Below are 42,233 nucleotides of genomic sequence, written 5' to 3'. Positions count from 1 at the left end.
AAAAATGATGAATGAGGAATTATTAATGCCCGGATTTCTACTTCGTCGAAATGACAAACTTGATGGAAAGTGTTGTTGTGAAAGTTTGAGAGGGCTTTACTTTGACAAGCTCAGTACAGAATTCGAGTGGAGACTACAAATGAAAAGAAAAAAGCAGAGGTTAGTTACTCTGCTTGTCTTTATTATAAATGGTAGTCAAAAATTCTGCATAAGATTTTTCTAAACCAATAATGTCGCCACTTTTTAAATTTAAACCTCCTACTCCAGTTTCATCTGATTTTACTTTTGCTGCTGAAATCTGGAAATAATGATTCGAACTACTTTCTTTTGGCTGAACTTTTATCGTAGAACCTAAAAGTTTTTTAGTAGAAATGGTGTAAACTTCACCCGGAATCGTTTTTAATCTCAGGTAAGATCTTGGAGAGATTATATAGTCTTTTTTATTCAGGGCTATTTTCTGGTCTTTTTCCGAAGATGCGAACAGATACAAATATCCGGTTTGGTCTGATAATTTTTCTTTTGGCAAAAAATATAAACTCAGCCTATAATTTGCCGGATTAAAATTCTGTAAAGAACCGTCAACATTTTCGAAAGGTTTTAATGTAAATGTATTTGCCCCGATTTCCTTTGCCTTCTTATATATTAATGAAAAAACTTCATCATCATATTTTGAGAAACCCTGAACTTCAACTTCTCCTAAATACTCGGCTTCTTTTACTTCTTCATTTATTCTATACAAGGTCTTATCCGTATTTTCATTTGTTTTTTCAACTTTCGTTAAATACACATTTTGTGCATTAAAAAAATGAATCAAAAAGACAAAAACAGCGATTATTATTTTTTTCATTCTATATATATTATTGTGCAAGGATATTTACACATTCTTCCAGACTGTTTTCCCAGTGTTTGGGTTCGATTTTATAAACTTCCTCAATTTTATCCAGACACATTGTACTTCTTTTCGGTCTTTTTGCCGGAGTTGGGTATTGTTCGGTCGTTAATTGATTCAATTTAATTTTAGATTTTGAAAATTCGGCAATTTTTTCAGCGAACTCAAACCAAGTTGTTTCCGGATAGTTTGAGAAATGAAAAACTCCGAAAGTTTTTTGCGGAGCTTCGATGATATTCATTATCGCTTCTGCCAAATCGTTCGCATTGGTTGGCTGCCCAAACTGATCTCCCACAATTCCCAGCTCGTCTTTTTGAGAGAAAAGATTCAGCATTGTCTTCACAAAGTTTTTATTAAACTCAGAATACAACCAAGAAGTTCTTAAAATAATTGTATTTGGATTTATTTCTAAAGCCAGCTCTTCTCCTTTCAGCTTTGATTCGCCATAAACTCCGATCGGACTTGTGAAGTCATCTTCAGAATAACATAAATTCGTTTCACCGTCAAAAACATAATCCGTAGAAACATGAATTAAAGTCGTTTTAAAATCCATACAGCCCTGAGCAAGATTGGCAACACCTTCCGCATTTACAGCAAATGCTTTTTCTTTTTCTTTTTCTGCAAGGTCGACTGCAGTGTAAGCTGATGCGTTGATACAAAAATCCGGTTTATTTTCTGAAAAGAAATTATTTACCTGATCTGCATTTGTAATATCTAAAGTTTGAGAATCTGTAAAAATAAATTCGTAATCCAGTTCAAAATCCGGAGCAATTTTCCTGATGCAATTTCCTAATTGTCCGTTTGCTCCTACTACTAGTATTTTTTTCATGAATTTTTTGCGTTTTGTGATCTTAAAAATTTAACTCTCGACTGGAAATCTTTCTGTTCCAAATCTACATAAAATTTGTTGAATGTTCCTTTGATATCTTCCGGATGTACTTCCGATTTTCTTGTCTTAATATTAAAATAAATAACCGTCACCCACAACACGGCATGAATTGTTTTTTCATCCAAGCTTTTCATTAAAATTTCCACTTTTGCCGTTCTTTCTCCAACTTCGATGGTTTTGCTGCTGATAACAACCGAGGTATTGTATCTTACTTCTTTTAAATAAGCAATTTCGTTTTGAATTGCGATCCATGTACAGCCTGTCAACTTTGTGTATTCTTCATACGTGAAACCATAAAATGTTTCTACATGATCTTCTCTGGCGTTGAACATATAATCCAGATATTTCACATTATTTAAATGCCCAATCGGATCACAGTCGCTGAATCTGACCTTAACCGTGGTTGATACTTCTCTTTCCATTTTGCAAAAATAAAAAAACCACCCCGATGAGAGGTGGTTATTTTATAAATGTTTGTTAATTTCTAAAAATTATTGAACACCTAGTTCTTTTTTCACAGCTGGAGTTGCATCAGGACCACCTTTGAATACAAAAGCAGAAGAGTTAGCATCCATGATATAGTCATATCCGTTTGCTTTAGCAACTTTAGAAACTGCTTCGTTTAATTTCTTCTCGATTGGTTCGTAAGCTAAGTCTTGTTTAGCAACAAAATCTTTTTGAGCTTTGTCGTTCATTTGCTGGATTTCTTCCTGCATTTTTGCTAATTCACCTTCTCTGGCTTTGTTTTCTTCAGCAGATTTCTTAGGAGCTTCTTCAGAATACAGCTTTAATTTTGCTTGTCCAGCATCAGCTTTTTTCTTGATTTCAGCTTGTTTAGTATCTAAGAAAGCTTTAAGATCAGTATCGGCTTTTTTCTTTTCAGGCATTGCATTAAGAACACCTATAACGTCTAAAGTAGCAATTTTTTGAGCTTTTGCCATACCTACCGATACAACCATCATTACCGCTGCAAATAATACACTTAATTTTTTCATAATTGGTAAATAAATAATTTAATTTGTTTTTAGATCTGTAAATTTAATAAAAGTTAAACTTTTATTTTTTGGTCTTAGTTTTTTCTTTTTTATCGGTATCCTTTAATAAGATATCTAATACTTTATCTGAATAATCGAATCTTTTTTGAAGAAACAAGACATTGTTGCTAGTATTATCAAGAACTATGCCCACTCCGTTTTTCTCAGCCATCGTTTTGATTGCACCCCAGATCTGATCCTGGAAAGGCTGTACTAAATTCGTTCTCAGTTTTTTAATCTCACCCGTTGCTCCGAAACGTAAACTTGTAGTGGTTTTGATATTTTTTTCCAAATCCATTACTTCTTTTTCTCTAAGCTTCAACTGATCACCAATTAAAAGCACTTTTTCACTTTCAAAAGCAGATCTTTTACGCTCATATTCCGACTGCAAATTCTGGAGTTCCGATTGCCAAGTGTCAATCTGCGCATTTAGTCTTGCTTCCGCTTCTTTATATTGAGGCATTTTATTCAAAATATAATCGGTATCGACAACACCCACTTTCTGAGCATTACTTAAACCGAAAAGCAAGAATAATACGAACGAGAAAAAAATTCTAAAGTTTTTCATATTGTGGATTATAATGATTGGTTCATCAAGAAATGTGTCTTCCATCCAGAAGGCTCAGTTCCTGTAACTGTTTTGTCGAATCCGTAAGCGAAATCAAATCCAATTAAACCAAATGCTCCCATATAAACTCTTACCCCAACACCTAATGATCTTTTCAACTGGAATGGATTATAAGTTCCCCAAGAATTCCACACGTTACCTCCTTCAGCAAACGTTAATGCATAAATTTTTGCAGTTTGGTTTAATGAAATCGGGTATCTTAATTCTAACGTAAATCTGTTATAAATAGTACCTCCACCTGTTGGAGTAATATCTTCAGAAGTTCCTCCGTATGTAGAAGCATTTTCATAACCTCTTAACGGAATCAATTCTCTACCATCGTATCTACCACCGAATAAACCGGTACCTCCCACATAGAATCTTTCAAATGGCGGAGCTCCCAATTTAGAATTATATCCATCCATGAACCCCATTTCAGCAGAAGATCTTAAAACTAATTTTCCAACAATCTCGTTGTAAACATCAGCCTTGAACTTTACTTTGTAGAATTCCATCCACTTATATTTTTCCGTAGGACTCATTGTAGAGTAATCTTTGTTACTAAACGCTGAATAAGGAAGTGTGAATTTCACCGATAGATCCAAATTTGAGCCTGTTGTCGGGAAAATCGGGTCGATACCTGCAGAGTTTCTGCTTAAACCTAAGTTGATACTTAAGTTATTTGCTGTACCATAATATTCTGTAGTTCCTCCGAAATCGAAAGGATAGTTTTTAAAGTCGTACTTCTGATATTGAAGACCAGTGTATAATGAGAAATAATCATCCGGCCATTTCAATAATCTGTTTAAACCAACTGAAGCAGAGAAAATATTCAACTTCTGAGAAGCGCCGTAAGCATCAGAATATTTTACTCTAGAGTTGTTTAAACTTACAGAAAGTGCTGTTGGTCTTGTTCCAAATAACCAAGGTTCAGTGAATGAAACTCCGTAATTTTGGAAATATTGTCCTGCCTGAGCCTGAAGAGATAGAGTTTGTCCATCACCTTGAGGAACAGGTTTAAAGTCTTTAAATTTAAGGAAGTTCTTTAATGAGAAGTTGTTGAAAGTTAATCCTAAAGTTCCGATGAAACTGTTACCACCGTAACCAGCCTGCAACTGAACCTGAGAAGAACCTTTCTCAACCAATTTCCAATTAATATCTACCGTATTATCCTGTTGATTCGGCTGAATCTCTTGTCCAACTTGTTGTGGATCAAAGAATGACATCCCCGCCAAATCGAAATACGTTCTCTTAATATCACTTTTAGCAAAAAGGTTTCCCGGCTTAGTTCTTAAAGCTCTAAGAATTACGTGGTCATGAGTCGTTGTATTACCTTCCCAAGTTACTCTGTTCCAAGTTGCTTTTTCACCTTCGTTGATACGGATTTCAAGGTTGATTTTGTCTCCGTTCACCGATTTTTCAACAGGAGTTACATTTGAGAAAAGGTAACCGTTGTTCATGTATACAGACTTGATATCAGAATCATCTTCTTTACCTCCGTCTTCACCTACTTTTTTGTTGAAACCTACTGCATCGTAGATTTCACCTTTTTTATATCCTAAAAGTCTTTGTAGATAATCTGTCGCAAAAACTGTATTTCCGGTAAATGTAATATCACCAATGTAATATTGCTTACCTTCTTTCAGTTTTACATCGATCTGATAATTATTTCTTTTATTTCTCCAAACCGAATCAGAAACAATCGCAGCATCTCTATATCCCATAGAGTTGTAGTAATTGATAAGATTTTGCTTGTCTTCCTGATATTTATCCTCAATAAATTTTGAAGATTTTAAAATACCACCGATACCGAATCTTTTCTGTTTAGTTTCTTTAAAAGCTTTTTTTCTAAGTTTTCTGTCGGAAACAGCTTCATTTCCTTCGAATTCTATATGATCGATCTTTACTCTTTTGCCCTTATCAACATTAATAGTCCAGTCAACTAAATTAGGATCACCCGCATTTACTTTATCCTGAATCGTGATTTTAGCATCTGCAAATCCTTTTTTAACAAAATCTTTAGGGACATTTGTTTTAAGACTTGAAACTAAATTTTGAGTAATTTTAGTTCCCGGCTTCAGATTGTTATCTTTAGCCATCTTTTCGTTTTTAGATTTACCAATCCCTTTACCTGTGAATTTCACTTCACCAAGGTCTTTCAGATCCTGTAAGTAAAATTTTAAGATAATCGTCTCGCCTTCAATACTCTGAACATATACCTCTACCTCAGAAAAGGATTGAGTATCCCAAAGTTTTTTTACAGCGTTACTGATTTTCTGCCCCGGAATATCTACAGTTTCTCCTTTGGATAAACCTGTAAATCTTAAAATCTGAGCCGGCGTATATTTTTTAACCCCATCTACAACGATGTCTTTCAATGTATATGTTCCTGCTTGGTTTTCTGCGTGTACAGAATTGCTCACCTGTGTGCTGTCCTGTGGAGTTACCTGTCCATAAAAATGTGCAGAAGCAACAAACATAATGATGGGTAATAGTCTAAACTTCATTTTATCGTAGTCTTTCTTTTCTTAAAATTTACTGGATCTTTATTTGTTCTCCGGTCATCCCGAATCTTCTTTCCTTGTTTTGATAATCAACAATACACTGAAAGAAAATATCTTTTGTAAAATCCGGCCATAGAACATCTAAAAACTGCAGTTCCGCATAAGCGATCTGCCAAAGTAGGAAATTACTGATTCTTATTTCACCACTTGTTCTGATTAATAAATCAACGGGTGGAAAATCTTTAGTATACAGATAGTTTTCGAATAATTTTTCATCAATATTCTCGACATCTACTTTACCTTCCTTTACGTCCTCGCTAATACTTTTTACGGCATTCAGTATTTCATTTTGCGAACCATAACTGATCGCCAATACCAAATTCCCTTTTGTGTTTTCTTTTGTTAATTCCACCACTCTAAGGAGTTGGTCTTTTACAAGTGACGGTAATTTTTCAAGATTACCAATCACATGCATTCTTAACCCTTTACTGAAAATTTCTTCTGCCTCGAGCAATAAAGTTTCTACAAGTAAATTCATTAAAGTATTTACTTCTTCCGCAGGACGACTCCAGTTTTCCGAAGAAAAGGTATAAAGCGTTAAGTATGGAATATGTATTTCATTACATGCATTAATGGCATTCCTTACTGCATCAATGGCATTCTTGTGACCGAAAGTTCTTTGCTCGCCACGAGATTTTGCCCACCTCCCATTACCATCCATGATGATAGCAACATGTTTTGGTAAATTCTCAGGATCTATTTTATCTTTTATCAATGACATATTAATCACAATAGCATGGAGGTCTTCCGAATGAATACGTCAAGCCTAAGCTTACGGTGTTCATCCAATCTTTAGACTTAAGATCTCCAACATTTCTTTGTCCTGTAAGTGCTGCTTCTCTTTCTTTAGATACAACATAATAAGCATCTGACTGAAGTAGAGAGCCTCCCGTAATAGGACTTAAAATATCCGCATTATAGGTAGATACTACATCTTTACTCAAAATCTTGCTATAATCCAGCTGATCTGTCAGAGTATATCTAAATGTAGCTTCTGCAAAAATCGCCCAGCTATAATTAAATTTATATTTTAAACCTACCCCAAAAGGAATATGCATCGTTGTCTTTTTCCCCGTAGTGTAAACCGGTGTAGTTGTAAAGTCGAGTTCATTAATAGGAGCCTGAGCAACACCATCTGCATCTCTTCTAAAGTCATTCACCATAGTCGCTTTCGGAGCATCAAACATTAAAGCACCTACCCCACCAAATATATATGGGCTCAACATACCTTTCTGCTCATTATTTACAGGAAAGAAATTATATTCGAATACTAAACTTGCTTCATAAACATTGTTCTTTCCGTAAGCATTTCTGTTTTGCCTGTATTCTTCTTTAGCAACTTTATCACTAAACTGAATTTGATTGTATCCTAGATCTAACCTTACTGTCTGATGAGGATTAAAATTAAACCTATATAAAATACCTCCATAAAACGGAACTCCCCAGTCCGACGCTTTACTTAAATCCAATGGCTTCTGTAAAATATAATTCGTTCTCCCTATATCCCCAACTAGGTTACTCATACCTAGACGAACTCCAAGTTCGTTTCTTTGAGCTTTAACACTTACCACAGTTCCTAGGGCGGCAAGGAAGCTAAACAATAATTTTCTATTCATAAAAGAATATGGATTTATGGTTATTTTAAAATTTAATTTTTGCAAATATAAAACATTTTTATATTAATGATAATCTTAATGTTTAGTTAAAAATAAACAAAAAAACATAATTTGTTATAAAGTAAACGATAAACTCGCTAAATTATTCTTTTTTTAATAGAATCAAAATTATCATTCATATAATAAACCCCCATTAAATGAGGGCTTAAATGTATTATTTTTTATTGAATATTGACTGCACTTTATTCCTAATTCTTATCAACAATGGTTCTTTATAGTTTTTATCCTCATCAAAATAGCCATACCCGTAGCCGTAACCATAGCCGTAACCGTAGCCATAACCGTATCCCTGCTTTGTGTTATAGTCATTATAAACAAGTCCTAAATGATCTATTTCTCCATTATGATATTTCTCAGTGATCATTTTCAGCATATATTTTTCTGTGTATTCATGACGAACAACATAAATATTTGCATCCGAATACTTCATTAATTCATAAGAATCTGCCACCAAACCTACCGGTGGAGAATCAATAATGATAAAATCATACAGTTTTTTTAGATCTTCAATGAACTTAATATTTTTATCACTCATCAAAAGTTCTGATGGATTCGGCGGAATAGGTCCCGAAGTTGCCACATCAAGGTTGGGTATTCTTGTCTTATTAATAATCTGGTCTATTCCTACTTCCCCCGTAAGATAATTCGAAATTCCGTACTTATTATCAATTTTAAAATCTCCGAAAATTTTAGGCTTTCTTAAGTCCATTCCCAAAAGAATCGTCTTTTTATCACTTAAACCAAGAACTGAGGCTAAGTTGATAGAAACATATGTCTTTCCTTCACCACCGATGGAAGAAGTCACTAAAATAACTTTACTACCATCATTTTCACCGGATAAGAACCTTACATTCGCTCTGATTCCTCTAAATGCTTCAGAAACCGAAGATTTAGGCTGATCCAGAACTGTAAGCATATTTTCATTGCTATTATTTCCAATTACGCCAAGTAACGGAATTTTAGTAGCGTTAAGCAATTCTTTAATGCTTCTGATCTTACTGTCAAGAAATTCTCCTATTAAAATAAATAGTAGCGGCAAAACTAACAGACCTGCGATAATACCTGCTTTTGTTGCTTGTACATTTGGACCGATCGGAGGTTGTCCCACATTTTTAGCAGGGTCAATCACGCTGATATCAGACTGATTTGCAGCCATTCTCAATTGCGTTTCGTTCTGTCTCCCCAACAAACTGTTATAAGTTGCCTCAATCATGTTATATCCTCTTTCAGCATCCAGATATTTCCTTTCTTTTTCAGGATAAGTGGCTAAATCTGCATTCGCATCATTTACTTGTTGATTTATTTTATTAATTTCAGAATAATATCCTGAATAATAATTCCTTAGCGCACCATTTGAACTCATTTTAGCTTCATCAATCAATCTGTTGATCTCTTTCATAGGTTCAGAATTCGGCTTATAAATCAAAGCCATTTCCCTTCTTTTAAGATAAAGTGCCTTTAATTCTGAAACAGATGCAGTAAACAAACCATCCTGGAAACCAGCCGCTGTTGTACTGATCATTTTTTCAAAATTCTGAGCTTCAATACTTTGTCTTATTTGATCTAATGAAGTTAATTTACTTTCAATATCTGCTCTTTTAGCCTCTAAATCTTTAATTTTAGATAAAGATTTTTCATCTCTGTCCTTAATATCATAAAGCTTTTCATTGGTTTTCATAAAATTCAAGACATCCGCGCTTGAATCTAATTTTTTTCTGATTTTATCAAGATTTTCCTGTAAATAAATGTCTGTATTTTTATCAACAGTTATTTTATCTGCAAGCCTTTTCTTTTGAAGCTGGCTAACGGACATATTCAGAAAATTTACAGTGCTATTAAGATTATATCCTTTTTTAGAAATAATCATAATGGTATTAATTTCTTTATCAAAATCCACTCCTATTGTAGAAACAATATCATTAACAGCCTGATTGACAGTACTTAGATAAACAATAATGTTATTCAATTTAATCTTTGGAGCAACAGGATTTGAAACTAATCTAAATCTTAAATTCGGAGATGTATACCACTCTCCTATCTTTATAACTTTATTAGCCGGTCTTTCAAAAGGATTAATAGTAGAAAATCCTTCTACCTGATAGCTGTATAAATTTGTCGACTGCCCCTCTTCAGGCAAAACAACTTCATAAGTATTCTTACTTTTAGGGATCAAAGTAATCGGATAATCAACCTGTTGAGGAGATTTTTTATCAATCTGTAAGAAAACAGGAGAATCATCCTTATCCAAATAAGTAGATTTTATAACTCCTTTTGTAGAATAATTTACAAAAAGATCTAATTCCTTCACCAAAAACTCGTTATGAGTTCTTGATAAAAGCATTTTCTTCAGATACACCCCATCCTGATTTCCTCCTTGTCCCCAAATGAAATTAATCGACTGGGTTGGAGTAAAATAACTCGATGTATTATTAGATATACTTAATGATAAATTGGATGCATAAATATTTTGCGCATAATATTTACTATAAACCCAAGAGATTCCATAGCCAATAAAAAGCATCAAAACAAACCAGTACCAATTTCTTAAAACTCTTCTTAAAAAATGTTCAATATCAAACAGAGCGAAAGAACCGTATTTTTCCTTTTGAGAATCAGCCTTCTCTACCTTAGCGTCTTTTTCTGGAATCATGATATTAAAGGTTTTTTAGAAGTAGATAAATTGATAAAGCCGTCGTAATCACTGAAACTCCAGTCGTTAAAGTCTGAATAGGATCTTTTCCGAATCCGTTCAAGCTCTTTGCTCTTGTATTCAGGTAAATTTCGTCACCATTTTGCACGTAATAATATGGGGAATTCATTACATCTTCTCTGGTAAGATCTATTCTTGCGATTTTTATTCCTTCAGGTAATTTTCTGTGGATAACAATATTTTTTCTGTCAACAGTTCTGTTTAAACCTCCACTGATAGCGAGAGCTTCAGTAATGGTAAGTGTATTTTTATGAACTACTTTTTCACCTGTAACACCGGTTGTTTCTACATCTCCTAAAACATAGAAAGTAATTCCGTTTGTATTTAATCTTACTTCAGATTTTCCTTCCTGGAAATTCTCATTTACTTTATCCTGAATCTCCTTAGTGATCTCATCAATTGTCCTGCCTTCAGCTTTTATAAATCCGATACCAAAAACATTGATATCGCCATTTGAATCCACTTTTAAGCCACTGAAATAAAAGACAACATTTCCTCCGGAATTTCCTCCGGTCGATGAAGCCATGCCGCCACCTCCATTGGCAACAACATTACTAGTAGACGCAACAGATGATCCTGAGGTGTTTAAAGAAGAGTAAAACTGTGCTGCATCTCCTTTTGGAGTTGTAACAATATTCAGGTTTAAAATATCATTCTTTGTAATTCTGTAAACAGGAATATTATAGGGAACTAAACCTTCTTCGTTAATTACAAGACTTTCATTTGGCTGCATGTATCGAACATCTTTCGTTGTGACACAAGAGGTTGTAATTAAAAAGGGTAATACTAAAAGGAATAAATACTTAAAATTCTTCATCATATTTTTCAAGTTGTTTGCAAAAATAAAGATTTAATTGATAGTCTTTTTATTATTTTTCAAAACATAGATAAAATCCGGAATATAAGCTCCTAAAAAGCCTAAGAATAAGATAATTACCAATAATAGATTAACATTTATATGTCTGAAATAATAAGCTACAGTAACTACAAAAAGATAATACATTATGATATAAAAGCTAGATCTTCTGTGCGTAAGATTCAGTTTTAAAAGTTTGTGATGTATATGATTTTTGTCTGCGTCAAAAGGCGACTTTTTGTTGGCAAGCCTTATGATAATTACGTTCAGGGTATCAACAATTGGTAAAATCAAAATAGCAACTGCCACAACGGGAGCAGACTGCAAATGATATCTCGGAATATCAGGGAGTTTTTTATCTATAAAAATATCAATAAAACAAATAGAAGTAAACGCCAGTAAAAATCCTAAAAGCATTGAGCCCGTATCTCCCATAAAAATCTTATTCGTCCTGTAATTCGACAAATTATAATACAAAAATGCCAGAACAGCTCCAATTATTATCGCCGATAAAACTACTAAAGGATAATTATATTCACCTAATCTATAATAGCTTATTCCAAAAAGTGCACTGCAAATCAAGGAATATCCTCCGGCAAGACCGTCAATTCCGTCAATTAAATTAAATGCATTAATAAGGATAATAAAAGTAATAACACTAAATAAGACACTCACAAAATAACTCATCTCATAAATACCGAAAATCCCGAAAAGACTTCGGATTCTGATGTCTGAACCTATAACGATTAATGCTGAAACAACAATCTGCGCCACCAATTTTTTATATGCTCTCATCACAACAATATCATCCATTACACCGATGTAAAGAAGAATAATCAGAGATGCAAATAAAAATTTATACAGATCAAAAAGCTCATAGGCAAAGACCGATGCACTAATTCCTATGGAATAAAAAATAGCAATACCCCCAAGATTAGGGATTTTCCGCAAGTGGGAACTTCTCACGCCCGGTTCATCCATTAAGTTTTTCCTTCTGGAAATCTTGATAATGGTAGGAACGGAAAAAAACGTGATTAGGAACGAGAATAAAAAACCCAGTCCTATTTTTACGTAAAAAATAGGAACACCAGATTGAGTTAAGAACAATTCAAAATTCTTCATTTTTTTCTATTCAAGTACTTTATGTTTCATTAAGAAAGGTTTTTTAAACTTCATCCTTAGTTTTCGCAATACCGAAACAATAGTACTTACATTTGTGTTTAAACTAATTTTCTTATCAATTTTTTCTGCCCTGCAAAAAACAACAGGTAAAACATCTTTTTTTTCAGTGGCAAAGATAACAGATAATTCTTATCAAAACGACTATAACTCAATATATCTTTCAATTTTAAGCCTCTTTCCTTCATGAAAAGCTCCAATTTTTCAGACATTTCATAAAAAATATTACCATCTTTTACAAAAGCCAGATATGCCAAAAATGAATAAACCCCCTCAAAAATCTGGAAATTTTTAAGTTCTTTATTTTTATGAGAATAATTTGAGTCTTTGAAATAATTTTCTACATCTTTTACGGCTTTCAAAATATCAAGACCTTTTTCTGTATGAGTTTTTGTGATAGAATCCGTACGTTCAAGATACTGATAATGATAATTTTGCGTCTGAGCAATTGTTTCACATTCCAATAAAAGCTGCGGAATTAATTGAATATCTTCAAAATGGACCCCTTTTTTAAATCTTTTACTCTCAAAAAGTTCTTTTTTAAACAATTTGTTACAGGCAAAATAACTTAAGTCAGAAAAAATCGAAAAGTTTTTTTCAAGATCAATTTTCTCGGGCATGTTGGGAATTTGCGTCAGTTTTTGCGTCACATTTCCATTTTGATCCACCTTTTGAATATTGCAGATTACCATTTTCGACCGGTATTTTTCCGCAAGGGTTGTCATTTCTTCAAACATCGTCGGAGTTACATAATCGTCGCTGTCTACAAAACCGATGTAATCTCCTGTTGCCCGATCGATCCCGAAATTTCGGGCATCACTTAAACCACCGTTTTCTTTATTAAAAGGTTTAATTTTTTCAGGATATTTTTGAGCATATCCCTGAATAATTTTTTCAGAATTGTCTTTACTTCCATCATTTACAACCAGAATTTCAATATTTTGATGGGTCTGATTAATCAAAGAATCAAGGCATTTTGCCAAATAATTTTCGACATTATAAACGGGAACAATGATGGAAACTTTTGAGGGAACGTTTGTCATACATTAAATTTTCGTCAGTCGTGCATTCAACCAGCCTTTTTTGGCTTCGTCGAAATCTTTCCTCGAACAGGGAATACAGTTTTCTATATTTTCATCATCTCCAAAATACCAAAGATTACTGAAAGTATCACGCTTGAAAGCATATTCCCTATCATCAACCAATACATAAAATACTTCGTAATGTCTTTCTTTGGGATGAGATCTCTGAATGTTGATCCCTTCCATCAGATACCAGATCATTTGTGCGAGAAGCTGGTGATTTAATTGATTTTCAGAATAAATATTATAATTAAAGATTCCTACAGATTTCAGATTTTCACTTAACCCGATTTCTTTCATATAGGCGCAGATTTCTCTTCTGTTCAATCCATTCACCTGCGGATTCATTGAAAAAGGCTCGCTGAAACTTTCGATTGCATCGCAATTTACCGTCACCAAATCTGCTTTTCTGAAAAAAGGTTCTGTTTTTTCGGTAGAATTCATCATTTCTGCCAATCGAATAATATCGAACTCAACTTCTTTGATTAACCTTACAGAATCGGCTTCATTTAAATGTTTCTGATACCCTAAATGATGATAATTTTTAATCGAAAAGTTTTTAGCGCCAAACATTTTACTTAAAAAAGTATGTTCATTAATCATTTCGCCTTGTTTAAGAGAAATAATATTGCTTATCTGAGTGTAATTAATACTTTTTGTATGGAAATTTAAAGCAGAAAAAAGTGAAAAAGCAAAGTCATTGGAACCTCCTACAATCACCGGGAGCGCTCTTTTGTAATGACAAGCCGACAACACTTCCTGTAAAATATAATGAGAATCCTGAACAGACTTCCCTGAAACCAAATCTCCCAGATCCACAATCGGAACTTCAAAATCCAGTTGTGAAAGTTTATAAAATTCTTTTCTGATATTCGTAAAATCCTGTACTTCCGCATCACCATTCGCTCCTCTGTAATCCGAAACAAACAGCAGAACAATGCTGTCTTCCTTTATATCTTTCGTGATCTGATTCCCGATTTGCCAATTTTCAGTCTTGAAATTTCTTGGGGATATGATAAAATCTTCAAAATTCATTCTCTCAATAAGTCTTAATGGATCAAAAGTATTAAAATTAAATTATTTACCACACATAAAAAAACCATTAACAGTGTTTGTTAATGACTTTGTATCATTATTTTAACATTATCCCTTTTCTACGGGTCCTTTTACGACTATACCACTTTAAACCTTACTGCTTTTAATCTCAAACACAAAAGTCGTCGAAGTTTCAAATTCGCCGCCTTGTGTTGCTCCAAATAAAAACTTAGGAGTTTCACCATCTTTATCTAATAAAAGCATTGGACGCTCCAGTCTTCCGAATCGGTTTAAATTTTTTGAAGGAGTTGGTTCATCAACATAACTTTTCATATTAAGATAGGCAACTTCGGGTTTCGTCCAATGAAGTCCGTCTTTTGTTGTTAAATGCAACCCATACTCATGATTAAAAAATCCCATGTCACGGGCAACCATGTGAAATTTTCCTTTCTGTTTCCAGATAAAAGCATCTTCCAACTGAACATTATTCGGCAATGATGAAAAATCAATGACAGGATTTTCAGACACTTTTATGTAAGGTCCCATCGGAGAATCTGCTTTTGCCAATCCGTATTTCCGGTTTCCTCGGATTGGCCCTTTCTGAGTTTCATATTCCTTGGTGTTCCAGGATTTATAAAACAGCCAATATTTTCCGTCATTTCCTTTTACAAAAGCTGGATTTGTCGTACAATGATCGTCCCAAGAACCTTCTTTTCCAGGAAGAAGTAATGGCTGATCAGGTCTTGTCCATTCTCCGTCAAGACTTTTCGAAGTAGCCAATCCGATTCTTTTGGTATTTGTTTTCCCATTGGAATTTCCCATAAAAAAAAGCAAATATTGGTCTTTTATTTTTTTAATTAAAGGATTGTGACAGGTTGTCGCATCCCAAAAACCTTCACCTCTTGGAGCTAAAATAACTTGTTTGTGCTCGAATTTATGAAAAGGGGAATCTGCTTCGGCACGACAGATTTCAGAACCATTGAGCCAACCACCCATTCCTTTTTCTTTTTTCCATCTGGAATAAAAAAGATGGACTTTCCCATCTTCACCCCAAACCGGAGAACTGCACCAGATATAGTAACCTTCCAAAGAAAATTGCCGCCCGATGGGTTTTAAATTAAAATAAGGCTTATCTTCTGAAGATAGTAAACTCGTAAATGATGATCCCAAAACCACAGCCGCGATTCCTAAAGCTGAAGTCTGTAAAAAATCTCTGCGTGTGAAAGGTTTGTTCATTCTATTTATTTGAAAGCTAATTTAATAGAAATAGAATCAAACAGTATCCTGCGGTTTCGGGTGTAATTCAGTCTTTTCGGTGAGTTGGGAAATAATTAGCAATAATGCTACAGCGATATTCCACTACTTCAAACTTCCCCACATTTCACTTTTAAAAAAAAATCTTAAAATAAATTTGCGAAACCGAAAAGTTGCACATATATTTGCAACTGATTGGTTTCATTAAAATAACTAAAACGATGCGAAGAGATATTTTTCAGGCAGTTGCAGACCCGACAAGACGAGCTATAATTGTCTTAATTGCCTCACAGGCAATGACGCCCAATGCCATTGCCGAAAACTTCAATACAACGCGACAAGCAGTTTCAAAACACTTACGCATTTTGGCAGAATGCGAACTTGTAAAACAAGAACAAAAAGGAAGAGAAATTTACTACTCGCTTGAGATCGACAAAATGAAAGAAATAGATAATTGGATGGAACAATTCAAAAAGATTTGGGAAACAAAATTCAACCAATTAGACAATTTATTATCAACAATTAAAAACCAGAAAAAATGAACAATTTATTATTTGATTTCACCGTTGACAAAGCAGCGAAAACGGTATTCATAGCACGAGAATTTGACGCAGAACTCTCACTTGTCTGGGACGCATTTACTAAACAAGAAATTCTTGACCAATGGTGGGCTCCCAAGCCTTTTGCATCCAAAACCAAATCCATGGACTTTAAAGTAGGAGGCAGAAGGTTTTACGCAATGGTGAACCCTGAAGGGCAAGAGATGTGGGCAATTCAGAAATATACCTCCATCACTCCACAAACGAATTTTAAATATTTGAATGCTTTTGCAGACAAAGATGAAAACATTCAACTCCCCGGTTCTGATTGGGATTTAACCTTTACCGAGCAAAACGGAATTACGAAAGTGAGTATTATTATTTATAACGACTCGCTTGAACGTATGGAAAAAATGATTGAAATGGGCTTCAAAGAAGGTTTCACAATGACATTAAATTCCTTAGAGGAACTATTGAAAAATTAAATAATATTTTATGAAAAAATTATTTAAAGGATTTAATGTCCAAAAATCGGTTTTTATATTTGCTGCGCTTTTTCTTACTGTATTTCAGTTTAAGGCACAACAGAGCAAACCTATCGAAAGCGGCTATGCTCCCGTAAATGGTATTAAAGTGTATTACGAGGTTTACGGAAAAGGAGAACCCATCGTTTTGCTGCATGGTGCTTTTTATAATATTAGCATGAATTGGGGTGAATTAATACCAGAATTGTCAAAAACAAGAAAAGTAATTGCACTTGAATTTCAAGGACATGGACACTCGCCTTTCTCAGACAGAAAACTGGATATAGTTACCCTTGCAAGTGATGTGGAAGGTGTAATGAAATATTTAAAAATTGACAGTGCTGATGTTGCAGGATTCAGTATGGGTGGCTCAGTAGCTTACCAATTGGCAATACAAAGTCCTAAACGGGTACGAAAATTAGTAATTATTTCTTCTACCTATAAAACCAGTGGTTGGCTGCCAACAGTAAACGGGGCTTTTAAAAATTTTAAACCTGATTTTTTCGACAACACTCCATTGAAAGCAGCGTACGATTCGATAGCACCAGACAAAACGAAATGGAGAAAGTTCGTACAGCAGATGATTGATTTTGCAGGAGTACCATTTGACTGCGGTGATGCTAATATTGCGAAGATGACTATGCCGGTACTGCTCATTTCGGGTGATAATGACGGGCTTGATAAAATTGAGCTGATGAAAACTTACCAACTACTTGGAGGTGGCGTATCTGATTTGGAATCCATGCCAAAATCCCACCTGGCTGTTGTTCCTTCACAGGGACATGTGAGTCTTATGATGCAAACGAAGGTAATATTAAACTATCTTGACGCTTTTTTAAAATAATATAACCATTTCAATTGAACCATAAATAAAAATGACAACATGAAAATTACAAATAAACTGACTGTTTTTAAAAACTACATAAGTACAAAACAATTTTGCAGGCGTTTTCTTCTGGTATTATTTCTTTTTAGTACTATTAATCATGTGCTAGCAATTCCTCCAGGTTTTACAACCAAGAATATAAAATTTCTAAGCGAAGGAGACTCGCTTTCCGGAACATTTTATAAGCCGGATCATATTTCTGCGGCAGTTGTAATAGTTCACGGATCCGGACAGGAGAAAAGAATGACAGAATTTGCAGCATTACTGGCTAAAAATGATATTGCCGTTTTCACTTACGACAAACGTGGTGTCGGAGAATCTGCCGGTACTTATGCAGGACCCGAAGTAGGAACCAATAATGTGGACGCCCAAAATCTTAATCTTTTATCTCTGGATGCGAGTACTGCAGTGAATGTGTTATCCAAATATTTATCAGACAATCAAATCCCAATAGGTTTAATTGGCGGAAGCCAAGCCGGATGGATTATTCCGCTGACTGCAGAAAAAAACAAGAAAGTTAAATTTATGGCTATATTTAGTGGAGCACTTATAACCGTAAAAGAACAACTTAGGTTTCAGTTTTACACCAACGGAAATTCAAATTTCTGGGATACACACACAGAAGAAGATGCACGCAAACACACAATGACTGACCCTGATAAATACGAGTTTATAGACACAGACCCAATAGATGTTCTTACCAAATTATCAATTCCGGGATTGTGGATTTATGGCGGAAAAGATATTCAGGTACCCGTAAATTTATCCATTGAGCATCTTAATACATTAAAATCCAAAGGCAAACATTATGAATATAAATTATTTCCAGCATTAGGACATAATACTGCATTCTCAAAAGATCAAGAGCCTATGAAGGATGCTATTAAATGGATGAAAAATATAAAGCAACAAAAACGCAGGTAAATGGTTTTACTTGGCTGTTTGCGCAGGACTCAACCTTTGTTCTTCGATGAACGTTAATACTAAGAATTACTTCGCCAATACTCAAAGCTGAAGTTTTTAAAAAACTCTTTGCGGGTGATATTTTTGCATACACTCATAGTATTGACTTAAAGCTAATGTAATGGCAACACCAAGATTGAGCACCTACGCTTTCTGGTTTAATTTGAATATCAGTGACTTTACCAAAAATTAATTATTTTTAATCCTTAAAACAGATAAATTCACAATGATAAGTAAAAAAAAATCAAGAATGAAAGCAAAAGTTCTATTTTTTACAGGACTAATTTTGTTAATCGTTTTGTTTTTATATTATAAAAATGACAATCCCTACGAAAACGTGATTTGGAAAAAAGATTATCCTGGAGCAACAGAACGATATGTAGAATTTACACCGTACTTAAAATCAAAAATTGAAATTAAAATTGGACCAACATTGGGTGCCGATTTAGGAAAATTGAGATTTGAAGATATTGATTCAGATGGAATTAAAGAAGCAATAATTGAAACCAAAAAAGGTTTTACCTTGGAAACCTCAATAACACCTGAAAGACATATTTTAAAATTTAAAAAAGATAAAAATGGAAATCCTAAATTTATATTATTGAAAAGTGAAATCTTAATAGAATAAAAACACTTCGTACAATGTTAAATGATTGTTTTTGTATTTCGAAAGCCTATCTGAATTCAAAGAAAGCCTCCGAAACATGTACATAATTTTTTATAAAAAACAATTTAATGATAAAAAAAACATTATTAGTAATAATCCTTATTTCAACATGGTCAAGTTGCAACTCTCAAACACTGAAAACCATAGAGCAATTTGAAAATAAACATCAAGATTGCTTAGATACTGGAATTAACATGAAAAACTGTTCGGCTAAATACTATAATCAATCCGATAGTTTATTAAATATTGTTTATAAAAAACTAAAAGCTAATTTAAATAGTACTGAGCAAACTAAACTAAAAAACGAGCAACTGTATTGGCTAAAAAAGAGAGATTCATATTTTAAAAAAGCATATTTAGAAGCTAAAAATGAAGGACCTTTTCCTGAACCTGACGATTTGGAAATGGTTTATCTTGATAAAAAGAGTAATTTCATAATGGATCGGGTAAAAGAATTAATAGCCCGATTTAGTTACCGATGATTAAAATCATATATGTAAAATCCCCTTCTGAAAATTTCAAAAGGGGGTTATATTTAAGTAAAAACTATTACTTTTTTGCTGTAGGTTTCTTAGCCGCAGGCTTTTTCACAGTTGTTGTCGCTTTTTTAGCTGTCGTGGCTTTCTTCGCAGCAGGCTTTTTCTTCTCAGCAAAAGCTTTCGGATCCTGATCGGTAATCCATTTTTTAACCTCATCAAGAGAAATATCTTTCAATTCTTCGCCTTCATATTTTGTATCATCGGCTTTCTTCGGAATTTTAAACATTGCTTTCCCGAATTTAACGAATGGGCCCCATCTTCCGTTTTCAATAGAAATTTTCTCTTTTTCCCACTGTTGAATGTATCGGTTGGCTTCTTTTTCAAGCTTAGCATCAATCAATTCATTGATGTCACTTTGAGAAAGATTTTCAAAATCATATTTCTTAGGAACATTCACAAAAATGCTTCTGTATTTGATGAAAGGTCCGAATCTTCCCGTTCCTTTTGTTACAGGTTCACCTTTGTAATTTGCAATTGGAGCGTCTGCAATTTTCTTTTCATTAATGATTTCTTCGGCACGTTTTTGATCTACAGAAAGTGGATCTTCACCTTTAGGAATACTGATATAAGTTTCACCCCATTTCACATAAGGTCCGAATCTTCCGACACCTACAGAAACCGGCTGTGCGTCAACTTCATTCAAATCAAAAGGAAGTCTGAACAATTCCAACGCTTCTTCAAAAGTAATAGTTGCTATATTTTGTCCGGACATTAATGATGCGAAAATTGGCTTTTCTTCATCTTCCGTCTCTCCAATTTGAATCATTGCTCCGAATCTTCCGATTCTTGCATGAACATTTTTTCCGGTTTTTGGATCAACTCCTAAAAGTCTGTCACCTGTTGCTCTGTCCGCATTCTCTTCTACATCTTCAATTCTCGGATGGAATTTTGAGTAGAAATCCGTCATCATTTCTTTCCATTTTTGCCCACCGTTTGCGATTTCGTCGAAGCTTTCTTCTACTCTCGCTGTGAATCCGTAATCTAAAATTTCCGTAAAATTATTGGTCAGGAAATCACTTACAACTTCACCGGTGTCCGTTGGAATGAATTTATTTTTATCCCCTCCGAATTTTTCGTCAAGAACTTCTTTTTTAATTTTATCTTTTACTAAAGACATTTTAACGATCTCACGAGTTTGCGGATCAATTTCGTGTTTGTCGACATATTCACGGTTTTGGATCGTCTGAATTGTCGGAGCATAAGTCGATGGACGACCGATTCCCAATTCTTCCAATTTTCTAACCAAACCAGCTTCAGTATATCTTGCACTTGGTCTTGTGAATTTTTCTGTTGCCGTGATTCTTTTATAGTCTAAAGCTTCTCCAACGCTTACTTTCGGAAGTAACTTTTCGTTGTTTTCTTCATCATCATCTTCAGTTTTAACGATTCCGTATGCTTTTAAGAAACCATCAAAAATGATAACCTCGCCTTGCGCTTCAAAGTTTTGGGGCAGTTTTGAGTTACCTATTTCGATTACTGTTTTCTCAATTTTAGCATTTGCCATCTGAGAAGCCAGTGTTCTTCTGTAAATTAATTGATATAATCTGTTTAACTGGGCATCACCGATACTTTTTACAGCAAAATCAGTCGGGCGGATCGCTTCGTGAGCTTCCTGCGCAGATGCCGATTTTGTTGTGTAATTTCTTGGTGAAGAATACTCTGCTCCGTATTCTGAAGTAATTTGTTTTTTAGCCCCTTCAATCGCTTCCTGAGATAGGTTTACCGAGTCGGTTCTCATATAGGTAATATAACCTTCTTCGTACAGTCTTTGTGCAAGACGCATTGTATTTGTCACATTATATCCTAATCTTGAAGAAGCTTCCTGCTGCAATGTTGATGTTGTGAAAGGTGCAGAAGCAGAACGTGTCCCCGGTTTTGTTTCAACATTTAAAACTTTAAACTCGGTAGTTTTTGCTAATTCTAAGAATTTTTCTGCGTCTTCTTCTTTTTCGAAGTCTTTTTTAAGCTTAGCAGCAATTTCCTGTCCGGTTCTGTTTAAGAAAATACCGTCTAATTTGAAACTCGCTTTCGGTTTAAAATCACGGATTTCTTTTTCTCTTTCAACAATTAATCTTACTGCAACCGACTGTACTCTTCCTGCTGATAATCCCGGTTTTACTTTTTTCCAAAGAACGGGTGACATTTCGAAACCTACGATTCTGTCTAAAACTCTTCTCGCCTGTTGAGCATTTACTAAGTTTTGGTCAATATCTCTGGGATTTTCGATCGCTTTTAGAATCGCATTTTTAGTAATCTCATGGAAAACAATTCTTTTTCTGTTTTCGGGTTTTAATTTCAATTCGTCCGCCAAGTGCCATGCAATAGCTTCTCCCTCGCGGTCTTCATCGGAAGCCAGCCAAACCATTTCGGCTTTTTTCACAGCGGCTTTCAATTCTGTTACCAGTTTTTTCTTATCCGCCGAAACTTCGTAATCCGGACTAAAAGTGGCAAGATCAATCCCCATTCCTTTTTTAGGCAAATCCCGGATGTGTCCGAAGCTGGATTTCACCTCGAAATCCTTGCCTAAATACTTCTGAATAGTTTTTGCTTTTGCCGGTGACTCGACGATTACTAAATTTTTCGACATTCTAAAAATTTTTGCAAAAGTAAAGTTTTTTTATTAGATAGGTTTTGGAATTACATTTTATTTAATAATTCTAGGGGTGCAACGAAGACTCTGTACAGAATTCCTTCGAAGGTAAAGCCCTTTCCGGACATCTCTACCCTATAAATTAATGAGAAAATAATAATGAACAATGTAATGTAGAATTTCCTGTTGATAACAATCGGCTCAAACGCGTATGCAGACTTGCTTTTCTTCAATAATAGAGCAAAAAGTACGATGATCAGCATCATGTGAATATACATCCATCTTCCCCAATCAATTGCCAGATAAAACAAGGGAAAAGAGAATAAAAATGCACCAATTAATAAAATAGATAATACCTTTCTGTTATTTAGATACTTTAAATAATACCCTAAATGAAAAATACTAAAAGCAAGACTTATAAAGTACAAAAGGTATTCATTGATATGTCCTTTAATATAATCTCTTTCATTGATATTCCAATAGAAGATTCCGTATGTAGGATGAACTCCTCTGTTACAAAGGATTTGAAGCGACATTCCTTCATTGATGTTTTTCCCAAATTTTAAAATCAAAAGTGTGGGAATCCCAACTGACAGGAAATATTTAATATACCTTTTAAACTCAAATTTTCCTTCTTTTAAATACAAGGCAATAGCAAAATAAGGAACATAAAATAAAACCACTTCGTGTAAAAAAGTTGTCACAAATAATGCAATACAGAAAATATATTCTTTATTTTTTGAGAGCTTATCATGATCCAAAAGATAGACAAACCAAGTAAATAAGAGAAAAACAATAAATTCTTTTTTACCCACATAAGTCACTGTGTTTAAAAGTCCCACAAATCCAATTGAAGACAATAAAAGTGACAAATACAACAGATCTGTAACTTTATAACAAATCAGTTTTGTATAAAGCCAAAAGAATCCTGAAATAATTATAAACTGGAAAAAATATACTAAATAATTAAGTCTGATATGCGTAATATCCTGCAGAAGAAAAAAGAAACTTCCCGACAAACCTCTCCTTTTGAAACCGCCGTCCTGATAGTTAATCAGCCAGTCAGCAAGAATATATCCGTCGTCTTTAAGATTGTAATAATAGGTAAATATAAGCGTATAAACAGCCGTCACTGCAATAAGAAAATAAATAAAAACTTTAATATTAAAGTATTGTACAACCTTGTCTAACTTCATAATGTGTTTTAAAAATATTTGAAAAAAAAGAGAAACAAAACAGTTTTCAGTTTGTATTCATCATTTTCAGGGTTCAAAAATAATGATTTTAACTTAATTGCCGCTTTATTTCTCTTTAGCTATTTATTAAATCTCAATTATTCCTTGATAATTTTTACAATTTCTTTAGAATCATTAATTCTTACTAAATATGCTCCGGAAATCAAGGAAGAAAGATTGGTTTTTCCATTTTCAAATTTGCCTGATTTCACAAGCTGACCAGACATATTGTAAACCTGATAATAATAACCGTCTTTATTATCTCTCGCCTGAATATGCAATTCATCTTTCACAGGATTTGGGAAAAATGAAATTTTATCTTCCTTTACAACATCCTGAACATCTTTTGCGGCCAAAATTTCTGCAGGTTTTGCTATTGGCAAAGAAGTAATCGGAAGTCTCGGAATTACGCCTTCTTCATTTCCATTGGCATCATATTTTATTTTTGCACAACGACAGCTCATCCCGAAATAAGGATCATTATTATCATGAAAAGCAATCATACGGTTGGCTGTAGAAGCGGCATCAAACAAGATGTTAATTGGTCTTCCGATGTAATTCGTGTTCAACGCAGCTGTCCAAACTCCTGGGTACTGATAATTAATTGTATTAAAAGTACCTGTTGCTGGCTGATTCGTTGTTACACTTCTGAAACCTCTCGAACCTGAATTCGGATAGTTCCCGACTTTGTAAGAAGGATCATTGTAAATATAGCCGATTGTATAACTCGCAGAAGCACTTCTTCTTACTCTCTGACCTAAATAATCATTAATAACACTGTATGAAGTTGCTGCATTTTTATCTTTTTTATACCAAGGCGTCAAACCAAAATCCTGTCCGGAAACAATCGACACTCCCGTCAGATCCGGTATTCTCCAACCTTCAGGACATGGATCGAAAGGTGATTTTTTGCCACCTCTTCCCCATCTGTCAGGTGCTAAATTCGGTTCATTTGCCAACCAGTCTGTTCCGTTAGTATACAGAGGATTTGCACTGTTATATGCTGCAAATGTACTAGGAATCATATATACCAAAGGATTTTTCACAGAATAAGACAAAACTTTTGCAATCTTATCCGAAACTTTATCTGTCGCTGAAACATTTGCGTTTGCAGCATTTGTATAAGTATTGTAAGGCACAATATAATTTCCTGCCAAATCATTATAAGCAGCATAAGGAAGCGTTGTATAAGTTGTCGTTCCACTTGCTGTAAGAGAGCCTAAATAAATAGAATAAGACGCTCTGTCATCCGCATATTGGAAAACCGGAATCGGATCTTTTCTTCCCCATTGATAATGCATCCCTGTGGAAGCTTTAATTTTTGCTAATTCTGCAGCAGTTGGTGTAAGTGGATTCGCAACAACCGGAAACGCATCTGTTGCTCCCAAGTTTCTATCCATAAACTCTGTCTGAAAAACATTATCTGCTTTTGGTACATAGTTCACATAATTCGTTGCTGCAGTCATCGGTAATTCTGTTGTATAGCTGTAAGAACCAACTGCAGTATCCGTTACCCAAATATGCCAAGACCAGTAAACAGGATTTGAAATACTTCCGTTATGTAGAGTAATTACAGCATTTCCACTTTGATTAGGATTGATTGTTACTGAAATTTTTGAAGATGAAATTGCTCCTAAAGAACTTGGTGACGGATTAACAACCGTTGCATTATTTATTAAATTTGTATTCGTTGTCCAAAGAATATTAGCTTTAAGATTATTAAAATTAACGGAATTTAAAATATCCTTATTGTTTAAAAGCTGGCTTTGCACAGAAAACGCCTTACTAACCGGAATGTCTACAGTAAAAGCTGCAGTATTTTTTACAACCTGATAAGTATTCGGATTATTAAGACCTTCACGGTATTCTGTTTCAGGAATCAGATATTCCGTTGGAAAATCGTAATCATTCACCACATATAAAGGATCTTTGATACATCTGCAACCTGCCGCATCTGTTGTAGAATTACTTCCCAAAGGAAAATACCAGTATCTTCCCTGAACATTCGGAAAATTAGAATCCGGAACATCCTGCTGTATTTTGTCCGGAATCATAAATAAAGTTCTTGCGCCAACAGCTGGAGTTGTATCAAAATGTCTCGCCATTGTTGCCGTCCATAAGGTTGTCTGATGCTGATCCGTATATTGACCTTGGTGAGCATTAAAAACAATGGCTCCGGTTCCGGGGAAAACTCCCATATTAAGACCTCCTGCATTGGATAAATCAAATCCAACATTGGGATAAAGCTTAAAATTTGTCATGAACCCCGGAACTCCTGAATCTGTAGGTTTTATTTTGTGATAATTGTTAGCCTCAAAAACATTTTTAGCCATATTGGTTCTTACTCCGAAAGGCGAATAATCTACTCTGATATCATCTACATACGTTGAGGAAGCTAAATTTGCCACTAAAGCAGACGGTACTCTCCAACCGTTGGGACAAGGATCATAAGGAGATTTATTTCTGTAAGGTCGGGCTGCATCATCAGCATTGTAATTTGTATCAATTCTTCCCTGAGAATTATCAGACCAAAGATTAAGCTCCGGTAATTGGTTATCATTTACTCCAGGCATTTTACCAAACCAATTAACCATAAGATTCGCATTATTATTGTAATAAGCAATTCCTGAATTATCATCTTTATTTACATACATCAGACTCATCGGATTTTTTACCGAAAGTCTTATATTATTAATAACAGTAGCATTAGAAAGCAGGACAAACTTTCTTAAGTTATCAAAATTCGTTGCTCCGGTGAAGTTTTTTGCTCCACGATGTCTTATTCTTCCGATAGATCCGGTAACTTCATAAAAATCATTTCCTTTGTAAACCAGTGGCGGAATAGGATCTTTTCTTCCCCACTGATAAAGAAGACCTCCGTTTCGGCTCCATTCGTTTGCTGTAAGAGAATTGCTTACCGCTCCAAGATTTCTATCCATCCAGCCCCAGTCTGTATCGGGAATTGCCTCAACTGTCCCGTCTGTTCTCTGTCTATTTACATTCGGATAACTTTTATATTTCGATCCGTTGGAAGGATCATCTGTTACCCAAACATGCCATGACCAGTAAATTTCTCCGTCTACCCTGAAAGCAATTACTGCATTTCCTTTTTTCGCTTTATTTACAGGAACTTTGATCTTTGCATTCTGTCCGGAATCCAAAACCTCCAAAGCATAACCAGCTCCGGATTTTATCAATCCAGGAACGTCTTCCCATAAAACATCAGCCGTAATTTTTCCGTTCGGAATAGTAAATCCTCCTATGTATTTATCCTGTCCCCACATAAAATAAGCTTTCTTTACAGGAATAAAAAGACCATCACTGTTTTGACTGGGATCGAATATAAAGCTATTAGGAGCCTTTGTCCAGTCCGGGAGAGCCACTTTGGATGAATTATTTAAAGTCGGAATGTCGTTTAAAACAATGGATTTTGTGGTATTTCCATCACTATTGTGTTTTCTATCTAAACTTACCAAAGATTTGATTAAGGAATCCGAACTTTTAAAATATACATTTTTTGATATTTCAAAACGATCAAACTTCTTGATTTCCAAACCTTCTTTAGCGTAGATTCCATGCGAGACCAGGCAATACAGTATTGCCGCTAAATTTTTAACTGACTTTTTCATATCCTTAATTTTGTGCTGTTATGTAAGAAATACAACATTTAAACCCTTGTTAAAAAAAATCAATTTATTTTATAAATAACCAAATAATAATAAAATTAATATACAGAAATAATAAAATTATTAAATTATATATACGCAATTTTCATTTCAAACTTAGGAATTGCGAAAATACAGTATTTTTTAAGAAAATTTTTATGAGTATGCTCATTTTGAATTAATTTTAATAATAGAAAATTATATAGATGGCATAAATAATAGAATAAAAAAAGACAATGTTTATTCAACATTGTCTTTTTTTTAGCTTTTCTTAACTTTATTTTAGGGTAAAATATGATTATTATAAAGCTCCCAAGTAAACCTTCCTCCAATAATATTCTTGAAGCTTGAGAATACTACAAAATTAAAAATCGTTAATGCAATAATAAAAGAATAAATTGCTTTTTTGGAGTTTGAAGAAACTACATACATCGCATTAGGAATAATAATATAAGCAAACCCGATGAACGCTCCCGCCAATCTGGATGCGAAAATAGGATTGTTTCTGAAAATAAAATAAAAACAGATCCCAATGACAACATAGACCCGATGATATTCGTAGTAAGGAAATTTTTCTTTCATCTTTGTATCGAAAGTAAAGAGGAAAAATGTGAGAATCGCCATCATTACTTCCGGAATTCCGATTGCCCCGTTCAATCTCTCTACAGTCTCATCCATATATCCATTGAACCCTACCGCAAGGGTGTTGTCTGACGCAATACTTGTAAGTAGATTACCAAATACACGATATACTTCAAACGGTGATAAAAACACCGAAATTATGATCAAACTCAGCATGACAAATTTATTCAGAGGAATTCTTACCAGCCAGTACATCGGTAAAAACACATAACAAACCGTGTGAACACCTGCTGCGAGATAAATACAAATAAGATATGCCCAGAGTTTCCGCTCTTTGATAAACCTTATCCCAAAATATGCGATAAATGAACCTAAATTCTGCCTGATCTGCCCACTTTCTCCAATAAAAAATCCCGGAATAAACATAAAAAGCATAAAGGTAAACGGATAAAAAGTATTATCATTCGTATATTCTACCTTGAAATATATCGCCAGAATAGCAATTACAAAAGTCAGTATATAAAATGGTGCATTGAAAATATTCAGTAAAATTTTATTGATAAAAACATACAGCCATTCGACTTCCATCGGTTGCGGCCCGTTCATTCCGAACGCTTTCATGATAATTGATATATAATCTTTAGTATCAGAATAAACATAGATACCCCGGTAGCTTCCGTAATCCGGACCTACCTGATCACGAAGCCCTGCAATAACTATAAAATATACTCCTAAAGCCCAAAGCCACTTTTTTTCAACCTTACCATGAAAAACTTCCTGATAACTGAAAATCATCATATAAATAATGGCAATGATATAATATGGGTGTAATAAATGCATTCCTTAGATATAATGTTTTTTAAACTGATAAGATGCCATCACAACTCCCGTAAGAATCAAAGGCATAAACAATCTTGTTTCCCAAAAAAGCCCCACTAAAGTAATCATTATAAGATAAGGTGAAGAGAAAAACAGATATTTTTTAATCATCATTTTCCCGACCTCATCAGAAAATTTGTAACTGAAATAAATACTTAGTATTCCAAACAAAAGTCCCATCAGGTTATAAGGGCTTGTAAAATTTTTAATCAAATAGACGCCTTCAACGAAAGAAGCATCCTGATGAATTATCATTCTCAAACCAATATACGGTAAAATAAAAGCAATAATTAAAACCACCAATTCTTTCACAAAAGCAAAATTTCTTTTCTTTAAATTCTCGAAATCAATGAAAAGAGCTGCGAAGAAAGCAATATTCAGGCAAGCAGTTTCTCTTATAAATGTTGAGATAAAAATAATAATACTCAAAACAATCAGGTCTGTTGGTTTTCTGTTTTGTAGATATTGTAAGGTAAAAAAAACACCCCAGATATAAAAAAACACCGCAATCAAATCACAATTTGTAGGAACATACTGTAAGATCACAATAAAAAATATCGCAATCAGATGAACCATTCTTCTTACATTCTGATTTAAAAGAAGTTCTACTGGTTTTAATTTTAAAATTTTATTTAAAACAACCGAAGTCAGAATAAAAAAGAAAACATTGGTAAGAAAAGTACTGTGGTAAAATAATGAACCTTGCTTCAGAAGAAAACTCTTTGCGAACGGCAAATAATTATCCACGATAAAAGTTACCGTGTCTGTTACATGTACACTCAGAAAATTCGGGATGACACGATAAGCGTAAACCGAGGAGAACATAAAATCCGGTGCTTTTTCCCAGGATTTGATTCCGACCACATAAGAGGTCTCAAATCCGTAATAGGACATAAAAAAAAGCAGGAAAGGGAGAATTATTACAAATAAAAATCCGTTAATTTTTTCATCAAATATTTTAAACATATCAAAATCTAAGTCTTATTGCTTAGTTAATTTTTGTTTTAAAACGCGTTTCATCAATTGGGAACTTTTGCAAAAGTAGATTTTTTTTTCATTTCGGCTAAATATTTTATTGATTTTCAGGTAAAACTTATTGTTAAAACATTTTGAACTAATAATGAAAAATTTAAATTTGCAAACTTGATTTCACAATGTAATGCATCGGTTCTTTATATATTTATATTATCTGATCTCTAAAAACAAACTTCTTTCTGTATTTTTTGCAGTTGGAATAGCCGTTTTGTGTGGTTTTTTTGCTTCAAAAATTAATTTTGAAGAGGATATCAATCAGATCATTCCAAAAAATGAAAAATCTGACCTTACGGCAAAAGTTCTGAAACAGCTTAATTTTTCAGATAAGATCATTGTCATTATTGAAAACAAATCCAAAGAAGATAATTTTCAGCTTTCTGAAACGGCAGATACTTTTTTAAATAAAATTGAACCGCTCCAAAAATACATTGGTACAATTCAGGGGAAAGTAAATGACAATGAAATTTCGGAAACATTTGATTTTGTGAATCAAAACCTTCCTCTGTTCCTGAATGAAAACGATTATAAGGAAATTGAAAGGAAGCTGCAGAAAGACAGTATTGCAAAGCAAGTCGAAAATAATTACGTTTCTCTGGTTTCTCCGACGAGTTTGGTAACGAAAGAATTCATCAAAAAAGATCCGCTGGGAATTACTTTTTTAGGCATAAAAAAACTGAATACCTTAAATATCAGTAAAGATTTTAAGCTGGAAGACAACTACATCGTTACCAAAGACGGAAAAAACCTCTTACTTTTTATCGAACCCAAAAACAAAAGTAACGACACCAAAAACAACGAAACATTTGTCAATCAATTAAATACAATAAAAGATAACCTCAACAAACAATTCAAAGGGAAAACAGAAGTCAGTTATTTCGGTTCTCCGGTAATTGCAGTTGCCAATGCGCAACAGATCAAAAAAGACATTCAAAATACGGTCATGATTTCTATGACGGTGCTTTTGATTTTGCTGATTTATTATTTCAGGAATTTCTTTACACCGATTATTGTTTTTCTCCCGACTGTTTTCTCAGTTTTGTTGGCTTTGTTGATTTTATACTTTATCAAAGATAAAATTTCAGCCATTTCATTAAGTGTCGGAGCAATTTTGATAGGAATTACGATTGATTATGCCTTGCATATTTTGACTCATTATAAACACAACAACAATATTGAAGAACTTTACAAGGAAATCACGCAACCTATTATTTTAAGTAGTGCAACAACAGCGGTTTCTTTTCTGTGTCTGGTTTTTGTACGTTCGGAAGCATTGAAAGATCTTGGTCTTTTTGCAGCGATAACTGTAATTTTGTCTTCAATTACCGCATTGATTATCGTTCCTCAGTTATATAAACCAAAATCGAAAGAAAAAGAGGTCAACGCAAACTTCATTGATAAAATCGGTTCTTATCCTTACGAAAAAAACAAACCTTTAATTATTGTTTGTTCGATCATTATTGTTGCCTGTCTTTTCGGGTTCAGGCATGTCGGTTTTAATGAAGACATTGGAGATTTGAATTACATTCCAAAAGACTTAAAGATCAGTGAAGCAAAACTGGAAAAACTTTCAGATATCACTTCTAAATCTATTTACACAATTTCTTACGGAGATTCTGAAGAACAGGCTTTAGCAAGAAACTCTCAATTGAGTCAATTTTTAGAAAAAGAAAAGAAAGCTGGTAAAATTTTAAGTTATAATTCTCTTGGAAATGTTGTTTTATCTAAAAAAGATCAACAAAAAAAGATAGAAGAGTGGAAAAAATTCTGGAGTGACAATAAAAAGAATCAGACAATTTCTGAATTAATCAATAACGGAAACAAATTTGGCTTTAATAGTTCCGCATTCGATCAGTTTAATGAAAATTTAAATAAAAGCTATTCTACTTTAACCCTAAAAGACTACGAAAAAGTAAAAGCACTACAGATTTCCGAATTTTTGAGCCAGGAAAATGGGTTTTACACAGTTTCAAATGTTGTAAAAGTGGATGAAAAGAAAAGAGACGCTTTCATCAAAGATGTTGAAAAGAAACATGACGCTTTAGCAATCGACCGTCAACAGATGAATGAAAACTTTTTAGGCTTATTGAAAAGAGATTTTAACACTTTGATTAATTATTCTCTTCTGGCAATTGTTTTAACGATCATTGTTTTCTTCAGAAACTTCGAATTGACAATTCTTACCATGTTCCCAATTGTTTTAACAGGAATTGTAACCGCAGGAATTCTCTATTTCTTGGGGTTGGAATTAAATATTTTCAGTACGGTTGTCTGTACGTTGGTTTTTGGGGTTGGAGACGATTTCAGTATTTTCCTTACTCAAGCCATGCAAAAGGAACACACGACAGGGAAAAATGAACTTCCTACATATAGAACTTCCATTATTTTGGCGGTTTTCACAACCATTTTATCTATCGGATCTTTGATATTTGCAAAACATCCTGCTTTACATTCATTAGCTTTGGTTGCGTTGATCGGAATGTTCTCTGTAATCATCATTACCTCAACATTATATCCTTTCTGGTTTAGATTATTGATTACAAACAGGGCAAAAAAAGGACTGTCCCCGATTACGTTCAGACTGTTTGTCCGTTCTGTTTTGTCATTTTTATATTACGGATTGGGTGGACTTTTCTTTTCTTTCTTTGGGCATTTCTTCGTAAAAAAAGCAAAAGGAAAAACATTAGACAACATCAAAAAAGCAATTGCCTTATTTTTAAAATCCGTTTTGCATCTTACACCATTTGTAAAGAAAACGGTCATTAAAAATCCCAATGAAGATTTCAGCAAACCTTCCGTGATTATTGCCAACCACACTTCGTTTTTGGATACTTTGGCGTTGGCGATGGCAACCCATAAAATTGTTTACTTAGTTAATGACTGGGTTTATGATTCTCCGGTTTTTGGGAAATTGGTAAAAGCACTTGGCTTTTTCCCCGTTTCTCAAGGTATTGAAAACGGAATAGATAAATTAAAGGAAAAAATCGATCAGGGTTATTCCTTAATGGTATTTCCGGAAGCGGAACGTTCTTATACCAATGATGTGAAAAGATTTCATAAAGGTGCTTTTTATATTGCAGAACAATTCGGATTGGATGTTGTTCCTGTTTATATTCACGGGAATTCGGAAGTGCTTCCGAAAGGTGATTTTATTATCTACGACGGAGCAATTACGATAAAAGTTGGCGAAAGAATTGACAAAGATGATTTGAATTTCGGAAAAAATTATTCCGAAAGAACTAAAATAATCAATTCCTACTTCAGAAGTGAGTTTGCAAAACTGAGAGGCGAACTTGAAGATGAAAATTATTTTAAGAAAAAGCTATTTTTAAGCTATTTATATAAAGATAATGAAGTTGTAAAAGAAGTAAAGCAAGATTTCAACACCAACAAATCCATTTACTTTGAACTGAACAAACATATTCCGAAAGATGCCAATATTTTACACTTTGCCAATGATTTCGGACAGAAAGATATTGTATTGACACTTCAGCAAGCAGGCAGAAGGATTTTTACTTTAATTAAAAATGATGAAAGAAGAGAAACTGCCGAACAGACTTATTTAGTAAAAAGAAGGAAAATAAATTATATAAAAGATACCACAGAAATCAATAAAAAAATTGATATACTTTTGGTTTCCGATGAAAATTTCAATATGAATGACGTTACAGAATTGCCTGAAACAGTCATTTTTGTGAATATAAAAAACAATTCTTTCGAGAATATCAATTATACATTAGCGTTTAGTTCTGAATCATTAAAAGTATTCAAAGCTAAATAATAAATATGAAAAGCATATTTTTGTAACCGATAAAAAAAACTAATGCAAAAAAATATACTCGTTATATACTATTCGCAAACCGGTCAGCTGACGGATATTGTAAAGAACGTTGCCCAACCTTTTGAAGCAAAAAAGGATGAGTACAACGTGACTTATTACAATATCCAAATGAAAAAGGATTTCCCTTTTCCGTGGTCGAGTGATGTATTTTTCAATGCATTTCCGGAGTCTTACCTGCAGATTCCGAGTGAAATTCTTCCGCCATCGGAAGAAGTATTAAATAAAAAATACGACCTTATTATTTTCGGATATCAGGTTTGGTATCTAACACCGTCTATTCCGATCATTTCATTTCTGAAAAGCGGGTATGCAGAACAGATCCTGAAAGACACTCCTGTTGTTACCATTTCCGGAACAAGAAATATGTGGATGTTTTCTCAGGAAAAACTGAAGGTATATTTAAAAGACATGAAAGCCATACTTGTTGGGAACATTGCATTGGTAGACAGGCATGATAACTATACAAGTGTATTAACGGTGGTTCGCTGGATGGTAGGCGGACAAAAAGCAAAATCAGGGCTACTTCCTGCAGCCGGAGTTTCGGACGAAGAAATTAATGGTGCCGGAAAATATGGAGAAATAATCGAAAGGCATTTAAAAAATAATGATTTAGATACACTTCAGCCGGATTTGGTAAAAAACGGAGCCGTGGAAATCAGGGCATTTTTGGTAAGAGTAGAGAAAGTAGGAAACAAAATCTTCACTATTTGGTCTAACCTCATTATCAAGAAAAAAGAGAAGCGACCATTGCTGATCAAATTCTTTAAGGTATATTTGATGGCTGCGATATGGGTTATTTCGCCAATCGTGTTGGTTCTGCACCTATTGACAACACCAATTTTTTGGTTTAAAAGAAAAAGACAAAGAGAATATTTACAAGGAATTAATTTAAAATAGAATGTACGACGTATTTATAACAAAAGCATCAAAATACTTACCCAATGAGCCGGTTTCAAATGATGAAATGGAAACGTATCTTGGTTATATAAATGGCGCAAAATCTAAGGCAAAAGGAATTATTTTAAGAAATAACAAGATCACAACAAGATATTATGCTTTAGATAAAGAAGGAAACCCTACTCACACCAATGCACAATTAACGGCAAAGGCAATTGAGGGACTTTTTGATGAAAATTTCAAAAAAGAGGACATGAAATTATTGTCTGTAGGAACAACTTCTCCGGATCAGATCCAGCCATCACACGCTTCAATGGTTCATGGTGAGCTAAACATCGGAAAATCTATTGAAATTAATACCGCTACAGGACTTTGTAATTCGGGAATGAACGCCCTGAACTACGGATTCCTTTCCATCAAAGCCGGAGTTCAGGACGCTGCTGTCTGTGCAGGTTCTGAGAGAATGTCCGCTTGGATGACGGCAGATAAATTCAATCACGAAGCTGAAAATTTAATTTTGCTCGAAGAAAGACCGATCATTGCTTTCAAAAGAGAGTTTTTGAGATGGATGCTTTCTGACGGAGCCGGAGCTTTCTTACTGGAAAACAAACCAAGAGAAAACCAAACCAATCTAAAAGTAGAATGGATAGACTTCTATTCTTACGCTCATGAGATTGAAGCTTGTATGTATGCAGGCTGCGAAAAACAGGAAGACGGAAGCCTGAAATCTTGGGCAGATTACCCGTCTGATGAGTGGCTGAAGCAGTCTATTTTTGCGATAAAACAAGATACGAAAATCTTAGATAAGTATATTCTGGTAAAAGGTGCCGAAAGTTTAAGATCATCTTTTGATAAACATAATTTAGACCCTGAATCTATTGACCACGTTTTAGCACATATTTCTTCAGGTTACTTTAAAGAAGGTTTAAAAGAAGAATTTGCCAACGTAGGATTGGATTTCCCTTGGGAAAAATGGTTCTATAATCTTTCAGACATCGGAAATATCGGTGCAGGTTCTATTTTTGTGGCTTTGGAAGAATTAATGAATTCAGGAAAGCTGAAAAAAGGAGAAAAACTGCTTCTTTGTGTTCCTGAAAGTGGAAGATTCGCCTATTCTTGTGCTTTATTAACGGTTTGCTAATGGAAAACAAATTACCTACATCTGATCAGAATTTTGTGGAAAGTTTAATTCCACAGCGATTTCCTTTTGTAATGGTAAACAGCATTGCAGATTATTCCGAAACTCAACTGGTTTCAGGATTTGAAATAAAAGAGGAAAATATTTTTGTTCAGAACGGCATTTTTCAGGCTTCCGGTTTGGTAGAACATCAGGCCCAAAGTGTGGCTTTACACACCGGCTATAAGTTCTATTTGTTAGGAAAAGAAGCTCCGACAGGTTATATTGGTGCCATCAAAACATTCGAGACAACAAAATTACCAAAATTAGGAGATCACTTAACTTCAGAAGTTTCCATTATTAATGAAATGATGGGCGTGACTTTGGTCGATATCGTGACAAAAATCAACGATGAGGTTATTGCAAAATCTCAAATGAAAACTGTTGTAATGTAAATTATTAAATATTTGAATTGAAATTTATGCTCTTTGCTAAGTGAAACGCCTTTGTGAACTTAAAAACGTTTAACTTTTCAAAAAAACTTTGCGAACTTTGCGTTAAAATAAATTCGGAAACAATAGATAATGTAATGGAAATCAAGGAAGAAAATATTATCAACATTCACAACTTCTTGCCTCATCGCGAACCGATGTTAATGGCAGATTATATTCTGGAACTGACCAAAGAAAAAGTTGTGACTTCCTTCGAAATTTTAGAAGACAATGTTTTTGTTCACAATAATGAGTTTGTGGAAGCTGGATTGATCGAAAATTTAGCTCAAACCTGTTCATCAATTCTCGGACAAAGTTTCTTCGAAAATCCTGCAACAGATACAAAAGTGATTGGTTTTATTACCAATATCAAAAAAATTGAAGTTTTTGCTTTACCGAAAGTTGGCGACAAGATCATTTCGAAAGCATCACTGATTTCTCAGTTTGAAAACATCTGCAATATCTTTTGCGAAACTTTTAATAATGATGAATTATTAATCCGGGCAGAAATCAACTTGTTTATCCAGGAAGTAAAGTCTTAGAGAACAATATAAAATATAAAACCAACCTTTGATGAGGTTGGTTTTTGTTTTTAGCAAAAATTATTCGTCAGATTATACTATTCTGATGATATCCAATTTACTTTTCATAAAATTTCTTGATCTTCTCAGCACACCATAACCATTCTCACTGCCATCTGCATTGGTATTTCCTTCGATCGTCTCAAAAACTTCATCATTTACACCAAGAATAAGACCTGTATGAATCCAGTCGTTGCTGTTTTTATTGCTTTGTAAAAGAAATATATCACCGGGTTTTACAAGAGAAGGAGTTTTTCTCACAGAACTGTAGCTTATAAAATTATTCTTTTGTTTAGCATAAATTGCAACAGTATCACAGCTAAAACTTCTTTTAACAATATCTGTAAACTGCTGCCCTATCTGGCTGGTCGCCTGATCCAATACAGTCTGTACAAATCCCATACACCAAAGCCAGTCTTTTCCTTCATTCCCATCCATATAAGCTCTTACCCATGGACCGCTGTTGCTTTGCCCTTTTATCACAAGTTCTCTTGGAGCAGCATTTAGGTGCATTTTGGCAGCATTTACAACCAATTCTCTTAATCCTGAACCTGGGATTGGCTGTGTAAAAGCAACTTTCATCACATTAGACATTTCTTCAAACAGTTGCTTAGTTACAACACCATTAGCAGTATGCCCTTTTGCAGCCTGATAGTTTTTTACTGCTTTTTCAGTAGCGGGACCAAAATCACCGTCTATATTAGTTGTTATCCCTAAATTCGGATTTGAAAAAGCATACAGATTGAGCCAGCTCTGAATTTTTGAAACTTCTTTTGAAACATTAGCTCCGGTTCTGGATTGTGTTCCGGAAATTTCAATCTCTTTTTGAAAATGTTTTTTAATCATAACATGAGTATTTAATGGTTATTCGTTTAGATAATTTAATATTCCACGTTCAGAATGTAATACTCTCACTATCAATCTGAATATTGAATATAAAAATATTTTCATATCGTTAATAATTATAAATCTACACCTTTTCGTGCCTCAAAGAAATAACCATTTTGTGGTATTTTATACCTGAGGTTTTCACGGTAAAACATTTAAGATCCTTAAACCAAGCTTTGATATATTATTATTAATATTCTTCAAATATCTTTTATTATCAATATTTTAACTCCTTAAAGTTTAATTTTAGATTAAAAACGCCCTGAAATCGTCATTATACCATGTCCTGCATTTTTATTATCTTAGCCAATTGATTTAAGCAATAATTTAACAGAATTATTTCGGGTGAAAAAACAAGACCTTCCTCAAGATGAAAGCAATCTAAAGTCCGCAAACATGACTGAAGTCCTGTATGTGACTGATGAGAATAATAATTATACCACAGCGAACAGTATCGGCTGGGATATTAAAAAAGCTGCCTTGGATGAATCTTTGGCTTTAATTAACGAAAGAATCGAAGAAGCAAAACAAAACGTCGCCAACAATATTGTAAGTCCTATTATATATTTCATGGAATTAAATAAAATGGATTTACAGGTTCTTGCAGCCTACGTCGGAATGTGGCAATGGCGTGTAAAAAGGCATGCAAAACCGAAAATATTTAAAACACTAAGCGAATCCGTACTGAAAAAATACGCCGATGCTTTCGGAATTTCAGTGGATGAATTAAAAAATTTCAACGGAAAATAAAACATTTTAATTTCCTGATAAAAGATAAAAGCTAGAATGGAACTCAATTTTGAACATCACCAAACAGCACATTGCGAAAACGGTGTTGCCTCCAATTTATTACTCAACAAAGGGTTGAAACTCAGCGAACCCATGATTTTCGGAATCGGTTCCGGTTTATTTTTCGTGTATTTACCTTTTTTAAAAGTAAATTTCGCACCCGGTTTCAGTTACAGACCAATGCCTGGAGCGATTTTCAGCAAAGCAGCAAAAAGGCTGGGAATTAAAATTAAAAGAGAAAAATTTTCAAATCCTGCAGAAGCCCAAAAAGCTTTAGAACGAAATTTAGATCAAAATATACCGACAGGCTTACAGGTCGGAGTTTTCAACCTTACTTACTTCCCTGAAGAATACAAGTTCCACTTCAACGCTCACAATTTAGTCGTTTACGGAAAAGAAGACGGGAAATTCCTCATCAGTGATCCCGTAATGGATTATACAACAACTCTTACCGAAGCCGAACTGGAAAAAGTAAGATATGCAAAAGGTGCACTTCCGCCGAAAGGTCATATGTACTACCCCATCTACATTCCTGAAAATGTAAATCTGGAAGAAGCCATCAAAAAAGGAATTAAAGACACCTGTAAAAACATGTTAGCTCCTGTTCCGATTATTGGTGTTAAAGCCATGAGATGGGTAGCAAGAAGTATCCCGAAATGGGCTGCAAAAAAAGGAACAAAAACGACCAATCATTATCTTGGGCAATTAATCAGAATGCAGGAAGAAATCGGAACCGGCGGTGGCGGTTTTAGATTTATTTATGGGGCATTTTTGCAGGAAGCTGCAGTAATTCTTAATAATGACGAGTTGAAAGAACTTTCAAAGGAAATCACAACAATCGGTGACCTTTGGAGAGATTTTGCTGTGGATATTGCGAGGGTTTACAAAAACAGAAATTCAAAAAGCGATATTTACAACCAGCTTTCCAAAACAATGCTTCATATTGCAGACCTGGAAGAAGCTTTCTATAAAAAACTGAGAAAAGCAATTTAATGGAGAACATCATTGAAATAAAAAACCTGTATAAAAAATATAAAAATGCAGATGATTTTTCTGTAAATGATATCTCGTTGAATATTGAAAAAAACGAAATTTACGGAATTTTAGGACCAAACGGAGCAGGAAAAACAACATTAATTTCCATGCTTTCCGGATTGATAAAGCCTACTTCAGGATCCTTTAAGATCAACGGACTATCTCCTCAAAAAGATGGCTATAAATTAAGACAAATCATCGGAATCGTTCCACAGGAATATGCACTTTACCCAACTTTAACAGCTAAAGAAAACTTAATGTTCTTCGGAAGCCTGTACGGTTTAAGCCATAAAAAATTAAGAAACGCTATCGATGAATCTTTAGAAATTATGGGGCTGTCAAAATTCGCTGATAAAAAAGTTGAACAATTCTCAGGAGGTATGAAGCGCCGTTGCAACCTTATCGCAGGAACCCTTCATAATCCTAAGATTTTATTCTTGGACGAACCGACTGTGGGCGTTGATGTGCAGTCTAAAAAAGCAATTATTGATTATCTTTTGGATTTAAATAAAAAAGGAACATGCATCATTTACACTTCTCATCACCTTTCTGAAGCAGAAGAATTTTGCACAAAAATTGCCATCATTGATCATGGAAAAATCCATGCTGTCGGAACGCCTGAAGAATTAGTAAATAGAGTTGCGAGTGCAGAGAATTTAGAAGATGTTTTTATTTCATTAACCGGAAAAGAATTAAGAGATGTTGTTGTATAAATTGTGGAGAAGTTTCGTTAAGGAAATCCTTTTACTGAAAAGAGATATCGGAGGAATCGTCATTATTTTCGTGATGCCTTTATTATTAATTATCACGATTACATTGATTCAGGATTCTACTTTCAAAAATCTGGAAGGTTCAAAAATTCCTATTATTTTCATTGATAATGATAAATCTGAGATTTCAAAAAATATAAAACACGAACTGGAAAGCAGCAAAACTTTCGAGCTTTTGACCAATTATACTGAAAAATCTGCCCAAGAAGCCGTTTTTGGCGGAGATTATCAGATGGCAATCGTAATTCCTGCGAATTTAACGAAAGATTTAAATTCAAATATTGATTCTAAAGTTCAGACGATTGTAAGTTCGTTTGGTTTGGAAGAAAATTCAGATAAAACTCAGTTAAAAGCCATAAAAGCAAAAGATATTCACCTTTATTTTGATCCTGCAACCAATGTTGGTTTCAAAAACAATGTGATCAATGCCGTAAATAAAATGGTTTTTGAAATCGAAAATAAAAAAATTTACAAAGCTTTCCAGGATCAACTGGGAACAACCGAAAATCTTGAAGAAAATAAAAACCTAATCAGCTTTAAAGAAATCACTCCTAAAAAAGGAAAAATGGACGTAATGCCAAATTCCGTTCAGCACAATGTTCCGGCTTGGGCATTGTTTGCGATTTTCTTTATTGTCGTGCCATTATCTATTAATTTAGTTAAAGAAAAAAGTCAGGGAACGAGCGTAAGAGCAAGAATCAGCCCGACTCCTTATTTTATACACATTTTAGGAAAAACATTCACCTATCTTATCATTTGTATCATCCAGTTTCTGTTAATGGTTGCGGTAGGAGTCTACCTTTTCCCTTACATGGATTTACCACAATTTGATGTCACAGGAAAAATGTTCCAGCTTATTGTTGTAACCTTATTTTCAGGATTGGCCGCAATTGGCTTCGGAGTTTTATTAGGAACAATTGCTGACACTCAGGAACAGTCGGCGCCGTTTGGAGCGACTTCGGTTGTGGTTTTAGCAGCTGTCGGAGGAATCTGGGTTCCTGTATTTTTAATGCCTGAATTTATGCAGACCATTGCCAAATTCTCTCCAATGAATTGGGGATTAAATGCTTATTACGACATCATTTTAAGAAACAGTGGGATCAGCGGAATTGCAAAAGAGCTTACTTTCTTATTTTTATTTTATCTTGCGATGGTAGGTATTTCATTAATTTACGAAAGAAAACAGAATGCAGTCTAAAGAAGAAATTATATTAACCTGTACCGAAAAAGTCCGCGTAAGATTCAATGAGACAGACCCATTGGGAATTGTCTGGCATGGACATTACATCGTGTATTTTGAGGATGGCAGAGAAGCTTTCGGGCGTGAACATGGATTAACGTATCTTGACATTCAAAAAGCTGGATATGTAACTCCCATTGTAAAAAGTACTTGTGAGCATTTTCTTCCTTTAAAATATGGCGAAACATTCAATATTGTAACAACTTTCGTGAATTCAACTTCGGCGAAATTAATTTACAGATACGAGCTTTTTAACGAAGAAAATAAATTGGTCTGTTCTGGAGAAACGATTCAGGTTTTCTTGGATTCCGAAAATAATTTATGTTTATACAATCCCGAGTTTTTTCAGGCTTGGAAAGATAAAATGGGATTATAATGAAGAAGGAAATTTACATCACAGATTACAACTGCGTCACACCTTTAGGTTTTGATGTTTCTTCGAATTGGAATGCCCTTTTAGAAGGAAAATCCGGCGTAGCTTTACACGAAATCATAGAAAATCAGGAAGCTTTTTATGCGTCCATGATTGATTCTGAAAAATTGGAAGAAGAGTTTAATAGATTCTTCGACTTAGCTCAAAACGACAATGCAAATTTCACAAGACTTGAAAAAATGTTTTTGTTAAGCTTAAAACCTTTGGTTGAAAGACATCATATTTCAGAAGAAACTGCTTTCATTTTATCTACAACAAAAGGAAATATCAGTTTA

The 42,233-nt window shown here is 34.1% G+C and carries 37 protein-coding genes (1 of these 37 running past the window's edge); 17 read left to right on the top strand and 20 right to left on the bottom strand.

Annotated elements, in window-relative coordinates:
* Nucleotides 1-160: 160 nt before the first annotated feature.
* The 14 genes from ABD745_RS19400 to ABD745_RS19335 all read right to left on the bottom strand — a co-directional run bounded on the left by ABD745_RS19400 (nucleotide 161) and on the right by ABD745_RS19335 (nucleotide 15,757).
* Complete coding sequence (locus tag ABD745_RS19400; protein WP_344834032.1) at nucleotides 161-847, bottom strand: hypothetical protein; 687 nt, start codon at nucleotides 845-847, stop codon at nucleotides 161-163.
* 10 nt (nucleotides 848-857) lie between these two features.
* On the bottom strand, nucleotides 858-1,718 hold the full coding sequence (rfbD, locus tag ABD745_RS19395; RefSeq protein ID WP_344834028.1) for a dTDP-4-dehydrorhamnose reductase: 861 nt from the start codon (nucleotides 1,716-1,718) through the stop codon (nucleotides 858-860).
* Nucleotides 1,715-2,200, bottom strand: a complete 486-nt coding sequence (locus ABD745_RS19390; protein ID WP_047398572.1) for a thioesterase family protein — start codon at nucleotides 2,198-2,200, stop codon at nucleotides 1,715-1,717. Before ABD745_RS19390 ends, rfbD begins: the two co-directional genes overlap by 4 nt.
* 69 nt (nucleotides 2,201-2,269) lie before the next feature.
* Nucleotides 2,270-2,773, bottom strand: coding sequence for an OmpH family outer membrane protein (locus tag ABD745_RS19385; protein WP_047398573.1), 504 nt, complete (start codon nucleotides 2,771-2,773; stop codon nucleotides 2,270-2,272).
* A gap of 61 nt (nucleotides 2,774-2,834) precedes the next feature.
* Nucleotides 2,835-3,380 (bottom strand): OmpH/Skp family outer membrane protein, encoded by a 546-nt coding sequence (locus ABD745_RS19380; protein ID WP_344834022.1) that lies wholly within the window; start codon nucleotides 3,378-3,380, stop codon nucleotides 2,835-2,837.
* 8 nt (nucleotides 3,381-3,388) lie between these two features.
* Nucleotides 3,389-5,926 (bottom strand): outer membrane protein assembly factor BamA, encoded by a 2,538-nt coding sequence (gene bamA, locus ABD745_RS19375; protein ID WP_344834020.1) that lies wholly within the window; start codon nucleotides 5,924-5,926, stop codon nucleotides 3,389-3,391.
* A 28-nt stretch (nucleotides 5,927-5,954) separates the two neighbouring features.
* Complete coding sequence (gene uppS / locus ABD745_RS19370) at nucleotides 5,955-6,704, bottom strand: undecaprenyl pyrophosphate synthase (protein WP_344834017.1); 750 nt, start codon at nucleotides 6,702-6,704, stop codon at nucleotides 5,955-5,957.
* 1 nt (nucleotide 6,705) lies between these two features.
* The gene (gene porG / locus ABD745_RS19365) at nucleotides 6,706-7,599 is read right to left on the bottom strand and encodes a type IX secretion system protein PorG (RefSeq protein WP_047398576.1); all 894 of its coding nucleotides are present in this window, start codon (nucleotides 7,597-7,599) and stop codon (nucleotides 6,706-6,708) included.
* Between the two features lie 214 nt (nucleotides 7,600-7,813).
* Complete coding sequence (locus tag ABD745_RS19360; protein ID WP_344834011.1) at nucleotides 7,814-10,309, bottom strand: exopolysaccharide transport family protein; 2,496 nt, start codon at nucleotides 10,307-10,309, stop codon at nucleotides 7,814-7,816.
* A gap of 4 nt (nucleotides 10,310-10,313) precedes the next feature.
* Nucleotides 10,314-11,186, bottom strand: a complete 873-nt coding sequence (locus tag ABD745_RS19355) for a polysaccharide biosynthesis/export family protein (protein ID WP_425549813.1) — start codon at nucleotides 11,184-11,186, stop codon at nucleotides 10,314-10,316.
* 33 nt (nucleotides 11,187-11,219) lie between these two features.
* Nucleotides 11,220-12,347, bottom strand: a complete 1,128-nt coding sequence (locus tag ABD745_RS19350; protein WP_344834005.1) for a glycosyltransferase family 4 protein — start codon at nucleotides 12,345-12,347, stop codon at nucleotides 11,220-11,222.
* 98 nt (nucleotides 12,348-12,445) lie between these two features.
* Nucleotides 12,446-13,447, bottom strand: coding sequence for a glycosyltransferase family 2 protein (locus ABD745_RS19345; RefSeq protein ID WP_344834002.1), 1,002 nt, complete (start codon nucleotides 13,445-13,447; stop codon nucleotides 12,446-12,448).
* Nucleotides 13,448-13,450: 3 nt separating this feature from the next.
* Entirely contained in the window at nucleotides 13,451-14,521 is a 1,071-nt protein-coding gene (locus tag ABD745_RS19340; RefSeq protein WP_344833999.1) for a formimidoylglutamase, read from the bottom strand.
* 147 nt (nucleotides 14,522-14,668) lie between these two features.
* Complete coding sequence (locus ABD745_RS19335; protein WP_344833996.1) at nucleotides 14,669-15,757, bottom strand: glycoside hydrolase family protein; 1,089 nt, start codon at nucleotides 15,755-15,757, stop codon at nucleotides 14,669-14,671.
* Nucleotides 15,758-15,996: 239 nt separating this feature from the next.
* Between ABD745_RS19335 and ABD745_RS19330 the strand changes: the two genes are divergently transcribed.
* The 6 genes from ABD745_RS19330 to ABD745_RS19305 all read left to right on the top strand — a co-directional run bounded on the left by ABD745_RS19330 (nucleotide 15,997) and on the right by ABD745_RS19305 (nucleotide 19,836).
* Nucleotides 15,997-16,317 carry an ArsR/SmtB family transcription factor gene (locus ABD745_RS19330; RefSeq protein ID WP_344833993.1) on the top strand — a complete coding sequence of 107 codons (321 nt, stop codon included), beginning with the start codon at nucleotides 15,997-15,999 and terminating at the stop codon, nucleotides 16,315-16,317.
* Nucleotides 16,314-16,799, top strand: coding sequence for an SRPBCC family protein (locus ABD745_RS19325; RefSeq protein WP_344833991.1), 486 nt, complete (start codon nucleotides 16,314-16,316; stop codon nucleotides 16,797-16,799). Before ABD745_RS19330 ends, ABD745_RS19325 begins: the two co-directional genes overlap by 4 nt.
* Before the next feature lie 148 nt (nucleotides 16,800-16,947).
* Entirely contained in the window at nucleotides 16,948-17,682 is a 735-nt protein-coding gene (locus ABD745_RS19320) for an alpha/beta fold hydrolase (protein WP_344833988.1), read from the top strand.
* A 39-nt stretch (nucleotides 17,683-17,721) separates the two neighbouring features.
* Nucleotides 17,722-18,648: an alpha/beta hydrolase family protein gene (locus tag ABD745_RS19315; protein WP_344833985.1), complete on the top strand. Its 927-nt coding sequence runs from the start codon at nucleotides 17,722-17,724 to the stop codon at nucleotides 18,646-18,648.
* A 289-nt stretch (nucleotides 18,649-18,937) separates the two neighbouring features.
* Entirely contained in the window at nucleotides 18,938-19,315 is a 378-nt protein-coding gene (locus ABD745_RS19310) for a hypothetical protein (RefSeq protein ID WP_344833982.1), read from the top strand.
* A 107-nt stretch (nucleotides 19,316-19,422) separates the two neighbouring features.
* Entirely contained in the window at nucleotides 19,423-19,836 is a 414-nt protein-coding gene (locus ABD745_RS19305) for a lysozyme inhibitor LprI family protein (RefSeq protein WP_344833980.1), read from the top strand.
* Between the two features lie 67 nt (nucleotides 19,837-19,903).
* On the opposite strand, the gene topA is transcribed toward ABD745_RS19305, so the two are convergent.
* The 5 genes from topA to ABD745_RS19280 all read right to left on the bottom strand — a co-directional run bounded on the left by topA (nucleotide 19,904) and on the right by ABD745_RS19280 (nucleotide 29,738).
* Entirely contained in the window at nucleotides 19,904-22,480 is a 2,577-nt protein-coding gene (gene topA, locus ABD745_RS19300) for a type I DNA topoisomerase (RefSeq protein ID WP_344833977.1), read from the bottom strand.
* Nucleotides 22,481-22,530: 50 nt separating this feature from the next.
* Nucleotides 22,531-23,679 carry a hypothetical protein gene (locus tag ABD745_RS19295; RefSeq protein WP_344833974.1) on the bottom strand — a complete coding sequence of 383 codons (1,149 nt, stop codon included), beginning with the start codon at nucleotides 23,677-23,679 and terminating at the stop codon, nucleotides 22,531-22,533.
* Nucleotides 23,680-23,816: 137 nt separating this feature from the next.
* Nucleotides 23,817-27,347 (bottom strand): T9SS type A sorting domain-containing protein, encoded by a 3,531-nt coding sequence (locus tag ABD745_RS19290; protein WP_344833971.1) that lies wholly within the window; start codon nucleotides 27,345-27,347, stop codon nucleotides 23,817-23,819.
* 318 nt (nucleotides 27,348-27,665) lie between these two features.
* A complete protein-coding gene (locus ABD745_RS19285) occupies nucleotides 27,666-28,805 on the bottom strand; it encodes an EpsG family protein (protein ID WP_344833969.1) in 1,140 nt (379 codons plus the stop codon).
* Nucleotides 28,806-28,808: 3 nt separating this feature from the next.
* Entirely contained in the window at nucleotides 28,809-29,738 is a 930-nt protein-coding gene (locus ABD745_RS19280) for a hypothetical protein (protein WP_344833966.1), read from the bottom strand.
* Between the two features lie 265 nt (nucleotides 29,739-30,003).
* Between ABD745_RS19280 and ABD745_RS19275 the strand changes: the two genes are divergently transcribed.
* The 5 genes from ABD745_RS19275 to ABD745_RS19255 all read left to right on the top strand — a co-directional run bounded on the left by ABD745_RS19275 (nucleotide 30,004) and on the right by ABD745_RS19255 (nucleotide 36,764).
* On the top strand, nucleotides 30,004-33,657 hold the full coding sequence (locus ABD745_RS19275; RefSeq protein WP_344833963.1) for an MMPL family transporter: 3,654 nt from the start codon (nucleotides 30,004-30,006) through the stop codon (nucleotides 33,655-33,657).
* Nucleotides 33,658-33,699: 42 nt separating this feature from the next.
* Nucleotides 33,700-34,614 (top strand): dialkylrecorsinol condensing enzyme DarA, encoded by a 915-nt coding sequence (locus ABD745_RS19270; protein WP_344833960.1) that lies wholly within the window; start codon nucleotides 33,700-33,702, stop codon nucleotides 34,612-34,614.
* 1 nt (nucleotide 34,615) lies between these two features.
* Nucleotides 34,616-35,755, top strand: coding sequence for a dialkylresorcinol biosynthesis protein DarB (gene darB, locus ABD745_RS19265; protein WP_047398599.1), 1,140 nt, complete (start codon nucleotides 34,616-34,618; stop codon nucleotides 35,753-35,755).
* Entirely contained in the window at nucleotides 35,755-36,186 is a 432-nt protein-coding gene (locus tag ABD745_RS19260; RefSeq protein WP_344833958.1) for a hotdog family protein, read from the top strand. Before darB ends, ABD745_RS19260 begins: the two co-directional genes overlap by 1 nt.
* Before the next feature lie 134 nt (nucleotides 36,187-36,320).
* Nucleotides 36,321-36,764: a hotdog family protein gene (locus tag ABD745_RS19255; RefSeq protein ID WP_344833955.1), complete on the top strand. Its 444-nt coding sequence runs from the start codon at nucleotides 36,321-36,323 to the stop codon at nucleotides 36,762-36,764.
* A gap of 72 nt (nucleotides 36,765-36,836) precedes the next feature.
* Here the strand turns inward: ABD745_RS19255 and ABD745_RS19250 are convergent, their stop codons facing one another.
* On the bottom strand, nucleotides 36,837-37,649 hold the full coding sequence (locus ABD745_RS19250; RefSeq protein WP_344833953.1) for a peptidoglycan-binding protein: 813 nt from the start codon (nucleotides 37,647-37,649) through the stop codon (nucleotides 36,837-36,839).
* Between the two features lie 387 nt (nucleotides 37,650-38,036).
* On the opposite strand from ABD745_RS19250, the gene DarG reads away from it, so the two are divergent.
* The 6 genes in view from DarG to ABD745_RS19220 are tightly spaced (at most 36 nt apart) and all read left to right on the top strand, a layout consistent with a single transcriptional unit that may run on beyond the window.
* On the top strand, nucleotides 38,037-38,441 hold the full coding sequence (gene DarG / locus ABD745_RS19245) for a flexirubin biosynthesis protein DarG (RefSeq protein ID WP_344833950.1): 405 nt from the start codon (nucleotides 38,037-38,039) through the stop codon (nucleotides 38,439-38,441).
* Between the two features lie 36 nt (nucleotides 38,442-38,477).
* Nucleotides 38,478-39,473 (top strand): BtrH-related acyltransferase DarH, encoded by a 996-nt coding sequence (darH, locus tag ABD745_RS19240; RefSeq protein WP_344833947.1) that lies wholly within the window; start codon nucleotides 38,478-38,480, stop codon nucleotides 39,471-39,473.
* A complete protein-coding gene (locus ABD745_RS19235; protein WP_344833945.1) occupies nucleotides 39,473-40,228 on the top strand; it encodes an ABC transporter ATP-binding protein in 756 nt (251 codons plus the stop codon). The genes darH and ABD745_RS19235 overlap by 1 nt, the downstream gene beginning before the upstream one ends.
* Complete coding sequence (locus ABD745_RS19230) at nucleotides 40,215-41,483, top strand: ABC transporter permease (protein WP_344833942.1); 1,269 nt, start codon at nucleotides 40,215-40,217, stop codon at nucleotides 41,481-41,483. Before ABD745_RS19235 ends, ABD745_RS19230 begins: the two co-directional genes overlap by 14 nt.
* Complete coding sequence (locus ABD745_RS19225; protein WP_344833940.1) at nucleotides 41,473-41,901, top strand: acyl-CoA thioesterase; 429 nt, start codon at nucleotides 41,473-41,475, stop codon at nucleotides 41,899-41,901. The genes ABD745_RS19230 and ABD745_RS19225 overlap by 11 nt, the downstream gene beginning before the upstream one ends.
* On the top strand, nucleotides 41,901-42,233 hold the start of the coding sequence (locus tag ABD745_RS19220; RefSeq protein WP_344833937.1) for a beta-ketoacyl synthase N-terminal-like domain-containing protein. It continues 837 nt past the right edge of the window; the window shows 333 of its 1,170 coding nt (coding positions 1-333); its start codon is at nucleotides 41,901-41,903; the stop codon falls past the right edge of the window. The genes ABD745_RS19225 and ABD745_RS19220 overlap by 1 nt, the downstream gene beginning before the upstream one ends.

Source organism: Chryseobacterium ginsenosidimutans, from assembly GCF_039536845.1.
GTDB lineage: Bacteria > Bacteroidota > Bacteroidia > Flavobacteriales > Weeksellaceae > Chryseobacterium > Chryseobacterium ginsenosidimutans_B.
The sequence above is the reverse complement of the archived record's forward strand: the minus strand, read 5'-3'. Positions and strand labels throughout refer to the sequence as shown.

What these genes read in the sequence shown, in the direction of transcription:
- ABD745_RS19400 (WP_344834032.1), bottom strand. Translation starts at nt 847, where the DNA reads ATGAAAAAAATAATAATCGCTGTTTTTGTCTTTTTGATTCATTTTTTT.
- rfbD (WP_344834028.1), bottom strand. Translation starts at nt 1,718, where the DNA reads ATGAAAAAAATACTAGTAGTAGGAGCAAACGGACAATTAGGAAATTGC.
- ABD745_RS19390 (WP_047398572.1), bottom strand. Translation starts at nt 2,200, where the DNA reads ATGGAAAGAGAAGTATCAACCACGGTTAAGGTCAGATTCAGCGACTGT.
- ABD745_RS19385 (WP_047398573.1), bottom strand. Translation starts at nt 2,773, where the DNA reads ATGAAAAAATTAAGTGTATTATTTGCAGCGGTAATGATGGTTGTATCG.
- ABD745_RS19380 (WP_344834022.1), bottom strand. Translation starts at nt 3,380, where the DNA reads ATGAAAAACTTTAGAATTTTTTTCTCGTTCGTATTATTCTTGCTTTTC.
- bamA (WP_344834020.1), bottom strand. Translation starts at nt 5,926, where the DNA reads ATGAAGTTTAGACTATTACCCATCATTATGTTTGTTGCTTCTGCACAT.
- uppS (WP_344834017.1), bottom strand. Translation starts at nt 6,704, where the DNA reads ATGTCATTGATAAAAGATAAAATAGATCCTGAGAATTTACCAAAACAT.
- porG (WP_047398576.1), bottom strand. Translation starts at nt 7,599, where the DNA reads ATGAATAGAAAATTATTGTTTAGCTTCCTTGCCGCCCTAGGAACTGTG.
- ABD745_RS19360 (WP_344834011.1), bottom strand. Translation starts at nt 10,309, where the DNA reads ATGATTCCAGAAAAAGACGCTAAGGTAGAGAAGGCTGATTCTCAAAAG.
- ABD745_RS19355 (WP_425549813.1), bottom strand. Translation starts at nt 11,186, where the DNA reads ATGAAGAATTTTAAGTATTTATTCCTTTTAGTATTACCCTTTTTAATT.
- ABD745_RS19350 (WP_344834005.1), bottom strand. Translation starts at nt 12,347, where the DNA reads ATGAAGAATTTTGAATTGTTCTTAACTCAATCTGGTGTTCCTATTTTT.
- ABD745_RS19345 (WP_344834002.1), bottom strand. Translation starts at nt 13,447, where the DNA reads ATGACAAACGTTCCCTCAAAAGTTTCCATCATTGTTCCCGTTTATAAT.
- ABD745_RS19340 (WP_344833999.1), bottom strand. Translation starts at nt 14,521, where the DNA reads ATGAATTTTGAAGATTTTATCATATCCCCAAGAAATTTCAAGACTGAA.
- ABD745_RS19335 (WP_344833996.1), bottom strand. Translation starts at nt 15,757, where the DNA reads ATGAACAAACCTTTCACACGCAGAGATTTTTTACAGACTTCAGCTTTA.
- ABD745_RS19330 (WP_344833993.1), top strand. Translation starts at nt 15,997, where the DNA reads ATGCGAAGAGATATTTTTCAGGCAGTTGCAGACCCGACAAGACGAGCT.
- ABD745_RS19325 (WP_344833991.1), top strand. Translation starts at nt 16,314, where the DNA reads ATGAACAATTTATTATTTGATTTCACCGTTGACAAAGCAGCGAAAACG.
- ABD745_RS19315 (WP_344833985.1), top strand. Translation starts at nt 17,722, where the DNA reads ATGAAAATTACAAATAAACTGACTGTTTTTAAAAACTACATAAGTACA.
- ABD745_RS19310 (WP_344833982.1), top strand. Translation starts at nt 18,938, where the DNA reads ATGAAAGCAAAAGTTCTATTTTTTACAGGACTAATTTTGTTAATCGTT.
- ABD745_RS19305 (WP_344833980.1), top strand. Translation starts at nt 19,423, where the DNA reads ATGATAAAAAAAACATTATTAGTAATAATCCTTATTTCAACATGGTCA.
- topA (WP_344833977.1), bottom strand. Translation starts at nt 22,480, where the DNA reads ATGTCGAAAAATTTAGTAATCGTCGAGTCACCGGCAAAAGCAAAAACT.
- ABD745_RS19295 (WP_344833974.1), bottom strand. Translation starts at nt 23,679, where the DNA reads ATGAAGTTAGACAAGGTTGTACAATACTTTAATATTAAAGTTTTTATT.
- ABD745_RS19290 (WP_344833971.1), bottom strand. Translation starts at nt 27,347, where the DNA reads ATGAAAAAGTCAGTTAAAAATTTAGCGGCAATACTGTATTGCCTGGTC.
- ABD745_RS19285 (WP_344833969.1), bottom strand. Translation starts at nt 28,805, where the DNA reads ATGCATTTATTACACCCATATTATATCATTGCCATTATTTATATGATG.
- ABD745_RS19280 (WP_344833966.1), bottom strand. Translation starts at nt 29,738, where the DNA reads ATGTCCTATTACGGATTTGAGACCTCTTATGTGGTCGGAATCAAATCC.
- ABD745_RS19275 (WP_344833963.1), top strand. Translation starts at nt 30,004, where the DNA reads ATGCATCGGTTCTTTATATATTTATATTATCTGATCTCTAAAAACAAA.
- ABD745_RS19270 (WP_344833960.1), top strand. Translation starts at nt 33,700, where the DNA reads ATGCAAAAAAATATACTCGTTATATACTATTCGCAAACCGGTCAGCTG.
- darB (WP_047398599.1), top strand. Translation starts at nt 34,616, where the DNA reads ATGTACGACGTATTTATAACAAAAGCATCAAAATACTTACCCAATGAG.
- ABD745_RS19260 (WP_344833958.1), top strand. Translation starts at nt 35,755, where the DNA reads ATGGAAAACAAATTACCTACATCTGATCAGAATTTTGTGGAAAGTTTA.
- ABD745_RS19255 (WP_344833955.1), top strand. Translation starts at nt 36,321, where the DNA reads ATGGAAATCAAGGAAGAAAATATTATCAACATTCACAACTTCTTGCCT.
- ABD745_RS19250 (WP_344833953.1), bottom strand. Translation starts at nt 37,649, where the DNA reads ATGATTAAAAAACATTTTCAAAAAGAGATTGAAATTTCCGGAACACAA.
- darH (WP_344833947.1), top strand. Translation starts at nt 38,478, where the DNA reads ATGGAACTCAATTTTGAACATCACCAAACAGCACATTGCGAAAACGGT.
- ABD745_RS19235 (WP_344833945.1), top strand. Translation starts at nt 39,473, where the DNA reads ATGGAGAACATCATTGAAATAAAAAACCTGTATAAAAAATATAAAAAT.
- ABD745_RS19230 (WP_344833942.1), top strand. Translation starts at nt 40,215, where the DNA reads ATGTTGTTGTATAAATTGTGGAGAAGTTTCGTTAAGGAAATCCTTTTA.
- ABD745_RS19225 (WP_344833940.1), top strand. Translation starts at nt 41,473, where the DNA reads ATGCAGTCTAAAGAAGAAATTATATTAACCTGTACCGAAAAAGTCCGC.